This is a genomic window from Streptomyces sp. NPDC058307, assembly GCF_042880295.1.
Taxonomy (GTDB): domain Bacteria; phylum Actinomycetota; class Actinomycetes; order Streptomycetales; family Streptomycetaceae; genus Streptomyces.
In genome coordinates this window covers 29,015-86,685 of sequence record NZ_JBHVYZ010000034.1, presented here as the reverse complement: position 1 = coordinate 86,685, position 57,671 = coordinate 29,015, and the positions used below count along the sequence as shown (strand labels likewise).

General features: G+C 69.7%; 43 protein-coding genes and 1 pseudogene (1 of these 44 cut by a window edge). 24 read left to right on the top strand and 20 right to left on the bottom strand.

What is annotated here, in order from left to right:
• The 4 genes from ACFVYN_RS23935 to ACFVYN_RS23920 form a co-directional block, all read left to right on the top strand.
• On the top strand, positions 1-377 hold the 3' portion of the coding sequence (locus ACFVYN_RS23935) for a hypothetical protein (protein ID WP_390001660.1). 472 nt of this gene lie to the left of the window's left edge; only the last 377 of its 849 coding nucleotides appear in the window; its start codon lies off the left edge, out of view; the stop codon is at positions 375-377.
• Positions 370-4,836 carry a hypothetical protein gene (locus ACFVYN_RS23930; RefSeq protein WP_390001659.1) on the top strand — a complete coding sequence of 1,489 codons (4,467 nt, stop codon included), beginning with the start codon at positions 370-372 and terminating at the stop codon, positions 4,834-4,836. Before ACFVYN_RS23935 ends, ACFVYN_RS23930 begins: the two co-directional genes overlap by 8 nt.
• Before the next feature lie 17 nt (positions 4,837-4,853).
• Positions 4,854-5,990, top strand: a complete 1,137-nt coding sequence (locus tag ACFVYN_RS23925; RefSeq protein WP_390001657.1) for a hypothetical protein — start codon at positions 4,854-4,856, stop codon at positions 5,988-5,990.
• Between the two features lie 133 nt (positions 5,991-6,123).
• The gene (locus ACFVYN_RS23920; RefSeq protein ID WP_390001671.1) at positions 6,124-7,965 is read left to right on the top strand and encodes a tetratricopeptide repeat protein; all 1,842 of its coding nucleotides are present in this window, start codon (positions 6,124-6,126) and stop codon (positions 7,963-7,965) included.
• Positions 7,966-8,178: 213 nt separating this feature from the next.
• Here the strand turns inward: ACFVYN_RS23920 and ACFVYN_RS23915 are convergent, their stop codons facing one another.
• From ACFVYN_RS23915 to ACFVYN_RS23885, 7 genes and pseudogenes are all read right to left on the bottom strand, one after another.
• Positions 8,179-8,847 (bottom strand): nucleotidyl transferase AbiEii/AbiGii toxin family protein, encoded by a 669-nt coding sequence (locus ACFVYN_RS23915; RefSeq protein WP_390001655.1) that lies wholly within the window; start codon positions 8,845-8,847, stop codon positions 8,179-8,181.
• 5 nt (positions 8,848-8,852) lie between these two features.
• Entirely contained in the window at positions 8,853-9,245 is a 393-nt protein-coding gene (locus ACFVYN_RS23910) for a hypothetical protein (protein ID WP_390001653.1), read from the bottom strand.
• A 397-nt stretch (positions 9,246-9,642) separates the two neighbouring features.
• The gene (locus ACFVYN_RS23905; protein ID WP_390001651.1) at positions 9,643-9,942 is read right to left on the bottom strand and encodes a hypothetical protein; all 300 of its coding nucleotides are present in this window, start codon (positions 9,940-9,942) and stop codon (positions 9,643-9,645) included.
• 73 nt (positions 9,943-10,015) lie between these two features.
• Positions 10,016-10,243: pseudogene (locus ACFVYN_RS23900) on the bottom strand (hypothetical protein); the annotation flags it as partial.
• Positions 10,137-10,421, bottom strand: a complete 285-nt coding sequence (locus ACFVYN_RS23895) for a hypothetical protein (RefSeq protein ID WP_390001649.1) — start codon at positions 10,419-10,421, stop codon at positions 10,137-10,139. The gene ACFVYN_RS23895 and the pseudogene ACFVYN_RS23900, both read right to left, overlap by 107 nt.
• On the bottom strand, positions 10,418-10,549 hold the full coding sequence (locus ACFVYN_RS23890) for a hypothetical protein (protein ID WP_390001647.1): 132 nt from the start codon (positions 10,547-10,549) through the stop codon (positions 10,418-10,420). The genes ACFVYN_RS23895 and ACFVYN_RS23890 overlap by 4 nt, the downstream gene beginning before the upstream one ends.
• 138 nt (positions 10,550-10,687) lie before the next feature.
• Positions 10,688-11,449, bottom strand: a complete 762-nt coding sequence (locus ACFVYN_RS23885) for a DUF6338 family protein (RefSeq protein ID WP_390001646.1) — start codon at positions 11,447-11,449, stop codon at positions 10,688-10,690.
• A 146-nt stretch (positions 11,450-11,595) separates the two neighbouring features.
• Between ACFVYN_RS23885 and ACFVYN_RS23880 the strand changes: the two genes are divergently transcribed.
• A complete protein-coding gene (locus ACFVYN_RS23880) occupies positions 11,596-14,454 on the top strand; it encodes a CHAT domain-containing protein (protein ID WP_390001644.1) in 2,859 nt (952 codons plus the stop codon).
• Between the two features lie 718 nt (positions 14,455-15,172).
• Positions 15,173-18,082, top strand: a complete 2,910-nt coding sequence (locus tag ACFVYN_RS23875; RefSeq protein ID WP_390001642.1) for a sel1 repeat family protein — start codon at positions 15,173-15,175, stop codon at positions 18,080-18,082.
• 449 nt (positions 18,083-18,531) lie between these two features.
• Here ACFVYN_RS23875 and ACFVYN_RS23870 read toward each other — a convergent pair whose 3' ends face one another.
• The 3 genes from ACFVYN_RS23870 to ACFVYN_RS23860 form a co-directional block, all read right to left on the bottom strand.
• The gene (locus ACFVYN_RS23870; protein WP_390001640.1) at positions 18,532-19,416 is read right to left on the bottom strand and encodes an alpha/beta fold hydrolase; all 885 of its coding nucleotides are present in this window, start codon (positions 19,414-19,416) and stop codon (positions 18,532-18,534) included.
• 443 nt (positions 19,417-19,859) lie between these two features.
• Complete coding sequence (locus tag ACFVYN_RS23865; protein WP_390001638.1) at positions 19,860-20,903, bottom strand: YihY/virulence factor BrkB family protein; 1,044 nt, start codon at positions 20,901-20,903, stop codon at positions 19,860-19,862.
• Between the two features lie 77 nt (positions 20,904-20,980).
• Positions 20,981-22,189 (bottom strand): phosphatidylserine/phosphatidylglycerophosphate/cardiolipin synthase family protein, encoded by a 1,209-nt coding sequence (locus ACFVYN_RS23860; protein ID WP_390001636.1) that lies wholly within the window; start codon positions 22,187-22,189, stop codon positions 20,981-20,983.
• Positions 22,190-22,384: 195 nt separating this feature from the next.
• On the opposite strand from ACFVYN_RS23860, the gene ACFVYN_RS23855 reads away from it, so the two are divergent.
• Entirely contained in the window at positions 22,385-23,560 is a 1,176-nt protein-coding gene (locus tag ACFVYN_RS23855; protein WP_390001634.1) for a pyridoxal phosphate-dependent aminotransferase, read from the top strand.
• Between the two features lie 106 nt (positions 23,561-23,666).
• Here ACFVYN_RS23855 and katG read toward each other — a convergent pair whose 3' ends face one another.
• The gene (gene katG, locus ACFVYN_RS23850) at positions 23,667-25,883 is read right to left on the bottom strand and encodes a catalase/peroxidase HPI (protein ID WP_390001632.1); all 2,217 of its coding nucleotides are present in this window, start codon (positions 25,881-25,883) and stop codon (positions 23,667-23,669) included.
• A gap of 72 nt (positions 25,884-25,955) precedes the next feature.
• Positions 25,956-26,402, bottom strand: a complete 447-nt coding sequence (locus tag ACFVYN_RS23845) for a Fur family transcriptional regulator (protein ID WP_352382200.1) — start codon at positions 26,400-26,402, stop codon at positions 25,956-25,958.
• Between the two features lie 226 nt (positions 26,403-26,628).
• On the opposite strand from ACFVYN_RS23845, the gene ACFVYN_RS23840 reads away from it, so the two are divergent.
• From ACFVYN_RS23840 to ACFVYN_RS23820, 5 genes are all read left to right on the top strand, one after another.
• Positions 26,629-30,780: a molybdopterin-dependent oxidoreductase gene (locus tag ACFVYN_RS23840; RefSeq protein ID WP_390001669.1), complete on the top strand. Its 4,152-nt coding sequence runs from the start codon at positions 26,629-26,631 to the stop codon at positions 30,778-30,780.
• A 48-nt stretch (positions 30,781-30,828) separates the two neighbouring features.
• A complete protein-coding gene (locus ACFVYN_RS23835; RefSeq protein WP_390001631.1) occupies positions 30,829-31,404 on the top strand; it encodes a hypothetical protein in 576 nt (191 codons plus the stop codon).
• Positions 31,405-31,443: 39 nt separating this feature from the next.
• On the top strand, positions 31,444-32,151 hold the full coding sequence (locus ACFVYN_RS23830; protein ID WP_390001629.1) for a YcnI family protein: 708 nt from the start codon (positions 31,444-31,446) through the stop codon (positions 32,149-32,151).
• Between the two features lie 66 nt (positions 32,152-32,217).
• Positions 32,218-32,859: a hypothetical protein gene (locus ACFVYN_RS23825; protein ID WP_390001627.1), complete on the top strand. Its 642-nt coding sequence runs from the start codon at positions 32,218-32,220 to the stop codon at positions 32,857-32,859.
• A gap of 168 nt (positions 32,860-33,027) precedes the next feature.
• Positions 33,028-33,612, top strand: a complete 585-nt coding sequence (locus ACFVYN_RS23820) for a sigma-70 family RNA polymerase sigma factor (protein ID WP_390001625.1) — start codon at positions 33,028-33,030, stop codon at positions 33,610-33,612.
• 95 nt (positions 33,613-33,707) lie between these two features.
• Here the strand turns inward: ACFVYN_RS23820 and ACFVYN_RS23815 are convergent, their stop codons facing one another.
• Positions 33,708-36,824, bottom strand: coding sequence for an FAD-binding and (Fe-S)-binding domain-containing protein (locus ACFVYN_RS23815; RefSeq protein ID WP_390001623.1), 3,117 nt, complete (start codon positions 36,822-36,824; stop codon positions 33,708-33,710).
• A 59-nt stretch (positions 36,825-36,883) separates the two neighbouring features.
• Positions 36,884-37,363, bottom strand: a complete 480-nt coding sequence (locus ACFVYN_RS23810; protein ID WP_390001621.1) for a MarR family winged helix-turn-helix transcriptional regulator — start codon at positions 37,361-37,363, stop codon at positions 36,884-36,886.
• An 81-nt stretch (positions 37,364-37,444) separates the two neighbouring features.
• Between ACFVYN_RS23810 and ACFVYN_RS23805 the strand changes: the two genes are divergently transcribed.
• The gene (locus tag ACFVYN_RS23805; protein ID WP_390001619.1) at positions 37,445-37,960 is read left to right on the top strand and encodes a YceI family protein; all 516 of its coding nucleotides are present in this window, start codon (positions 37,445-37,447) and stop codon (positions 37,958-37,960) included.
• Here ACFVYN_RS23805 and ACFVYN_RS23800 read toward each other — a convergent pair.
• On the bottom strand, positions 37,941-39,611 hold the full coding sequence (locus ACFVYN_RS23800; RefSeq protein ID WP_390001617.1) for a hypothetical protein: 1,671 nt from the start codon (positions 39,609-39,611) through the stop codon (positions 37,941-37,943). The genes ACFVYN_RS23805 and ACFVYN_RS23800 overlap by 20 nt on opposite strands.
• A gap of 266 nt (positions 39,612-39,877) precedes the next feature.
• Here ACFVYN_RS23800 and ACFVYN_RS23795 point away from each other — a divergent pair, with 266 nt between their 5' ends.
• From ACFVYN_RS23795 to ACFVYN_RS23780, 4 genes are all read left to right on the top strand, one after another.
• On the top strand, positions 39,878-40,267 hold the full coding sequence (locus tag ACFVYN_RS23795) for a cell division protein SepF (RefSeq protein ID WP_390001615.1): 390 nt from the start codon (positions 39,878-39,880) through the stop codon (positions 40,265-40,267).
• A 202-nt stretch (positions 40,268-40,469) separates the two neighbouring features.
• Positions 40,470-41,657 (top strand): AAA family ATPase, encoded by a 1,188-nt coding sequence (locus tag ACFVYN_RS23790; RefSeq protein WP_390001613.1) that lies wholly within the window; start codon positions 40,470-40,472, stop codon positions 41,655-41,657.
• Positions 41,654-41,980 (top strand): nucleotide pyrophosphohydrolase, encoded by a 327-nt coding sequence (locus ACFVYN_RS23785; RefSeq protein WP_390001611.1) that lies wholly within the window; start codon positions 41,654-41,656, stop codon positions 41,978-41,980. The genes ACFVYN_RS23790 and ACFVYN_RS23785 overlap by 4 nt, the downstream gene beginning before the upstream one ends.
• A gap of 177 nt (positions 41,981-42,157) precedes the next feature.
• The gene (locus tag ACFVYN_RS23780; protein WP_390001667.1) at positions 42,158-42,622 is read left to right on the top strand and encodes a DUF6099 family protein; all 465 of its coding nucleotides are present in this window, start codon (positions 42,158-42,160) and stop codon (positions 42,620-42,622) included.
• Positions 42,623-42,679: 57 nt separating this feature from the next.
• On the opposite strand, the gene ACFVYN_RS23775 is transcribed toward ACFVYN_RS23780, so the two are convergent.
• Both ACFVYN_RS23775 and ACFVYN_RS23770 read right to left on the bottom strand, forming a co-directional pair.
• Positions 42,680-42,988 (bottom strand): immunity 53 family protein, encoded by a 309-nt coding sequence (locus ACFVYN_RS23775; RefSeq protein ID WP_390001609.1) that lies wholly within the window; start codon positions 42,986-42,988, stop codon positions 42,680-42,682.
• 43 nt (positions 42,989-43,031) lie between these two features.
• Positions 43,032-44,153: an IS630 family transposase gene (locus tag ACFVYN_RS23770; protein ID WP_390001607.1), complete on the bottom strand. Its 1,122-nt coding sequence runs from the start codon at positions 44,151-44,153 to the stop codon at positions 43,032-43,034.
• Between the two features lie 598 nt (positions 44,154-44,751).
• Between ACFVYN_RS23770 and ACFVYN_RS23765 the strand changes: the two genes are divergently transcribed.
• From ACFVYN_RS23765 to ACFVYN_RS23755, 3 genes are all read left to right on the top strand, one after another.
• Positions 44,752-45,675, top strand: coding sequence for an LLM class F420-dependent oxidoreductase (locus ACFVYN_RS23765; protein WP_390001605.1), 924 nt, complete (start codon positions 44,752-44,754; stop codon positions 45,673-45,675).
• Positions 45,676-45,824: 149 nt separating this feature from the next.
• Entirely contained in the window at positions 45,825-47,303 is a 1,479-nt protein-coding gene (locus tag ACFVYN_RS23760; protein WP_390001603.1) for a 3' terminal RNA ribose 2'-O-methyltransferase Hen1, read from the top strand.
• Positions 47,300-49,843, top strand: a complete 2,544-nt coding sequence (locus ACFVYN_RS23755) for a polynucleotide kinase-phosphatase (protein WP_390001601.1) — start codon at positions 47,300-47,302, stop codon at positions 49,841-49,843. The genes ACFVYN_RS23760 and ACFVYN_RS23755 overlap by 4 nt, the downstream gene beginning before the upstream one ends.
• A 41-nt stretch (positions 49,844-49,884) precedes the next feature.
• On the opposite strand, the gene ACFVYN_RS23750 is transcribed toward ACFVYN_RS23755, so the two are convergent.
• Together ACFVYN_RS23750 and ACFVYN_RS23745 are read right to left on the bottom strand one after the other, a co-directional pair.
• The gene (locus ACFVYN_RS23750; protein ID WP_390001599.1) at positions 49,885-50,778 is read right to left on the bottom strand and encodes a hypothetical protein; all 894 of its coding nucleotides are present in this window, start codon (positions 50,776-50,778) and stop codon (positions 49,885-49,887) included.
• Entirely contained in the window at positions 50,775-51,779 is a 1,005-nt protein-coding gene (locus ACFVYN_RS23745) for an SPFH domain-containing protein (RefSeq protein ID WP_390001597.1), read from the bottom strand. Before ACFVYN_RS23745 ends, ACFVYN_RS23750 begins: the two co-directional genes overlap by 4 nt.
• A gap of 122 nt (positions 51,780-51,901) precedes the next feature.
• Here ACFVYN_RS23745 and ACFVYN_RS23740 point away from each other — a divergent pair, with 122 nt between their 5' ends.
• A complete protein-coding gene (locus ACFVYN_RS23740) occupies positions 51,902-53,125 on the top strand; it encodes an arginine deiminase (protein ID WP_390001596.1) in 1,224 nt (407 codons plus the stop codon).
• Positions 53,126-53,227: 102 nt separating this feature from the next.
• Positions 53,228-54,235, top strand: coding sequence for an ornithine carbamoyltransferase (gene argF, locus ACFVYN_RS23735; protein WP_390001594.1), 1,008 nt, complete (start codon positions 53,228-53,230; stop codon positions 54,233-54,235).
• A gap of 2 nt (positions 54,236-54,237) precedes the next feature.
• Here the strand turns inward: argF and ACFVYN_RS23730 are convergent, their stop codons facing one another.
• The gene (locus ACFVYN_RS23730) at positions 54,238-54,690 is read right to left on the bottom strand and encodes an ATP-binding protein (RefSeq protein ID WP_390001592.1); all 453 of its coding nucleotides are present in this window, start codon (positions 54,688-54,690) and stop codon (positions 54,238-54,240) included.
• Positions 54,691-55,022: 332 nt separating this feature from the next.
• On the opposite strand from ACFVYN_RS23730, the gene ACFVYN_RS23725 reads away from it, so the two are divergent.
• Together ACFVYN_RS23725 and ACFVYN_RS23720 are read left to right on the top strand one after the other, a co-directional pair.
• Positions 55,023-55,850 (top strand): enoyl-CoA hydratase family protein, encoded by an 828-nt coding sequence (locus ACFVYN_RS23725; protein ID WP_390001590.1) that lies wholly within the window; start codon positions 55,023-55,025, stop codon positions 55,848-55,850.
• A 2-nt stretch (positions 55,851-55,852) separates the two neighbouring features.
• A partial coding sequence (locus tag ACFVYN_RS23720; RefSeq protein WP_390001589.1) for an FAD-dependent monooxygenase occupies positions 55,853-57,671 on the top strand: 1,819 nt, incomplete at its 3' end.

Here is a 57,671-nt window from a genome sequence, read left to right as displayed (position 1 = left end):
CCCCCACCGACTCACCTGAACTGGAGAAGGTGTGGACTGCGTACGCCCGTCGGCCGGAAGCGGCACTGACCAAGGACGGCAGGCTGGCGATGAACTCGACTAAGGGCATGATCACCAGAGCCCTCAACTTCCTCACCGAGCAGGGATTCCTGATGGTCGCGGGTGCGGAACAGGACGGCTGGTACCGGACGACCCAGCGTTACCAACTCCAGGTCCGTGAACTGGCGGCGACCAGCGCGTTCGAGGAACTGCTTGCTCTCGGAGTCGTACCGATCTCCTCACATGGCACCTTGCGGACAGCCCCGCAGGACTCTGCGGATCGGAGCATTGACACAACGACACCAGGTGCGGCGGACGAGGGACTGTTCCATGTATGAGCTGTCCCGCGTCCTGCTGCGAGGGGTGGGACCGCAGGCCGCTCGATACGAGAACGTCCTGCTCGATTTCAGCGGGGTCGGCGCCCCAGTGGCCAATAGTCGGCAGGGCGAAATTTTCGACGCCGAAGAGTCACCGCGCCGTCCCTCACCGGCGAGTGTGCTGTTCCTGGAGAACGGCGGAGGCAAGTCGGTGCTGATCAAGCTCATATTCTCCGTCGTGCTCCCTGGGCGCCGAAACGCCGTGGGCACCCGCAACCCCCAGACATTGGAAGGCTTCGTACGACGCGGAGATGTGGCGCACGTCGTGTTGGAATGGACCCACGCAGCCAGCGGCAAACGGCTGGTAACCGGAAAGGTGAGCCAGTGGAAGGACCGTCGGACATCCGACGAGTCTGATCTGGTCGAACGCTGGTACCACTTCCGCCCGGGACACACGCTCGACCTAGAGACTCTTCCGGTCGAGGAGAATGGCAACTACCTCGGCCTCGCCGAGTACTGCGAGCGGCTCAGGCTCGCCGACATCGAAGAACCCGCACTCGGCTACCGCAATTTCCAGCTCCACGGAGAGTGGACGGATCGGCTCATGGCCTTGGGCCTCGACCCTGAGCTTTTCCGTTACCAGCGGGCAATGAACAACGACGAGGGTGAGGCGGCCGACGCCTTCTCACTCGGCAGCGACCAGGCGTTCGTCAATTTCCTGCTCAGTGCCGTTTTGCCGCTCCAGCCGGCTCGGGACCTCGCCGAGGTCCTGGGCACGTACGCCGACAAACTGGCGGACCGCGGTGTCATGGAGCTGGAGAAGACGTTCGTCGAGGAAGCCCTGGCGGTATTGGCGCCCCTGAGCGAGGCACGCGCGAAGCGAACCGCTGCCGATGCGATACAGAGGGGTACACGGCTCGCCTTGGACCGCTTCATCCAACAGATCAGGGCGCGTGCCACGCAGGAGAAGCAGGCGCTCGCGGACCGGGACCAAGGGGTCGTACAGCTGAGGGATGAGGTCCGCAGGGCGCAGGACAGATGCCAACACGCCGTCACTGTCGCCGCCGAACTATCGAGGCTGCTGGCCCAGTTGAAGCTGGAGGAGGCAGAGCAGAACCATAGGGCGGCCGAGCAGGAGTGGGAGAAGGCCATAGCGATCGAGAAGGGTTGGCAGGCCCTCCCCGCTGTGCTCCGGGACCTGGAAGCCGTCGCCGTGGCCCAGCGGCTACGGAGGCGTATCACCGAGACGGAGGCAGCGGCCCGCCCCGTGCTCGACCTTCGCAACGAGGCCGCGCGTGTCCTGTCGCAAGCGCTGCGCAGCATGGTGAGCAACCTGACAGATGAGGCGGACGAACTCGGTGAGCGCGCCACCCTGTTCGACGGGGGAGCTTACAGCGCGCAGACGGAGCACGACTCGGCTGTTGCGGCGGCAGCGGAGCGGGAGGCGAAGGCAGGGTTCCTGGATGGCCGTGTCACCGAGGTGCGGGAGGAGATCGCGGCCGCGGTGCGGGAGGGGCTGGTACCCGACGGGCTGGAGGTAACGGATGCCGCTGCCCAGGCCCAGTCCGAAGCCACCGCTCACCGTGAGCGAGTAGTCGAAGGCGAGCGAGCGGTAGAGCGCTTGGAACGCGTGTACCAGCAGGCAGAAGAGGAGTACGAGACAACTCGCAGTGAGCTGGCCGGAGCCGATCACGCCCACGACATCGCGCGCCGCGAGCACAAGGCCGCGGACGAGACCATGCGACGGCTCGCCGAAGATCTACAGCACGCCGGTCTCTACAGCGGTGAGGCGGGCGAACTCGACATCGAGGCCGCAGGGCTCGCGGACCGGGTGGCCCGGACGCAGCGGGATGCCGAGACCGCTCGGATCGACGTCCGCATCGCCATGGCGGCCGACGAGCGCGCACTCACCTCATTGGAGACGAACGACCTGCTGCCTTCGTCTCTGGAGGCGGTGCGGATCTGTGATCTGTTGCACGAGCGCCAGGTCCCCGCCTGCACGGGGTGGGAGTACCTCGCTTCAATCCCTGACGTGGAGCGCCGCGCGGAACTAGTCGAGCTTCATCCCCAGTTGGTAACGGGTGTGCTCTGCAATGATGCCGACCAGCTTGAGCTCGCCGCTGAGATCATCGGATCCGAGGGCGCCACGGTGACCGGCTTCCTCGCCCTGGGAACGACGACCGCACTCCATGGGGAGGGCGGTCCGGCCGCGGAATCTTCCTTTGCCGTACCGTCCCATCCTGCGCTGTACGACGAGCGCGCCGGTGAGTCGGAACGTCTCGAGCTGACAGTCCGGCGGGACGAGCACCACCGGCAACTGATGGAGCTGGACGAGACGCTACGCACCCATGGGCTCTTTGCGGCCCGACTCGCGCAGTGGCGGGAGACATACCCACCGGGGCGCATCGCCGCGCTGCACGACGCGATGGTGACCGCAGAGGAGAAGGTCCTTACAGCCCGCGCTACGGCAGCAACCGCGAAGGACCTCAGGGAGGTAACGGCCGAGCGGTTGCGGGCGGCACGCGAAGAGCTTTCCGACCTGGGGGAAGCCCAGTTGCGTCTGGACCGCCGTGTCGAAGCGCTTCGGGCGCTCGTCCGTTCGGCGGCACGCATCGCGGACTGGCAAGGTGAAGCGCTGCACATGCGTAGTGCGGCCCGCGAGCACCGGCAAATCGCAGCCGATGCCCGCGTCAGGGCCGAGACTGCCCGACAGGCCGCGGCCGACGCCCGGCGCACGGTCGACGTGTTGCGGGGCACGGTAGCCCGTACCGAGGAGGAACTGGCCACTCTGCCCGTCCGGGAATCCGAATGCGATGCGACCGAGCAGCACACTATGCCGGAACAGCCGCTAGAAGTGCTGCGCCGCCTTTACCGTGCGGCCGCCGATGAGTACGACCGAGTGGCAGTGGGCGCGAGTCTCAAGGCTGACCTGGACCAAGCCGAACGGGAAGAAGAGGCTGCCGGGAAAGCGCTGGCCCGCTTCGACGAGCGCGACCGCGTCATGGCGCGGGAACTGCTCAAGAGCTCCGACGGGGTGGACACCGCCGCCTTGAACGCCGGCCGGTCACGCGCTCAGCGACAGGTGGCTTCGGCGCGCGCCCAACTGGACGCGCTGTACGAGGTCGTGGTGCGATGCCGGACCGCGCTGGATGCAATCGGCGAAGCGTCCTCCGACGCGAGTCCCGTCGATCTGGCGCCGTTCGGGCCACCCCGTGATGCCGCACACGGCGAACGGCTTGTTGCGGCGGCGGACCAGGCACGGGATGAGGCTGCGGCGCTCGCCGTCGAGCTGAGGCATCTCCTGGAGAAGTTGGTTCAGGAGCAGGCTGATGCTCGTCAGACGGCACGCGCCTTCAAGATCCTGGTCGATCTCTTCGGGGAGCCGTCCGAGGAACAGGCCGAACTGCTCGGTACGGTCCCGGCGTATGAAGGTGACGCGGCCACTGCTCGTGAGCGTCACGACCTGTTCCTCTCCGAGCACAACAAGGCCCAGCGAGCCGCAGCAGAGGCGCAGACGGCCGAGCGGACGCTGGCCGACCGTCTCGCTGCACATGCGGCTGACTCCCGGTTCGAGGAACTGCAGTCTCCAAGCCGCCGCGTCATGCTCAGCACGGCGCGGGATGACCTGCCCGTCCATGCCGGGACATGGGCGGCGGACCTACGGCCCCGATTGCGGACGCTGGAAATCGACCTGGATTCAATCGGCCGGCACCGTAAGCAGATCGTGCTTCAGTTCGTTCAGCAGGTCCGGGACGCGCTCCGTACCCTGAAGCGCGCCCGGAGACTGTCCCAGCTGCCGGAAGGACTCGGCAGCTGGTCCGGTCAGCAGTTCTTGCAAATCGGATTCCCTGAGGTCACCGACGAGGTGCTCGCGGAACTGTTGGGCCGGGTCGTCGACGACGCCGCGGTGGAAGGGCAATCCCGCCGGGGGAGCAGGGATGCCCGTCAACTCGTCTTGAAGGGTGTCGAGGCTGCGGTCGCGCCCAAAGGCTTCCGCGTGACCGTCCTCAAGCCGGACATCGGGCTGGCCGTGGAGCGGGTCAGGGTGGCGCAGACCAAGGACATCTTCTCCGGGGGCCAGATTCTCACTGCCGCCATCGTCCTGTACTGCACGATGGCCGCGCTCCGAGCCAACGATCGGGGACAGGTACGCCACCAGTACTCCGGGGTGCTCTTTCTTGACAACCCGATCGGCCGGGCCTCGGCCCTCTACCTGCTCCGCCTCCAGCAAGCCGTGGCCAAGGCGCTCGGCGTCCAGTTGATCTACACCACTGGCCTGTACGACAAGGCCGCCTTGGACGTCTTCCCGCTCGTCATCAGGATGCGCAACGACGCCGACCTCAGAGCACGGCGGCGGTACCTCTCGGTGGCTGACCGGTCCGTGGGGCGTCACATCGCCTCCCTACGGGACGGAGCCGGGGGCGACATCACAGCCGTCCGCTATTTCCAGCGCCCGTCCAGGGAAGCGACGGTCGGGTGATGTCGGGATTAGAGCGCTTGTCCGAAGACCTGTTGGAGAGTCTTCACCAGTGGGCCGAGTCGAGAAGGTGGAACGGCTACCAAGCGAAGCAGGTCCGAGTGCCGGAGCTGCTCGAAGCTCTTCGAGCCGTCTATCGGGCAGGGCCTGACAGCGACCCGGAGGAGGAGACACTGCGCCGGTGCCTGGCTGTCCTCGCCTCCTCCGGACGTGTCCAGCTTATGCGCGAGAAGGCGGGAGAGCCGCCGGGGATCCACCTGCTTCCCGTGCGCGCGGCGCCGGAATCCAGCGGGAGTCGACGGCCCCTTCATCACCCCTCGCTCCATGCGCTGATCAAGGAACAGCGAAAGGTCACTCCGAGACAGGAGATGGCCTACAGGGCCATCAGCAACTGGTTGCACGCGTTGCGTGGCCCGGTGCTGAAGGTGCCGCTGAGGGAACGTGCCCTGGAGATCTTCGGGAAGCGTGAGTACACCGCGGAGTTCCCGGAGCCCGAGAAATGTCTGGACCACAAGGGGTTCGGTGGTCCGTTGTTCGAGAAGCGTGCTCACTTCTATGAGTTGATCTGGGCTTTCCCTACCGACCCGCCTCTTCTCAACGCCCGTTTCTCCAGGTTCAGCCCGGGCGCTCAGAGTACGTCGCTGAGTAGCGGTGACATCCTGCTCGTCGTCGAGAACTCGGCCACGTACACGTCACTCGTACGTCGGCTGCGAGAGCTTGAGCACCAGCACCGCATTGGCTGTGTGGCCTGGGGAGTCGGCCGCTCCTTTACGGCCTCGGTGCGCAGCATCTCGACCCACCACGGTGCCGATGGGCACGCCAGAGAGCGGTTCAGGGAGATCCGCTACTTCGGTGACCTCGACGTCAGCGGTCTGGAGATCCCACTCAAGGCGATGGACGCAGCCGTCGGCCTGGGCCTGAAGCTGGTTCCCACACGTGTGCTCTACCGGGACCTGGTCACCGCGGGCATTCCTCTCCCAGGCAAGGAGTGCAGCCGTACGCGTGAGGAGGCGGAGACCTTGGTGGATTGGCTGGGCGACAGCCATCACTTCGAACCCGTTATTGACGTTCTTGTGAAGGGGGAGCGATGGGCGCAGGAAGGCGTGGGGCTCCGTCATCTGAGCTCCACCAACGACTGGTTGGCGGACATGCGATGACTGCGGGGGAGCCCGAGTGAGCAATGAGACGGCCGCCCCACGGGCACGTATTTCTGAACCGGGGCCGGGGCACGGACCGGGCGTTGTACCACCGCGCAATCCGCGTTTCTGGGGACGACGGCACCACTTGGCCGTGCTGGACCGGCGCCTGTCCCAGGCTCCATGGGGGACGACCGTCCTCGTCGGCCCGTTCGGTGTCGGCAAGCGCCACATCGCCGCTGAGTGGGCGCACCTCAACGCCTCACGATTCGGATCCGTGCACTGGATCAGGGCTAGGGACGGCAAGCTGGCCCAGGAGAACCCAGCGGCGGAGGCAGAGAGCTCACCAGATGTCGGCAAGAAGCCCGCACTGGTGGTGATCGACGGTCTGCGCAGCTGGACCGACTATGACCGATTTCAGGGAGGTGAGACAGCCGGACATGTATTGATCACATCCTCCGGATCGGCGTCCCAGTGGGGTGGGTGGGCGGAGGTCGTGCCCGTCGGCCCCTGGGACAGACAAGAGGCGATCGACTATCTCCGTACGAACATCGGCTCGCTCTGTACCGAGGATGCCGGGCGAATCGCGGCCGTCCTCGGCAACCTCCCCCTGGCACTTGCCTACGCGGAAGCATGGCTCATGCGCGGCTGCACAGTCGACGGTTTCCTCAATGCGCTGCGTGACCGCCCGCAGGCCGTCCTCGGCGGAGCCGGCCCTGACCGCTACCCCGGATCTCTCATCGCCAGAATCAAAGAGGCACGCAACTCCCTGGCGTCTACGGACCGATGGATGGTCCACCTGCTGGACGCGGCAGCCTTGCTCGGCCCCACCCCCTTGCCCGCCCGCTCCATCGGGCCGCACCCGCTGTACCGCCCTGACGATGACATGCTCAGTACGGAGATCGCTCTCCATCCAGCTGAGCTGTGCAAGGCGTTTCCCGTTCTGGGCAAGTGCGGCCTGAGTACGTTTGATGACGCTCTTCTGCACGTCAGCCCGGTGTACTGTACGACCGTTCGAGGGCTCCTTGCACAGGAAGAGAAGCGCCAAGCCGCCCGCTGGGCCGATGTCCTGCTGGTGGCGTTGGACCCCCGTGGCTCTGTGCCGGACCGGGGCCGCGCGAGGGAGCGATGGCAGCTCGTGCTGCCGTCTTTCCTCGCCTGCCATCCCCAAGAGCTCGTCACTCGTGAGGCCCTAACCGTGATGGCCGCGGCATACGACCACATGTCCGACCTGGGGCGCTGGCAGGCGATCCTGGCGCGGGTTGAGGTGCTGTACCGACGTGGGATGGAGCTGTTTACGCAGGATAATGCGGCTGTGCTGCACGTCGGTGATGTCCTCCTGCGTGCATACACGTCCGCGAACCGCTATGCCGATGCGGTGAAGCTGGGGTCGGTGCTGCGAGAGCGCCGCATCTCGGTGTGTGGACCCACGGGACTCGACACGCTGAGGTGCACCTCGGCCATGATCGTCCCGCTGGGAAGCCGCGGATACGTCGCGGACGCTGTGGAACTTGCCCACAAGACCCTCGTCGCACAGGCCACCCGGCTCGGCGCCGATCATCAGGACACTTTGCTCACCAAGAGCCGTCGTGCCGTTGCCGAACGCGTGGCGGGGCGTTGGCGGGACGCCGTGGCGACGGGCGAAGCTGTACTCGAAGCGCAGCAGCACGTCCTGGGGCGGGCGCATCCTGACGTCCTTTCCACCGCCTACGAACTGGCCTGCGCCTACCACGAGTCAGGGGTGCACACGAAAGACGCACTCGATCTCTTCGCCGAGACACTTCCTTTGCAAGGGCGGGTACTCGGTGACGACCACCCCGCTACGGCTCGCACGGCTGCGGGCTTGGAACTGGTGCACTTCGAGGCGTACGGGACATTGCAGAGTGCTGAGCGCTGCCGGGTTGCGTTGGATCGACTCAGACAGGAGTTCGGAGTGCAGGACAGAGATGTGTACCGGCTCGAGCAGGCTTGCCAGGCGTTGGGAATGAGCTGGTGAAAAAATCTCCGTTAGCACAGGGGGCGCCGCCGGCGGGTGCGTCATGGCCGCAGGCCCCTCTCCTCGCGGCGGTGCTTGGAGGGCACCCCGCGCGGCCGTACGGGGTGCCAGGGACTCCCAGCTCCAAGAAGTGTTCACGATGTATGGCTTCAGGCGGCCCTCACGGCGTGTTCCCTTCGTCGCGAGTTCTACGAGTTGCGCTTGGGGTGCCTGTCAGTGAGTGTCTGGTTCGTCGGATTCATTGAGTAGCCGGGCTGCGAGACCGTCGGCCCATTCCAGAGCCCACGCTCGGAGAGCGGAGATCGCGGCTTCGCTGAGACCGTAGGCAGCGAAGGCTTCGTCATCAGTCCACTCGGCTCCGGCGAGGTTTGCCTGCAGGTCTTCGAGTTCGAAGCGGCCGCGGGCGTGCCTTCTGCCGAATTCTTGGAGATCGGCAGTGTTCCAGCGGCGGGACGCTGCGAACACATCGATGAGGTCGCGCGGCGCTCCCCGGTCGGCAAGTGCACGGACCTTGGTCCCGATCACATCCTCCGCCGCCAGGACGGGTCCGTACCGGCTTTGGGTGACTGGCCGCCAGAAGACTTCCTTGAGGATGTCGACCTCGCACTCCTGCCCGGTGGCTGGGTCGGACACTGTGAAGCGGGCGGACAATGGGGCGGTCTCCAGCGACTGCACCTTCCAGCCCCGGGCTTCTAGGCCGGCGCGAACCACGCCCGCGATGTCGGCCATGGGCGCCGGGTTCTCGGTGGCGACATCGAGGTCCTGGCTCGGGCGGTCCACGAGGCGGTGCGCCCGCACGGCGTATCCGCCGGTGAGAACAAGGGGATACGGGGAGCCGAGCGCGATCACATCCGCCAGGAGCCGCGCATGCAGCTCCGGCATGTCCGTCACGCGGCTGCCCGGGCGCGGGTGGCGAGCTGGGGGAAGGCGTCTTCCCATACGGTGCGCACGGTGCGGCCGACGAGGGTGCGTAGCACCGGCCACAGATGGAGAAGTAGGTCCTGGTTGAGGTAGCGAGGCAGGTCGTCGTCCAGGCCCTCGTGCAGGATGGTGCGGTACAGGCCCATACGCTGGCGCGGTTTGCCCAGGTCGTATGAGGTCATCCCGGACCAGGCCATGTGCAGCGGCAGCTCCACGACCCCCTGGGTCGGGCCGTGCAACTCGTCCAGCGACTCCGGCAGCCGGAGCCGGAACTTTTCCCGGTACAGCGCGAGGTCTTCGGCGTCCGTGCCCGAGACGTCCCTCGGGGTGTGTGCGGGGTGCTGTCGGCTGGAGCGCATGACTCCATTATGGAGGCCGAAGACGTGGCGCGGGTCATGATGACGAGCTGGTGTCTGGAGTGAGCGAGGCGGAGCCCGCCAGGTGCTTGTTGTGGCAGTTCGGTCTGCCGCGAGCCGGATGGACGGGCCATCGGCCGTGCTGCTCCTCTGACGCTCTGGGTGCCCGCACGCAGGGCAGCGGGTCGATAAACCGGCTCTGACCTGGTCATTTCTGTGACTCGTCCAGGCTGATCCCTTCCCGATGACGCATCATGTGGAGTGCGTGGCGATTCTCGAGCCGGCCGCGAAGGGCTCCTGACCTGCGGGTTTCTTGGACTGCTCAGGTGCGTCGAGGTGTGCCCGACCTGTTTCCCTCCGTCCATCGCGTGGAGTGCGTCGCAGGCTCGCGCCGCATGCCTCACCTGCTGCTTCGAAGAAGTTCGTGCGCCGGAGCGGCCGTGTGGTTCGTGAGCCTGCGCCGTGCCTGGGCGACCTTGAGCCCCTGCGCCTCGATCAGGGCCCGGCACTGCCGTACGACGTCGTCGAGGGTCGGCCGGTCCTCGGCACGGTGGGCGAGCATGGCTGTCAGCAGCGGCATGAGCTCCTCCGGCGCCCCCGAGAGGTCGGGCGCGGTCGCGGGATCGACGACCTGGTGGAACAGGAGGTGGATGTTGTCGGCCCGGTAGGGAGCATGCCCCGAGGCCGCGAACAGCAGCACGGCACCCAACGCGTACGTCGACCGCGGGTGTCAGCGGCTTCTCGCCGTTCGCCTGCTCGGGCGGCATGCAGGAGGGAGTGCCGACGACCGTGTTGGCCGCGGTCAGTGACACGCTGGACTCCGCGAACACCGCGAGTCCGAAGTCGATCACGTTGGGCCCGTTGGGGCCGAGCAGCACGTTGGCGGGCTTCAGATCACGGTCGAGCAGCCCCCTGCTTGTGCACCGTCGCCAGCGCCTCCGCGAGCGTTGCACCCAGCGAGGCGGTGAGCAAGGAGTCGAGCGGGCCGTTCCTGCCCACATGCCTGCTGAGGTCCAGCCCTTCGACGTACTCGGTCGCCAGCCACGGCGGGTCCGCGTCCGGGTCGGCGTCCAGAAGGGCGGCCATGCGGGCTCCCCACATGGCCTTGAGGATCTCCACCTCCTGAGCAAGTCTGAGCCGGGTCTCGGAGTCCACGACGGACGGCTTGATCACCTTCACCGCAGCCGGTTCCCCGCTTGGAGACTTTCCAGGTACACAAGCCCCGTGCCGCCCTGCCCGATCCGCCCGAGCAACTCGTATCCGCCCAGCTCGGAGGGGTCGTCGGGGCTGAGGGGCGCGATGTGCACGTGGGTCCTCACAGTCGGGACTGGCTGCCGGGGCAGGGGTTCATCGGCACGTTAGCCCCGTCCCCGCACGCGGGGCGGGCGACTCCGTGCAGCGGGCGTCTGCCGAGTCACCCTTCGTCGGACGCACCCGTGTCCGGCTCAGTGGTCGGAGGGGGCGTGGGCGGAGCCTGGGTCGGCTCCGGCCGTCTGCCGACGGGCCTGTAGCCCCTCTTCCCGTTGGGGTCCAACCGCGGTCGAATTTCGGTCACTGGTCGTGTCTCCGTCTGCAGTCACGGGAGGTACTTCGACGAAGTCGAGATACTCGACATCATCCATCCGAATATAGAGCCCGCCGGAATGTTCCAGCGGGCGTTCGAACAGTCCGGTGGGGGACACAGCCCAAGCGGTCTGCAGATACAGGTCTGCGGCTTCCGGGTAGCTCGACGTGTAGGAGTCTTCGCCGTAGTACCCGCCGATCCAACGGCCGCTCTTCAGCCGCGCCCGCACCAGGCAGTGGCTCCGACGTTGGAAGACCCGGTCCCATGCCGTGGGGGTCGGGTCATAGGTAGACCCGCTGCCTCGCGAGCCCAGCCACGACGTCAGCCATGCGGCAACAGCTGGAACGACAATCAACAGGATTGCCGCCGTCAGGGCGGCGACACGCGGATTCTCTGCCGCACCCCTCAGCCAGCCATTGCGACGGTCGTAGACCAGGTGCACCAACCAAGGGCCTGCGAGCAGGACATAGACGGTGTCGAGAGCGATGCCCGCCGTCACCGCTCGGAGTACGCGTTCGCCCAGGTCTCTGTGGACCGGAGCCAGGCCGCGCGCGCGTTCGCGGACGAACTGGTAGGTCACGCCGGGAAGTACCAGGAGAAGAACGATCACTACCTGGGCGACTGTTGTTGGCGCGTGCGGCATCGCCGTACGTCCTTCCGGATAGCTCGTGCAGGAACCTTTGCAGCTGACCTTGTGGCCTGAAGTCCCTCGGTGTCGCGGCAAGTTGCGGGCGTCACAGACATACTGCCGTGGCACTTGTGCATAGTTGCGAAGTTGGGGGGCGCCTGATGCGAGACAACCTGTTCCGGATGCGTACCACTTGGGTCGACGGCCTCACGGCGCGGGTCTGTCGCGAGCTCGGGCCCGACCCGAGCCGTTACGACATGTTTCCCTCCTGGGTCGCAGATGAGCCGCCGGCGCTCGCCGCCCTGTTGGCCCGCATCGCTGTTGAGGACATCAGGGGCAGCTCTCCGCAGGCCATCAGCGACCATCTGCGATCGACCTCCCTCGTCGATTCCAGGGTGCCCGGTCACGTGGTTGCTGAAGACCTCGTCATGCCTGTTCTGCGCACGGTTCGTAACGAAGGCGTTCCGTGGCAACGGTGGTGGGACGTTGCCGGATTTCATGTGCTGCTCGTCGAGTTGTGGGCGGGACACCGACTCTCGACTCAACCCGCGGATACGGTACGCGAGGAACTGACGAGCGTATGGTGCCTCCCGGACCAAGCCGTGGAAACCGTCCTTCGTAATGCGGCAGATCCCTATGCCTCGTTGCCGCCGGACCTCCTTCACGAATCAGCCACCGGCAGGGCGAGTGCGTGCTTGCAAGCCCTTGTCTCCGGCGGCTGGGTCAAGATCACCCGGACGGAGGACGTCCTGCGAGCCAGACCGGGGCTGACTGACAGGCCTGATCTCGCGGAGGTCGCGAAGCGCCTGCATCGCCGCATGGATCTGGAGAACGCGGTAGATCGCATCAGGAACCCTTCAGCGGAATTCCTCGCAGGGCTGCGTGAGGATCTTGAGGCATGGGACGCCCAGATGGGCGGGGTCGTGTCCCACCTGACGGCATACGAGCTCGCATTGATGCAATCCGAGACGGGGGACGATCAGTATGCGGAAGAGTGTCTCGTGGCAGGAAGGGCTTTTTATAGAGCCCCACTGCTGGAAGACGATGCTCTTTTGTGGGAATCGAAGCCAAGCGATCTGAGCGCTTCGGTACCGGACTGGATGGTCGAAGAAATCGTCACTTGCGGGACCCGCTTCTTTCATACGCGGGTGGGTCCTCACCCAGTCTGGCTGGCCACAGCCGAGACGGACTCTCATCTGGCTGCCGTGCGGGCGTTGATGGAGACGGGTACGCGGTACGGCTTCGGAACCGAGGACTACAGCGACGGCATCAGGATTTGGTTGCAGTTTCCCCTGCCTCCCGGCGACCCGGGCCCTCCGATGCGCGCTCCGTACACCTACTCCCTGACCTGGGTGGAACATGCCTGGGAACTTCTGCATCTCGCGACCGTCGGATACACCCGCCTCAGCGTCGTCCGGCTTGTGGGCGACGGTGAAGTGAGGGCTGTGAGCAGCATCTGGCTAGAGCTACCGGAAGAGTTGCTCGTCGGGTGCAAGGACGCCGCGATCACGGCGCTCCGCCGACTGGTTGGTGACGAGACACAGAACATAAATCAGAGGATCGCCCTCGAAGGCGTCGACCAGGCCGCCGAGACGGCTTTCCGGAGCTGTGAAAACGCGAAGAGTGAAGATATCCAGGACGAACTTTCCCTGGCCTCCGACACCGCTGAATTCCGACACTTCATGTCCGCCGCGCGCCGCCTCGCCGGTGCGCGTGCATGGCTGGCCTCGCGCCTGCTCGATGGGGAAGAGGCGCATGGGGCGAACGTGGAGCTGAAGACCGCTGTCGAAGAGCGGCAGCGCACTCTGGAACTCCTCAGGGCAACCGCGGGCCGAGGGAAGGTGAAAACGGGTTCCATCGGCGAAGCCGACATACCTCTGCTGGACGAACAAACGGTTTTCGTGCACCTGATCAACCGGTATGGGACGCTTCAACTCGCCGCGTGCAGGACCCGTGCAGGCCGCGCGCACTTTGACCTTGTTTCATGTGAGGAGATTTCCCTCGGGCATCTACCTGAAGTCGTAAATGAATGGGCAAAGCAGCCTCAGAATGCTCCCGGACGTATGTGGTATCAGTTTCTGGAACAAGTCCTCGCTGAATGCAGTGAAATAGCAGAAATAATCGCCGAAATGATGGCGCGTCATGATTTTCGTCGATTGATGCTCAGTCCCGCTGCTCCGCTGGAGCTGCTGCCGCTCCATGCCGCGACGCTTCATGCCCCGCGAACCGTGACACTGAGCGACCTTTTTGATCACGTGGCTTACGCTCCCACAGCTCGCCTCGCGACGGCCATCAAAAGGTCCCAGCGTCGTGTGGCCGCAGTTGAGGTCCTGGTGGTGGCACACAGCGGTGATGGCGTACCCGGCTTCGAGTCGATCGGCGGGCCGCTCTGTGAGGCTGACTTGATCGCTGACCTCTACGACCATGCGGAGGTCCTGGCGCAAGAGGAGGCGACCCCCGACCGTGCTCTGGAGGCGATGTCCAGGGCACGAATCGTTCATGTGGCATCGCACGGCCTGACGCATCTCAACCGTTGGGCTGCTGGAGTCGTGCTGCAAGGCGATTCGCTGGGAGCAGCCACGTTGACCACAAGCAGAATCCTCGCCGAAGGCACCTTCAGCAGCGTCGACCTGGTCATCCTGAATGCTTGCAGAACGGGCACGCATGAAGGGGCCGGTCGTACCGTGCAGACCCTGCGCAGTCTCGAGTCCGCGTTCCTGGCCCGCGGAGCGAAGGCGGTCGTCTCCACACTGTGGGAGATCACGGATCTGCAAGGCGTCGTCTTCTCCGCCGTACTCCATGCCTATCTGGGAGCCGGCGTGGACCCGCACACCGCTTTCGCTGACACCGCTCGATACCTCCGGGCGGGTCACTGGCAAGTCCCCTGCCATGGAGGGCCATTGCTCTCCGCCGAGTCGGCCATCGACTCGATGCTTCCGGACTGGCGAAGCCACCTGGATCAACAGGTCGCCGAGAACCCGCTGTTCTGGGCTGCTTTCAAGATCACCGGTGTTGTGTGAGTCACCTTCCTGGCTCAGGTCCCGTCGGCTCCCGGCCAGGCACCTCTGCCACAACTGGTAAGAGCGCCGTGCCTCGCGAAGTGCCTCTCCGGCGAACCGCTTGTCGGCGCAACCGCCCACGGCGACCTGTTCCACCACGGTCACCGGACGGGATGCGACGCGAACGATGCATTCTGAGGCCGGCCGGCCGCTCGCCGACTCGATTCTCCGCCCTGTCCTGCCTGAACAGGGCGGAGGCGTGTACCGGAGCGGTCGGGCCTCATGCCCTCCGTCCTGAGGGCATGCTCGTCTCCGTGTTCATTGGTAGGCACTCACCGCAGCCAAATAGAGCCCGCAGGCCGTGCCGCACGAACCTCCGCCGATCAGAAAAGCCGTGGCGGGCCGCACCCCGCTCCGCCAAGCGACGAACGCGGAGACACAGCCGATGTGGACGGAGACAGACAGGGCAAGAAGCAGGGAAATCAGCTGAAGGATAGTCATAGAGGTTCGAGTCTCTCGGAGTCGGGGTGGCCGAATGCGCACCGCTCACTTGCCGACACGCTGTCCGTCCGGTGAGGTGTCCGACTGCCTTCCAAGCCGAAACACGACAGGGCTAGCTGATTCGCGCTGCTCACCCCTACAACGCCCCCTAAAATCAGTGCCGTAACTGGTGGTCGATCGGACACATCGTTCACCAGACGGCGCAGCATGATCGGGTAGCCGGCGGAGAGACGGGCACGTGGGGGACATCTTCAGTGATCTAAAGCGGGTGGGGGCCCTCAAGCGCGTACGGCTGTCAGGTCAACCGTCGGATCGCCAATTGGCCCGACTCGCCAGCGTCTCCCACGGCACTGCCGGCCGATGGTTGGAGGGCGCGCAGTTTCCTCAGGACCGCGACGGGCTGATCAGAGCCCTTGGCGCAATCAAAGCCGAGGCCGCTGCCCGAGGGGTTCTGGACTGTCTTGTTGATGACGTCTCTGGCGAGACCGTCGCCCAACTCCTGGATGCAGAGCGCTGGAACACCGCCTTCGAGGCGGAACGCGAACGCAGGGCACAAGAGTCCCGGGCCGACACTGAACGGCACAAGGCCAGGACTGCCATGGAGCGCGAGGCGGTACGGGCCCGCTTAGCCGCGCTCTCCGACCCGCCCCGCCCGGTGCGCGCGTGGAGCGCGCGGCGGCTCGGGGTGCACCCTGCGATTCAGGGGCACTCCGTCGCCCCGGGCAGCGGGTTCCTGCTGCCCCGGTATGTACCCCGTCCGCACGACGCGGAGCTGCGGACCCACCTGTCCGCAGCGACCCCCGCCGGAGCGGCCCCCTGTCTCGTGGTCGTGGAAGGAGGGTCCTGCACGGGCAAGTCCCGGGCAGCATTCGAAGCAGTCAAGGCCGAGGTGCCCGACGAATTCGGCCTCTTCTTTCCTGCGGACCCGGCCGGGTTGCTCGAAGCGCTGGCCGCGGACGCGCTGCGGCCGGGCAGCGTGCTGTGGCTCAACGAAGCCCAGGACTTTCTCGCCGGCCCTGATGGGGAAGCCGTCGCCGCCGCTCTGCTGCGACGACTCGACCGCGACGGTCCGTTCCTGGTCGTGGCCACGCTGTGGCCTGATCACCGCGAGAGCCTCACAGCGACCGTCCCTTTCGGCGAGCAGGACTCGCACCGACAAGCTCGGGCCTTGCTGGCCCAGGCACATAGGGTCGTCGTCCCCCGCAGCTTTGCCGGCAGTCTGGAGGCCGTACGCGATGCTGCCCGGGACGACCCGGCGCTCGCCGACGCCCTTCGCACTGGCACTGATGAGCTGACTCAGGTGCTTGCCGCCGGGCCCGATCTCGTCGATCACTATGAGAACCCCTCCGGCCAAGCCGGTGTGCACGGCCGGGCCCTGATGCGCGCAGCCATGGACGCCCACCGGTTGGGAGTCACCGGCCCGCTGCCCCTCGCCTTGCTGGAGGAGGCCGCCCCCGGCTACCTCGACGCGGCCGACCGCGCTGTCGGCCCCGACTGGTTCACTCACGCCCTCGCTTACGCCCGCACCGACATCAAGCACACGACCCGGGCGCTCCAAGACATCGCCATCACCTCGGGTATGGGCGTGGAGCCCAGGGGGCTTCGGCTCGCCGACTACCTGGCACAGCACGGCCGCCGTGCCCACCGGGCAGACTGCCCGCCGCTCTCATTCTGGGAAGCCGCATACCGGCATCTGACGCGCCCCGACGATCTCGCCGCCCTCGCTGGCGAGGCAGACAACCGTATGCGGAAGCGGTGGGCCTGCCGCCTCTGGCGCAGGGCCGCTGAGCTTGGCAGCGGCCGGGCCATGTCGGAGTGCGCGCGGCAGCTGTGGTCCGAAGACCGGGAAGCCGCTGAGCGGCTGGCGCGTGAGGCTGCCGGCCAGGGCGACTTCAGGGGTCTCTACACCCTCGCCTTCATCCCCGAGCACACGGGCGATTTCGCCGAGGCCGAACGGCTCTCCCTGCTGGCATCCGCTGAGGGCGGCACGTTCGGTCTGCGCCGACTGAGTGAACGCCGACTGCGTGCCGGCGATACGGCGGGAGCGGAGCGCAACCTTCGGCAGGCGGGGGACGCCGGCGACATGGAGGCCCTGATCCTGCTGGCTCGGGCCCGCGCCAAGGACGGGGCCCAGGACGAGGCCGAACACCTGGTCAATCGGGCCGTCGAGGCGAACGACACCGAGGGACTGGCTCAGCTGACTGCCCTGCGGATGATTGAAGGAGACCGCGACCGAGCCGAGGAGATCGCTACTCGCGTCACGCGGCGAGGGAGCACTCGCGCGTGGAATCTGCTCGGTGACCTGGTGGAGGAGCGCGGCGATCTGGAGCAGGCGAGATCCCTCTTCCGTAAGGCTGCGGGCCAAGGGGACGACACGGCCCTCTCGCGACTGGCATGGATGGCCGAGTGCGCGGGCGAGCACGATGAAGCCGTACGACTGCTGGAGGAAGCACTCGCGGCGGGCCACACCGACGCCGTGGCCACCGTGGCCATCCTCCGCAACGAGACCGGAGACTCGGAGGGCGCCGAACGACTGGCCCGGAGGATCGCTGAGTGCGGCGACCACATCGGCTATCTCCGGCTCGCCGAAGCATGGGAGAACGCCGGCAACTCGGCCGGCGCTGTGTCCGTCCTGCAATCGGCTGTCGACGCCGGTTCCGGACTGGCGCTCGTTCAACTTGCGGAGTTGTATGAGAAGGCCGGGGACGAAGAGTCGGCCCTGCCCCTGCTGCAGCGGGCGGTCGAGGCGGGTCAGGGTGGCGCTCTGCTGCGTCTGGCCCTGCTCTACGTACGGACGGATCGCGACGAGGCCGAAGAACTCGCAGGCCAGGTAGCCGATGCCGGTGTCCCGGAGGTGCTGTCGTCGCTCGCCGACCGTCGTGAGGAAGTCGGCGATCTCGATGCGGCGGAGCGCATCCGCTGGCGGCTGGTCGCGGAGGGGTATGCCGACGCCCTGGTCGCGCTGGCGAACCGGCAGGCGAGGGAGGGCAACCGGGAGGACGCGGTCCGGCTCCTAGTGCGCGCTGCCGACTTCGGGGACGAGGTGACCACCTTCTCGTTGGGACAGGTCTGGGGGCACGGTCTCGAGCCGGACGGTTCGCCATCGGAGGTATGGACTTGGGCAGAGGAAGGCCACGGGGGACCTTGACATACGGATCCACCCTGCAGAGGGGGAGACGAGGAACTCGTGGTCCCAGCCCATCGCTAGATGCCGTGGGATCTCAGAGGGCTGCGGAGACTGCCAATCGCGGATGTCCCCGGTGGAGAGGTTCGGGCAAAGCCATGCTCTGACAGGTCGTGACGCTCGTTTGACGCTCTTGACGGACAGACAGCCGCTCAGAGTAGGCGTGCACCCATGCTGACCTGGGACTATTCCTCTTCCGCCTCGTGTGACGTGTTTCCGATGACGCATCATGTGGAGTGCGTGGCGATTCTGGAGCCGGTGGCCAAGGGCTCCTGACCCACCATGAGACCGCGCCGGGCCGCCGTCTCGGCCGGGCCGGTCACGGTCCGTCGGCGGGCGCGCCCCGGTGCCGCGGGTGTCCCGGGCGCTACGCCACCGCGGTCAGCAGGTCAGCAGGTCAGCAGGTCAGCAGGTCAGCAGGTCAGCAGGTCGGCCAGGACGTCGGGGCGTTCCAGGGCGATGAAGTGGCCCGCCTTCGGGACCTGGGTGAAGCCGGCGGTCGGCAGCAGCTGCCTGTTGGCCTCGCGGTCCGAGAGGCGGGACCAGTCCTTCTCGCCGTAGACGAAGTGGACGGGGGCCTTGACTTCCGGGTAGCGGGAGCGGGCCGCGATGAGGCTGGGCAGGGCCTGGTACACGCCCCGGGCGACGGTCGGGTAGCCGGGGCGGGCGCCCACCTGGAGGAGTTCGTCCACGTAGTCCTCCCGCAGGGCGCTCTTGTCGCCGAGGCCGCCCTGCAGGATCTTGCGGAGGGCCGGCCTGGGCTCCACCCCGGCGATCACCGGGCCCACTCCGGGTGCGAGAACTCCGCTGACCACCACGCGGGCGAGAAGGCTGGACCGGGCGATTCCGCCGGGGAAGTCGTACGTGTTGACCGCGACGACGCGCCGTACCCGCTCCGGCAGTTCGGCCGCGGTGGTCAGGGCGAGCACCGCCCCCATGGACTCTCCGACCAGTGTCACGTCGTGGAGGTCGAGTTCGGTCAGGAGCCGCTCGACGCCCGCGCGCATGGCCGGCTCGTCGTAGGACGCCCCGGGCACGATCTCGGAGTAGCCCATCCCCGGCAGGTCGAGGGCGTACACGGTGTACCGGTCCGCGAGCAGCGGGATGAGGAGGCGGAAGTGCTCGGCCTGCGTGCGCACGGTGTGCAGCAGGACCAGGGGAGCGCCGGTGCCCGCCTTGAGGTAGCGCAGGGTTCCCTCGTGAGCGTGACGTCCTGCGCGCGGGGCCAGGGTGTGGCTGGTGGTCCCCGGGATGTCGATCGTGGGGCGTGACTTCTGGCCGGGCTTCGGTGCGGTCATGTCCGCCTCCACAATGAGAAACTGATCGGTTTCCAGTACAGTAAACCGATCGGTTTCAGAGTGCAAGTGCGGGTGCCGGCGAAAGCTGGTTCCCCGCTTCGGCGTGGGTTGTCGGCGTCGTTCAGGTCGAGTCGGAGCTTGAGGCCGAGTTTCCCGACCGTGTCGTGGAGCCACTACTCGTAGGGCCTCCGGCGCGGGGTGCCTTCGACCGCACCGTGCTGTTCGAGCCGGTCGCCGGGCTGCCGCGACGCCTGGCCCGGGAGGGCGCGAATCACCGCCGCCGTGATCGCCGCGCGTGCGGGCGGGAGGAGCGGCGGGCGGATTGGGTCCCCGGCTTCAGCAACCGCGCCGCGGCGGCGGCCGTCCGGGGGCCCACCCCGAGCGCGAGCGCGGCCCGCAGGTCCTCGGGGTGTCGTGGGGCACTGGCATCCCGCTCGCGGAGTTCAGTCGGGCTGGTCCCAGGCCTGCCCGGCTGCCTGCGTGGGAGGAGTCGCGGATATGTGCCCGTCGCCCGCTGGGCCCTTCGGGCGGAAGCCGGTCGGCGGCGTGCGGGTCGAACCCGGCGAGGCGTCCACCACCGGCCGACGGGAGCGTTCGGCCTGGCCCGTGACCGCTGCTCGGGCGTTCGCCTCCCGCTCGACGTGACCGGGCTCCTTCGCCAGCTCGGCGTTGAACTGGGCGCCGACCAGAAGTGCCAGGTTGGACAGCCACAACCAGATCAGGAAGACCACGACGCCCGCGAGCGAGCCGTACAGACGGCTGTACGTGCCGACATGCGAGGTGTACAGGGCGAACCCGAGGGAGACGGCCAGCAGAAGGGCCACCGCCAAGGTGCCGCCGGGCGCCATCCGTCCGACGGGGCGGGAGCACCCCGGGCCCGAACGGTACAGAACGAGTACCAGGGCGACGGCCACCGCGGCGATGACCGGCCATCGCAGTGTGTCCCAGGCGGCCTGCGGTCCGGTGCCGAGATCCAGCGCGCTGCCCAGACGCCGGACGAGGCCGCCACTGAGCAGCAGAGCGAGGGTCGACGTGAGGAGCAGGGCGAGCAGCACCAGGGCCGTGGCGACGATGCGCGGAGCGGTACGCCAGACCGGCCGGTCCGCGTCGATGCGGTGCATGGAGTACAGCGCCCGACGGAAAACGCTCAGATAGCTGCAACCCGACCACAGGGCACCCGTCCCTCCGGCGAAGATCAGCGTCCACGCCGTCGACTCCTGCCCGGCCATCTGCCGCAGGGTGCCGCGCAACAGAGCACGGGACGCGGCAGGAGTGGCCTGCACCATGCGGTCGATGACACCCGGCTCGGCGGTGGGCATGACCAGACCGAGAATCGACAGGATCACCAGCAGCGACGGGAACAGGGCCAGCACCGCGTAGTAGGTCAGCGCCGCGGCCCAGTCGGTGACGTCGTCGTTCCAGACGGCCACCGGCGTCCGGCGCAGCGCCGTCCACCAACGGGCGGTACGACCGTCTGCGTCATCCATGGCAGGACTCTCTGTCGGTTCTGGCGGAGAGGGCGGCGTTGTCCGTGTGCCGTGGTCACCGCGCCGCCTCGTGCGTTTCACAGGAAGCGGCGGATCGGTCCGACAGCGGCTTCCCCGACGCGTTGCAGCACGGCCCGCCGTCTCCACCGATGGAGGTCGATGTCCACACTGCGCTCGAGGTCCGCCTCGTAGTCCCGGTCGAGGCAGGCGGTGAACTCCTCGTCCAGGACGGCGAGCATCACCTCTTCGTCGTGGTCCATGGACCGGCGGTTGAAGTTGGTGGATCCGATGAGCGAGGCCACCGAGTCCACCGTGATGATCTTGGCGTGCATCATGGTCGGCTGGTACTGACGTATGTGCACCCCGGCCCGCAGCAGACGCGTGTAGTGGTGCTGGCCGGCCAGTTGGCAGGCCCGCTGGTCGGTGTGGGGACCGGGCAACAGGATCTCGACCCGCACGCCGCGACGAGCGGTCCCGCACAGCAGGTCGATGAAGTAGGCGTCCGGAGCGAAGTAGGCGGTGGCCAGCCTGAAGCGTTCCTCGGCGGAGCTGAGCATGATCCTGATGAGCGTCTGCATGTCCTGCCAGCCGATGCTGGCGGAGCCGCGGACGACCTGTACCACCGACGACCCCGCCTGCGCGTGTTCCGTGAATCGGTCCCGGGTGTCGAAGAGTTCGTCGTGGCACTCGGCCCAGTTCTGCGCGAACGCGGCCGCGATGCCGTCGACGGCCGGACCGCGCACCTGGACGTGCGTGTCCCGCCACTCGGCGGGGTTGCGCGCGTCGCCGCACCATTCCTCCGCGATGCCGACGCCGCCGGTGAAGGCGGTGCCCTCGTCGACGACGAGGGCCTTGCGGTGGCAGCGGTGATTCTGCTTGAACGGCGACAGCCATGCGGGCTTGCGGAACCAGGCCACCTGCACGCCCGCGGCACTCATGAGATCCAGCAACCGGCGCTCGATCTCCTTGGCGCCGAAGCCGTCGAGCAGCAGTCGCACCCGCACACCTGCGCGGGCGCGCTCGGCCAGCGCGTCGGCGAAGTCGTGCGCGATCTGCCCCCGCCAGTACACGAACGTCATCATGTCGATGGTGTGCCGAGCCGAACGGATCGCCCCGAGCATCGCGGGAAAGATCTCGTCGCCGTTGCGCAGGGGCACCAGGTCGTTGCCCTCGGTGGCGGCCACGCCGATCAACCGCTCCAGGCGACGGCGCAGACGCTGCTTGCGCGCCTCCGGGTCGGGAGCGGTGTCCTGTGCGGAAGGTGCGGGTATGCCGCCGAGTGTCACGCCGGGTCTCCGAAGGGGTCATGAAGCGGGAACGTCACGGGGCCGAGCGAGCCCGAACAACCACCTTCCCGGTGGACCCCGCGGCACACGATTACCCCGGCTCCGGGTTCCTGCGGCACGATGTCGCTGACACACCGCACCCTTGCGTGGCCCTTCTGGAGCCCTCGATCACACGCCCCCCGGGAGGCCCGCCGTATGAGGATCTCGCAACGCGCCCAGTCCGTCGCGCCGTTCTACGCCATGGAGTTCGGCAAGCATGCCGCGGCGCTGGAGGCCGAGGGGCAGCACGTCGTCAAACTGAGTCTGGGGGAACCGGACTTCGGGGCGCCGCCGGCCGTGCTGGACGCGCTGCGGGGGGCCGTGGGGAGCAGGCCCATGACGTACACGGGGGCGCTCGGGCTGCCCGAACTGCGGCTGGCCATAGCGCGGTTCTACGGTGAGCGGCACGGCGTCGACGTCGATCCGGGCCGGGTCGTCGTGACCGCCGGGGCGTCGGCCGCGCTGGTGCTGGGCGCCGCCGCGCTCGTCGATCCCGGGGACGAGGTGCTCATCGCCGACCCCTCCTACCCCTGCAACCGGCAGATCGCCGAGAGCTTCGGGGCGCAGGTCACGCTCGTGCCCACCAGCGCCGACTCGCGGTACCAGCTGGACGCGGCCTCCGTACGGTCGTACTGGACGGACCGCACCCGCGGAATCATGGTCGCGAGCCCCTCCAACCCGACCGGCACCTCCGTCCCGGCCGACGAGCTGGCCGGCATCTGCGAGCTCGCCCGGGAGCGGGACGCCTGGCGGATCGTCGACGAGATCTACCTCGACCTCGGCGACCACGACGAGCACGGGCGGCCGCCGCGCAGTGTGCTGTCGTACGACCCGGAAGCCGTGGTCATCAACAGTTTCTCGAAGTACTTCGGGATGACCGGCTGGCGGCTGGGCTGGTGTGTGGTGCCCGAGGCGCTCGTGCCCGCCCTGGAGCGGCTCGCCCAGAACTACATGATCTGTGCCTCCACCCCCGCCCAGCACGCCGCGCTCGCCTGCTTCACACCCGAGTCGCTCGCCGTGTGCGAGGAGCGGCGAGCCGAGTTCGGACGGCGGCGGGCCCTTGTCCTGGACGGCCTCGAGCAGATCGGGCTGCCGGTGCCCGTGCCGCCGGACGGGGCGTTCTACGTCTACTTCGACGTCAGCGGCACCGGGCTCACCTCGTGGGAGTTCTGCGGGCGGGCGCTGCGGGAGGCGCACGTCGCGCTCACGCCGGGGCGGGACTTCGGGGTGGCCACCGCCGACACGCATGTACGGCTGTCCTACGCGGCCTCGGCCGACGAGCTGCGGGAGGGGATCGCGCGGCTCGGGAAGTTCCTGGCCACGCTCGCCTAGAGATCGCTTCCCCAGACGTCGCTTGCCCAGGCATGGCACGGGGGCCGGTCCGTGTGGACCGGCCCCCGCGTCATTCAGGTGCTGAGACAGGTGCTCAGGCAGGTGCTCAGACCAGGTCGAAGCGGTCCAGGTTCGAGACCTTGACCCACGCGTCGACGAAGTCCTTCACGAACTTCTCCTTCGCGTCGTCGCTCGCGTAGACCTCGGCGAGCGCGCGCAGCTCGGAGTTGGAGCCGAAGACCAGGTCGGCACGGGTGCCGGTCCACTTCAGCTTGCCCGTCTCCGCGTCGCGGCCCTCGAAGGCGCTCTGGTCCTCGGAGGTGGACTTCCACGTCGTACCCAGGTCGAGCAGGTTGACGAAGAAGTCGTTGGTCAGGACGCCCGGACGGTCGGTGAAGACGCCGTGCGCCGTGCCGCCCTGGTTGGCGCCGAGAACACGCAGACCACCGACGAGGACGGTCAGCTCGGGGGCGCTCAGCGTGAGCAGGTTCGCCTTGTCGAGCAGCAGGTACTCGGCCGGCAGGCGGTTGCCCTTGCCGAGGTAGTTGCGGAAGCCGTCCGCGACCGGCTCCAGCGCCGCGAAGGACTCGACGTCGGTGTGCTCCTCGGTGGCGTCCACGCGGCCCGGCGTGAAGGGGACCTCCACGTAGTAGCCGGCGTCCTTGGCGGCCTGCTCGACCGCCGCGGCACCCGCGAGGACGATCAGGTCGGCCAGGGAGACCTTCTTGGCGCCGGTGTTGAACTCGGCCTGGACGCCCTCCAGGACGCGCAGGACCTGGGTGAGCTGCTCGGGGTCGTTGACCTCCCAGCCGCGCTGCGGCTCCAGGCGGAGACGGGCGCCGTTGGCGCCGCCGCGCTTGTCGCTGCCGCGGAAGGTGGACGCCGAGGCCCATGCGGTGGAGACCAGCTGCGAGACCGTGAGGCCGGTCTCCAGGACCTTGGCCTTCAGGGACGCGATGTCGCCGGCGTCGATGGTCTCGCCCTCGGCCTGCGGCAGCGGGTCCTGCCACAGCAGCGTCTCCGCCGGGACCTCCGGGCCCAGGTACAGGGACTTCGGGCCCAGGTCACGGTGGGTCAGCTTGAACCAGGCACGGGCGAAGGCGTCCGCGAACTGGTCCGGGTTCTCGTGGAAGCGCTTGGAGATCTCGCCGTAGATCGGGTCGAAGCGCAGCGAGAGGTCGGTCGTGAGCATGGTCGGACGGCGCTTCTTCGACGGGTCGTGCGCGTCCGGGATGATCTCCTGGGAGTCCTTGGCCACCCACTGGTTGGCGCCGGCGGGGCTCTGCGTGAGCTCCCACTCGTAGCCGAAGAGGATGTCGAAGAAGTCGTTGCTCCACTGGGTGGGCTTGGTGGTCCAGGTGACCTCGAGACCGGAGGTGATGGCGTCGCCGCCCTTGCCGGTGCCGTAGGTGGACTTCCAGCCGAGGCCCTGCTCCTCCATGGAGGCGGCCTCGGGGTCGTTGCCGACCGCGTCGGCCGGGCCCGCGCCGTGGGTCTTGCCGAAGGTGTGGCCACCGGCGATGAGGGCGACGGTCTCCTCGTCGTTCATCGCCATGCGGCGGAAGGTCTCGCGGATGTCGCGGGCCGCGGCCAGCGGGTCCGGGTTGCCGTTGGGGCCCTCGGGGTTGACGTAGATGAGGCCCATCTGGACGGCGCCGAGCGGGTTCTCCAGCTCACGGTCGCCGGTGTAGCGCTGGTCGTCGAGCCAGGTGGTCTCGGGACCCCAGTAGACGTCCTCGTCGGCCTCCCAGACGTCGGCGCGGCCGCCGGCGAAGCCGAACGTCTCGAAGCCCATCGTCTCCAGGGCCACGTTGCCCGTGAGGATCATGAGGTCGGCCCAGGAGATGGACTGGCCGTACTTCTTCTTCACCGGCCACAGCAGACGGCGGGCCTTGTCCAGGTTGCCGTTGTCCGGCCAGCTGTTCAGCGGCGCGAAGCGCTGCTGGCCACGGCCGCCACCGCCACGGCCGTCGCTGATGCGGTAGGTGCCGGCGCTGTGCCAGGCCATCCGGACCATCAGCGGGCCGTAGTTGCCGAAGTCCGCCGGCCACCAGTCCTGCGAGGTGGTGAGCACCTCGGCGATGTCCCGCTTCACGGCGCCCAGGTCGAGGGCCTGGAACGCCTCGGCGTAGTCGAAGTCCGCACCCAGCGGGTTCGCCACGACGGGGTCCTTGGCGAGGATCTTCAGGTTCAGCCGCTCCGGCCACCACTGGCGGTTGCCGCCGCCCTGGGTGGGGTGCGGGGCGCGCTCGTGCGCGACGGGGCAGCCGCCGGTGCCCTCGGGCTTGGGATCGGTGACGATTGCGTCGTGGTTCTCAGACATGGAAGTCCTTCCGAACTGGGTGGATCACGGTGCTGAAGTAAGCCTTGATCACGGTGCTGCAGTAAGCCTTGATCAGGGTGCTGAAGTAAGCCTTTGGGCGGAGCAGTCGGGGCACAGGCCCCAGTAGATGACCTCGGCCTCGTCGATCGAGAAGCCGCGGTCGTCGGAAGCCGTGAGGCAGGGCGCGTGACCGACGGCACAGTCGACGTCGACGACGGCCCCGCACGAGCGGCAGACCAGGTGATGGTGGTTGTCCCCGACCCGTCCCTCGAACCGTGCCGCGCTGCCGGGCGGCTCGAGGCGGCGCACGAGACCCGCCGCGGTGAGCGAGTGCAGGGCCTCGTACACGGCCTGGAGGGATATGTGGCCGAGGCGGTCGCGCACACCGGTGGCGATCGCGTCGGCCGGGAGGTGGTCACCGGCCCGGACGGTCTCGAGCAGTGCGACGCGCGCGGCCGTCACCCGCAGGCCGGCACCGCGCAGCTCATCGGCGGTGTTCGGAAGCTGGGGGGCGGTCATGGGACCAACCTACCCCTACAAACACGAATGGTTCAAGAAATGGAACCGTTCCAAATTTGTGGCGCGTCGGATCGGGGCCCCTCTCGGCCACGAAGGCGCTCACAACACTGGCCGCTCCGGTGTGCGGGCGGTGTAACCCCTGATGAACGGCACGGGAGACCTCCGTGTAATCGGCGTTTCGTACGGTCGGGGGAGATCGAGTCGGCTGAGGTCAGGAGGCGTGCCCGTGGTGCGGACGGTCTGCTCGTACTGCGGCGTGGGCTGCGGCCTGGTCCTCGACATAGGAACCGGCCCGGACGGACGGCGTACGGTCCTGAAGGCGTCCGGCGACAAGGAGCACCCCGCCAACTTCGGCAAGCTGTGCACCAAGGGCGCCACCACCGCCGACCTGCTCGCGGCACCGGGGCGGCTGTCCACGGCCCTGGTGCGCCCCGAGCGGGGCGAGGAGACCGTGCCCGCCCCGGTGGCCGAGGCGATCAGCCGTACGGCCCGGCGGCTGCGGGAGATCGTCGACGAGCACGGCCCCGACGCCGTCTCGCTCTATGTGTCCGGGCAGATGAGCCTGGAGGCCCAGTACCTGGCCAACAAGCTCGCCAAGGGGTTCATCCGCACCAACCAGATCGAGTCGAACTCCCGGCTGTGCATGGCCAGCGCCGGCACCGGATACAAGCTCTCGCTCGGCGCGGACGGCCCGCCCGGCTCGTACCAGGACTTCGAGCAGGCCGACCTGTTCTTCGTCATCGGCTCCAACATGGCCGACTGCCATCCCATCCTGTTCCTCAGGATGATGGAGCGGGTGAAGTCGGCGGGCGCCAAGGTGATCGTCGTCGACCCGCGGCGCACCGCCACGGCCGCGAAGGCGGACCTGTACCTCCAGATCAAGCCGGGCACCGACCTCGCGCTGCTCAACGGACTGCTGCATCTGCTGCACGCGAACGGCGACATCGACCCCGACTTCATCGCCGCGCACACCGAGGGCTGGGAGGCGATGCCGGAGTTCCTCGCCGACTACACGCCCGCCGCGGTGGCCGCGATGACGGGTCTCGCCGAGGAGGACATCCGGGAGGCGGCACGGCTGATCGGCTCTGCCGGTGAGTGGATGAGCCTGTGGACCATGGGGCTCAACCAGTCCACCCACGGCACCTGGAACACCAACGCCCTGGTCAACCTCCACCTCGCCACGGGCGCCCTGTGCCGTCCCGGCAGCGGCCCCTTCTCCCTCACCGGCCAGCCCAACGCCATGGGCGGCCGGGAGATGGGCTACATGGGGCCCGGCCTGCCCGGTCAGCGGTCCGTCCTCGTCGACGACGAACGGGCCTTCATCGAGGACCTCTGGGAGCTGCCCCCTGACACCCTGCGCGCCGACGGCGTCGGCAAGGGCACGGTCGAGATGTTCCAGAAGATGGCCGACGGCGAGATCAAGGCCTGCTGGATCATCTGCACCAACCCGGTCGCCTCCGTCGCCAACCGCCGCACGGTCATCGAGGGCCTGGAAGCCGCCGAGTTCGTCGTCACGCAGGACGTCTTCGCCGACACCGAGACCAACGCGTACGCCGACGTCGTGCTCCCGGGCGCGCTGTGGACGGAGGGCGAGGGCGTCTTCGTCAACAGCGAGCGCAACCTCACGCTGACCCCGGCGGTGGCCGACCCGCCCGGCGAGGCGATGGCCGACTGGCGGATCATCGCCGCCGTGGCCCGCGAGATGGGGTACGAGAAGGGGTTCTCCTACGACAGCGCCGAGGACGTCTTCGAGGAGATCAAGCGGGCCTGGAACCCGAAGACGGGCTGGGACCTGCGCGGGGTCTCCTACGAGCGGTTGCGGGAGACGCCGGTGCAGTGGCCCGCGGCGAGTGCGGACGGGCCGGACCGGAACCCGATCCGGTACGTGGGGGAGGACGGTTCGCTGACGTTCCCCACCGCGAGCGGGCGGGGCATCTTCTACGCCCGGCCGCACATCCCGCCGGCCGAGATGCCGGACGACGACTATCCCTTCGTCCTGAACACCGGGCGGCTCCAGCACCAGTGGCACACGCTGACCAAGACGGCCAGGGTGGCGAAGCTGAACAAGCTGAACCCCGGGCCCTTCGTGGAGCTGCATCCGCAGGACGCGTCGGCCCTCGGGGTGGCCGACGGTGACTCCGTCGAGGTGGCCTCGCGGCGCGGGCGGGCCGTACTGCCGGCCGTGGTGACGGACCGGGTGCGGCCGGGGTGCTGCTTCGCGCCCTTCCACTGGAACGACCTGTTCGGGGAGTACCTGAGCGTCAACGCGGTCACGAACGACGCGGTCGATCCGCTGTCGTTCCAGCCGGAGTTCAAGGTGTGCGCGGTGTCGCTGACGAAGGTGCCGACGCCGGTGGCCCTGCGGACACCGGTGGCTGTGGCGGCTCCGGGTCCGGCAACCGGGCACGAGGTCACCGAGGTTGCGCCGGCCGCGTCCACGGCCCCGTCCACGGCCGCGTCCGTCTTCGGCCTCGACCCCGCACCGCCGCCCGTCCTCACCGCGCAGGAGCGCCAGTACCTGGTCGGCTTCCTCGCCGGGGTCCCTGCCGGGGCGCCCGGGGTACCGGTGCTGCCGCCCGACGCGCCCTTCAGTCCCGAACACGCACTGTGGGTGAACGGCACACTCGCCGGGATGTACTCCCGGGCGGCGGCCACACAGCCCTCGGCCACACAGCTGCGCCGTGAGGTCGTCATCCTGTGGGCCTCGCAGACCGGCAACGCCGAGGAGTTCGCGGCCGCCACCGCCGAGCGGCTCAAGACGGTCGGCCACCCCGCCTCCCTGCTCGGCATGGACGAGGCCGATCTCGGCACACTGCCCGCCGAGGCCGACCTGCTGCTGATCACCAGCACCTTCGGCGACGGCGACGCCCCCGACAACGGCAGCGGCTTCTGGGAGACCCTGGCCGACCCCGGGACACCCCGACTGGAGGGCCGACGGTACGCCGTGCTGGCCTTCGGCGACTCCTCGTACGACGACTTCTGCGGGCACGGCCGCCGCCTCGACCAGCGCCTCGACGAACTCGGCGCGCTGCGGCTGGCCCCGCGCACGGACTGTGAGCCGGACTTCGAGGACGCGGCGCACGGGTGGCTGGACCAGGTGCTGACGGCGCTGTCCGACGAGGCCGAGGCACACTCCGGCACCTCAACAGGTGCCTCCGGTACGTCCGTTGCCCTCGCCGGTCCGACCTCGCGACCCACCGCCACCACCGCCCCCGCCCTCCCCGCGGCGCCCCCGAGCCCGCGCCCGCGCCCGAAGAAGCCCGCCCCCGTCCTCGCCCGCCTCACCGGCAACCGCCTGCTGAGCCTGCCCGGCGCCGGCAAGGAGGTCCGCAGGTTCACCTTCGACACCCGGGACGCCGAGAGCCCGCTGCTGTACGAGGCGGGCGACGCCCTCGGCATCCGGCCGCTCAACTCGGCCGAACTGGTCGAGGAGTGGCTCGCGGTCACCGGTCTGGACGCCCGGGCCGCGGTGGACGTCAACGGCGTGGGCGAGGTCGCGCTCGGGGAGGCGTTCCGGCGCCACCTCGACATCACCAGGATCACCCCGGGCCTGCTCCGGTTCGTCGCCGAACGTACCAGGGACGCAAGGGAGTTGAAGAAGCTCCTGCGCCCGGACAACAAGGACGAGCTCGCCAAGTGGGGCTGGGGCAGGCAGGCCGTGGACGTGATCACGGAGTACGCCGTGAAGGCCGGCCCGCAGGAGTGGGCGCAGACCCTCGGACGCCTCCAGCCGCGCCTGTACTCCATATCGTCCAGCCCGCTGACCGACCCGCACCTCGTCTCGCTGACCGTCTCCGTGGTGCGCTACGAGAACCTGCACGGCAGGACCCGCCAGGGCGTCTGCTCACCCTTCCTCGCCGACGCCGCCGCGGACACCCCGGTGCCCGTCCACGTCCAGCGCTCCCCGCACTTCCGCCCGCCGGCCGACTCCGCCACGCCCATGGTCATGGTCGGCCCCGGCACCGGTGTCGCGCCCTTCGTCGGGTTCCTGGAGCAGCGCCGGGCGCTCGGCCACCGCGGCCCGAACTGGCTGTTCTTCGGCGAACAGCACAGGGCGAGCGACTTCTACTACGAGGACGAGCTGACCGGGTTCCTCGCGGACGGCACCCTCGCCCGCCTGGACACCGCCTTCTCCCGCGACCAGCGCGCCAAGGTCTACGTCCAGGACCGGATGCGCGAGCACGGCCCGCTGCTGTGGTCCTGGCTCCAGGACGGCGCCCACTTCTATGTGTGCGGCGACGCCTCCCGCATGGCGAAGGACGTCGACCAGGCACTCCGGGACATCGCGGTCCTCCACGGCGGACTGGACGAGGCGGGCGCGGCGGCCTATGTGAAGCAACTCGCCGCGGAGAAGCGCTATGTACGTGACATCTACTGACCGCACCCGTGGGCGGGGCTTCGGCCACACGTGGCAGTATCGGTCGCCATGAGGGCGTCCCCAGCGGTCCGGAGCCTGCGCGCGGCGGTGTTCGCCGCGCTCTGTGTGCTGCTGGCCGCCGGCGGACACACGCTGGCGACCGGCATGGCGCCGCCGGTGTGGACGCAGGCGGCCGGGTTCGTACCGGTGTTCGCGGCCGGGTGGCTGCTCGGCGGCCGGGAACGGTCACTCGGGGCCATCGGCGCGGCGACGCTCACCTCCCAGGGCGGCCTGCATCTGGCCTTCGGTGCAGCGCGACCCCACACTGCGATGGTCATGCACGGCATGCGCATGACCCACACGCACACGCACGCCCTGACCGCGCACGCCACCGCCGCCCACATCTCGGCCGCCGTCCTGCTGACCTGGTGGCTGCGGCGCGGTGAGGCCGCGCTGTGGTCGCTCCTGCGCCGGGCGGGCACGCTCGTGCCGGGCCTCGCGGCCTGGTGGCAGGGATACGGCGAACCGGTCGCCCCGGACCCCGTCCACCCACCGGCCGACGGCCCGCGCACCCTCCGCCCCGTCCTGCTCCGCCACACGGTCCACCGACGCGGCCCGCCCACGAGGATCCCGTACGCGCTCTGACCTTCCACCCCTTCCTGTCAGTACGGAGATCCCTCACCCATGTCCTCAGCACGCACCGCCCTGCGCCGCGCCGGCCTCGGCACCGCCCTCGCCGCCTGCGCCGTCCTCACCGCCGCGGGCGTCGCCTCCGCGCATGTCACCGTCCACCCCGACAGCTACGCCAAGGGAGCCACCGACGGCGCCCTCACCTTCCGGGTACCCGACGAGAGCGACACCGCGAGCACCACGAAGGTCCAGCTGTTCCTGCCCACCGACCACCCCCTGCTCGGCGTGCTCGTCGCCCCGCACGACGGCTGGACCGCCAAGGTCACCGACACCAAGCTCAAGACCCCGGTCAAGACGGACGACGGCACGATCACCGACGCGGTCTCCGAGATCACCTGGACCGGCGGGAAGATCGGCCCCGGCCATTACGAGGACTTCGACGTCGCCTTCGGCCAACTGCCCGACGACACCGCCCAGTTGACCTTCAAGACCCTGCAGACCTACTCCGACGGCAAGGTCGTCCGCTGGATCGAGGAGGCCGCGCAGGGCGACGACGAGCCGGAGAACCCGGCGCCGGTCCTCAAGCTGACGGCGGCCACGACCGCGTCGGCCACCGCGTCGAAGACCACCGCGGCCGTGTCTCCCAAGGCCTCCGCGAGCGACTCCACCGCCCGTGGTCTCGGCGTCGCCGGGCTGGTCGTGGGCGTCCTGGGGCTGGCGGCCGGCGCCTTCGCCGTCGTACGGAGCCGCCGTGCGCAGTGAGCGGGAAACCGTGGATTTCCGTACCCACAGGTGACGACGAGTGCCCGGATGGGAGGATGAGGCGCCATGACCGCAGGGTGGTGTTCACGCACAGTACGGGCCGCGGTGTTCGCGGCCGTCTGTGTGCTGCTCGCCGCCCTGGGCCACGTCCTCATGTCCGGCGCCCCCGTGCCGGGCCGGACACTGGCGGCGGGCCTGGTCGCGACCGGGTGCGCGGGCTGGTGTCTGGCCGGCCGTGAACGTGGGCTGCCGCTGATCGTGGCCGTCGTGGTCGGCGCCCAGACAGCCCTCCACCTGGCGTTCTCCCTCGCGCAGCCCACAGGGGCAGCGCAGGACATGGGCGGGATGCACACGGAGTCCATGCACATGAGCGGCATGGACTCCGTCAGTGCGGCCCCTATGGGGACCTCATCCGGTGTCGGCGCCCTCTCGTTCCTCGTGCCCTTCGGGATGTACGCCGCCCACCTGCTCGCCGCACTCATCACCGGCCTCTGGCTGGCGTACGGCGAGCGGGCCGCGTTCCGCATCCTGCGGGCCGTCGCGGCACGGCTGGTCGCCCCGCTGCGGCTGCTGCTCGCCCTGCCCGCCACCCCCGACCGCCCGCGTCCGCGGGCAGGCCGGCCCCGCTCGCAGCGGGAGCCGCACCTTCTCCTTCTCGTCCACGCGATCAGCCATCGCGGTCCGCCCCGGGGGATCGCTGTCGCCTGACGACAGCCAGTGCGCCGAGGCCGCCCCTGCGCGGCTCGGCCCCCGGCCGTACGCCCACGAGCACATGCACGCCGGCGCCGTACGACCGCATCTCCTCACCGGACCACCCCGCACCCCCGTGTGCACAGGTGGCGGTCCGGATCACGGCTGACCCGAGAAGGACACCTGGTGATCACTTCCGCCCTGCCCTCCCATGCCGACCCCCGCGCTCAACGGGAGTTGGCCGACGCCTCCGCCACCGCCTGGGCGCTCGCCGCCCGTGCCGGTGACGCCGACGCCGTCGAGCAGTTCGTCCGCGCGCTGCACCATGACGTCCTGCGCTATGTCTCCTACCTCTGCGCCGACCCCCAGGCCGTGGACGACCTGGCCCAGGACACGTTCCTGCGGGCGCTCGGCAGCCTGCACCGGTTCGAGGGGCGGTCCTCGGCACGGGCCTGGCTGCTGTCCATCGCCCGCCGTGCGGTGATCGACGGATTCCGGTACGCCGCGGCCCGGCCCCGCCGGTACGACGGTGCGGACTGGCAGGCCGCGGTCGAGCGCGCCCAGCCGCGGGGGGTGCCCGGCTTCGACGACGGGATAGCGCTGCTCGATCTGTTGGGCGCGTTGTCCGATGAGAGGCGGGAGGCGTTCGTGCTCACGCAGATGCTGGGGTTGTCGTACGAGGAGGCGGCTGTGATGAGTGGGTGTCCTGTCGGGACGGTGAGGTCTCGGGTGGCGCGGGCCAGGAGGGAACTGATGGAACTGGCGGGCTGAGAGCGCTATCCGGCTGCCGGTCCGTCGTGGCTGGTCGCGCCCGCGCGGCGGAGCCGCACATCGATGCAGCCCCGCGCCCCTGAGAGGAGATCCAGTCACCGCTTGCGGATGAACCGGGCCGCCGTGGCCGCCGTGGCCAGACCCGCGAGCCCCGCCCCGGCCAAGGTCAGTGCCCTGGCCCTCCGGCTCGGGTCGGCCGGCCGCGCGCCCGGCGCCACGCCGTACGCGCTGCCCGGTGCCCCCGGGACGGCGCTCACCAGCAGCTCCGCCAGGTGCACCGCCTCGTGGTCGCCGCTGTCGAACTCGTGGATCTGGGTGCGGCAGCTGAAGCCGTCCGCCAGGACCACCGTCTCCGGGGGCTCCTCGCGCAGCCGGGGGAGCAGTACGCGTTCCGCGCACGCCTCGCTGACCTCCAGGTGGCCCGGTTCGAACCCGAAGTTGCCGGCGAGACCGCAGCAGCCGGAGTCGAGTCGTTCGGCGTCGACTCCGGCGCGGCGCAGGAGTTCCTGGTCGGCCTGCCAGTCCAGTACCGCGTGCTGGTGGCAGTGCACCTGGGCGAGGGCCTTCGCGGAGCGCTCCGGGACGTGCGGGGGTTCGTAGCCGGGGGAGTGCTCGGTGAGCAGTTCGGCGAGCGTGACCGTCTGATCGCGCAACCGCCGTACGTCACGGTCCGTGGGGAACAGCTCGGGCGCGTCCGACCGGAACACGGCCGTGCAGCTGGGCTCCAGTCCGACCACCAGACCGCCCGCCCGGACATGCTCGGCGAGCCTGCGCACGGTCCTGCCCAAAACCCGCTCGGCGGTCGCGAGTTGTCCCGTCGAGATCCAGGTCAGCCCGCAGCACAGCGGCTCCTCGGGCAGCACGACCCGCCAGCCCGCGTGCTCCATGAGGGTCACGGCCGCCTGTCCGATGTGCGGGTGGAAGTGGTTGGTGAAGGTGTCCGGCCACAGCAGGACGCTGCCGCGCGCCCCGTCGCCGTACGGCTCGTGCCGGGCGAACCACTGCTGCAGTGTCTCGCCGGCGAACAGCGGGATCTCGCGGTTCTCGACACCCGCGAGCGCCACGGCCGCCCTGGACAGCGGCGGGGTGTGGGTCACCGCGTTGACGACGGGCCCGAGCCGGGTGCGCCCGACGGCCTGCGCCACGGCGGGCAGCCAGCCCATGGAGAGATGGGCGCGGGGCCTGCGCCACCAGCGGCCCTCGTAGTGGTGGGAGAGGAACTCCGCCTTGTACGTGGCCATGTCGACGTCCGCCGGACAGTCCTTCTTGCAGCCCTTGCAGGCCAGACACAGATCGAGTGCGTCCCGGACCGCCTCCGACCGCCAGCCGTCCCGGACCGGGCTGTCGCCGTGCCCGTCGAGCATCTCGAACAGCAGCCGGGCCCGCCCGCGCGTGGAGTGCTCCTCCTCGTGGGTGACCTGGTAGGACGGGCACATCACCGCGCCGCCCTCGGTGACGTGCTGACGGCATTTCCCCACGCCCACACAGCGGTTGGCGGCGTCGGTGAAGGAACCGCCGTCGTGCGGGAAGCGGAAGTGCAGGCCGCGGGGGTCGTACGGCGCCCAGTCACCGCCGAGGCGAAGGTTCTCGTCGAGTCCGTACGGCGCCACGACCTTCCCGGGGTTCATCCGGTCGAGCGGGTCGAAGATGGCCTTCAACTGGCCGAAGGCGGTGACCAGTCGCTCCCCGAACATGCGGGGCAGCAGCTCGCCCCGGCTCTGTCCGTCGCCGTGCTCGCCGGAGAGCGAGCCGCCGAACTCGACGACCAGGTCGGCCGCTCGCTCCATGAACCTCCGGTACGCCGCGACCCCGTCGGCGGAGTACAGGTCGAAGGGGATGCGGGTGTGCACACAGCCGTGCCCGAAGTGGCCGTAGAGACTGGGCCCGGTGTCGCTGAGGTAGCCGAACTCGTCGTACAGGCGCTGGAGTCGGCGCAGGTAGTCGCCGAGCCGGTCAGGTGGGACCGCGGAGTCCTCCCAGCCCTCGAAGGTGTCGGGGCGGCCGGGGATGTGCGCGGTGGCGCCGAGTCCGGCCTCGCGGACCTGCCACAACTCCTGCTCGTGGGAAGGGTCGTCGAGGAAGGCGACCTCGGGCTCGTGCTCCGACTCGTGGAGGCCGTCGAGCATGCGGTGGGCGTGCTCGTCGGCGGCCTGCTGGGTGTCCGCGCCGAACTGCACCATCAAGAAGGCGTTCCCCTCGGGGAGTTCGGCGCGGGCCTTGGGGTTGAGGCGCTTGATCCGTTCGTCCCGGATCAGCCGCGCGTCCAGGCCCTCCAGCGCGATCGGCTCGTACGGCAGGATCGTCGGCACCGCGTCCGCGGCCGTCTCGATGTCGGGGAACCCGAGGACGACCAGGGTGCGCTCCCTGACCACCGGCACCAGTTCCAGCTCCGCGCGCACCACCGTGACCAGTGTCGACTCGCTGCCGACCAGCAGCCCGGCGACGTCGAAGCCGTGCTCCGGGAGCAGCGAGTCGAGGTTGTAGCCGGAGACACGGCGCGGGATGTCGGGGAAGCGGGCGCGGATCTCGTCGGCGTAGGTGTCGCGCAGCGCGCGCAACTGCCGGTACAGGGAGGCCCGTAGGTCTCCGTGCCGCTCGATCTCGGCGTACTCCTCGTCGCTGGTCTCCCCGCACCAGAACCGGGTGCCGTCGTACAACTGCACCTCCAGGCGGGCGATGTTGTCGACGACCTTGCCGTACGCCTGCGCGGTGGCCCCGCAGGAGTTGTTGCCGATCATGCCGCCGATGGTGCAGTTGGCGTGGGTGGCGGGCTCCGGGCCGAAGCGCAGTCCGGTCGGGGCGAGTTGGCGGTTGAGTTCGTCGAGGACGATGCCGGGCTGGACGACACAGGTGCGGGAGCCGGGGTCCACGGACTCCAGACGGTCGCAGTACTTCGACCAGTCGATCACCACGGCGGTGTTGGTGCACTGTCCGGCGAGGCTGGTCCCGCCGCCCCGGGACAGCACCGGCGCGTCGTGCTCGCGGGCCACGGCCACCGCCTCCGCGGCCGCTTCGGGGGTACGGGGCACGACCACGCCGATCGGGGTCTGGCGGAAGTTCGAGGCGTCCGTCGAGTAGGCGGCCCGGCTCCCGGCGTCGAAGCGGACCTCGCCGTCGACCCGCTCGTGCAGCGCGCGTTCCAGGGCCCCCGTGTCCGGCGGGGGTGCGTCGGGCCGCCGTACGACAGGGACGGGCAGGTCGGAGGTCGTCATGAGGTCCTCCTTCGGTGTCGGCGCGGACCCCGGCCGGGTACCCGCGACCGCACCGGTGACTACTCCGGCGCCGGCTCCGCGGCGAGGTCCGGCATCAGCGCGCACATCGCCTGGCGCTGCGCGGGGCCCATGAAGCGCCCGAAGGCCTCCTTGACCGTCTCGGCGAGTGCGTCGGAGGCGTCCTTGAGCAGCCCCCGGGCCCTCTCGGTGAGGGCGACCTCGATGCCCCGCTTGTCTCCGCAGACCGACCTGCGGGTGACCAGGCCGGCGTGCTGCAGGCAGGCGATCTGGTAGGTGAGGCGGGTCTTCGGGCGGCCCAGGAGTTCGGCGATCTGTGTCATGCGCAGGGCCGGGTCGGGGTGCGCGCCGAGCAGCGACAGGACCAGGAACTCGTCGTGCGAGACGTCCAGGCGTTCCTTGACTACGGAGCGCAGCTCCTGCTCGACGGCTCCCGTCGCGGCCAGCATCAGCATCCATGCGTGCAGCTCAGGGGGCAGGAGTCCACCGGACGCGGAGGGACATTCGGATGCATCGGCCATGCGTCGAGTGTAGCTGTTGTTCAAATTTGGAGTATGCGCTAGCGTGATGTCATCCAAATTTGGACTACGAAGTGAGGCACCATGACCGTCGCCGTCGAAACCGGAACCTGGCAGCTCGACCGGACCGCCACCACCGTCGCGCTCAAGCACAGGACGATGTGGGGCCTGGTGACCGTGAAGGGCGCCTTCGCCACCGTGGACGGTCAGGGCGAGGTGCGGGCGGACGGGTCCGCGGTCGGCACCGTGACCCTCGACGCCGCCTCCCTCGACACCAAGAACCCCAAGCGCGACGCACACCTGCGCGGTGCCGACTTCTTCGACGTCGACAACCACCCCGAGATCACCTTCGCGGTGCGCAGCGCCGAGCTGCGGGACGGCGACCAGGTGCACGTGATCGGCCAGCTCACCGCGCGCGGCGTCAGCCGCCCCCAGTCCTTCACCGCAAAGGTCGGCGACGTGAGCGCCGACGCGGTCACGCTGAACGCCGAGTTCTCGGTGGACCGCGACCAGTTCGGCCTGGGCTGGAACCAGCTGGGCATGATCCGCGGCCTGACCACGGTCACCGCCTCGCTCCGCTTCAAGCGGTCGGCAGCGTGATGTAGGTGCTCGACAGCGTCTGCGGCGAGGACGTGAACACCCGGAGCCGGATCCGCCGACCCGGCTTCGGGAGGGCGTACGTCCCCCCGGGCGGCCGCAGCTCATAGGTCACCGTCGCGTGCGCGGCCAGCGTCCTGGGCCCCCGCAGGACCGAGAAGTACGGATACATGCCCTGACCCCGGGTGAGGGTGAAGTGGGGCGTGAGGGCCTCGTCGTCCGTGTTGGTGACACGGAGGGTCAGCCGGGAGAGCGTGCGGTCGTCGTGCCGCACGGAGGTGACCTCCATGCGCAGGGGCGGTGCCCCGGTGGCCGCCAGCGCCGCGCTCGCCAGTGCCGGACTCAGCAGCAGGACGGCCGCGGCGATCCGCACCGGACGCCGGAGCGGGCCGGCGAGCCGACGGGTGAACGGCTGCCAGGCCCCCGCGAACTCCGCCGCGGGCGCGGTGACCGCCGCCGCCAGCCACAGCGGGGTCATCATCAGGTAGTAGCCGTCCTGCGAACGCGTCGCCAGCCAGAAGGCCAGCCACGGCAGCACGGTCGCCGCCGGGCCGAGGCGGCGCACGAACAGCACGAACAGCGCCAGCAGACCGGCGAGCAGCAGCAGACTCGCGTACCCGTACCAGTCGAGCCGGTCGCTGCCGCCCGTGAGATACAGCGACACGCCCACCAGGCCCTGGCCGTGCAGCACCGCGCCCTGGATCAGCGGCAGCACAATCCCCTTCAGCCACGCGACCGGCTGGATCACGACGAAGTACGCGTTGATCAGCAGCCATACGCCGGCGGCGACCCCGGCGAGCCGCAGCACCACCAGACCCGCCGCCCGCGCGCCGAGCTCCCCGCGCCGCACCGCGTAGATCCCGGCGAGCAGGAACGGAGCCAGGAACCACGGCAGTTGCTGCGCCGCGCACGCCGCGCCCAGACAGGCGGCCTGCGCCACCCCGGCCGGACCCAGCCGCCCGCCCCGCCCGATCCGGGGCCAGCGCACCACCACCGGCACCAGCAGGGCCAGCGCCAGGATCGCCGGGTACCCGAGCCGGCCGTACATCGGAATCATCGAGAATCCCAGGCACGTCATGGTCGCCGCCGACCGCCACGGCGTGGGCAGCAGCCACCACAGCACGACCGTACCGACGAGCAGCGCGCCCGTGGTCATCGCTATGGCCGGCAGCCCGCCGTGGCCGAGCCACAGCAACGGGGCGGTCAGCAGGGGGGCGAGCGGGGGATAGCCGTACGTGTAGTCGTAGCCACCCGTGACGGTCGGGGTGACCGCGACGCCGTTGCCGCCGAAGAGCCAGGGCCAGGGACGGCCGTAGATCCCGTGCCCGGCGACCAGGTCGCGGGCCGCCTGGGCGGTGAGGACGGACTCGTCGGAGCCGCGATGGAACAGCACGAACGCGCACAGGGCGAGCGTCAGGCCGGTCACCAGCACGCACAGGTCCACGCGCGCGAGGGACCGCCTGTCGCGCACGACCAGGGCCAGGACACCGCAGACGAGGATCGAGGCGTAACAGACCGAGATGACCGCGGCCACGGCGGGCCGGTGCGTGGCCGCCTGGGTCCACACCGCGCGCGTGCCGATGAACAGGCTGAGGTCCGCGAGCAGCGTCAGGACGCGATGCCACTGCGTGGGAGGTTCCGGGGCGGTGGACACCGCCGGCTGGGTCGGCCGGCCGGGTGCCGACAGCTGAGTATCTGCCAGGAGCACGGCACCGGACGCTAATCGGACCCGGTGAGCGAGGTGGCGGCGGAGGCCAAGAGTCCGGTGTGAGGGGGGTAAGACCCATTCGTCATGGTCGGGGATGACGTGATTGTCCGCCGAGTCCGTCGCGGACCGTGTCGCTGTTGGGCCGAACGGGTGACTTGGCGTAAGAATTGGCTGGTGCAGGCATTGAAGGCGAGTCGGAGCGGGGGCAACCGGTGAACAGGTACGACGTCACCGATGAACAGTGGGAGGGGCTCGCCCAGGTCGTTCCGTTGCGCGGGCGGGACGCGTGGCCGTCCGCGGTCGACCACCGGTCCGTGCCGGAGGCCGTGACCGAGGCCCGGCGCCGGTTCGTGGTCCTGCGGATCAACGTCTTCGCGGACGCCCGCGAGGTCGCCGAGACCCTGATGGCAGGCATCCCGGTCCTGCTCGACCTCACCACCGCGGAGACGGACGTCGCCAAGCGGGTCCTCGACTTCAGCACGGGGGTCGTGTTCGGACTGGCCAGCGGGATGCACCGGGTCGACCGGAACGTGTTCCTGCTCACTCCGGCCGGCACCGAGGTGACGGGGCTGATGGAGAGTGCGGGGATGCCGGGGGCGTAGCGGTTGGTTGGAGGCGGGGTGAGGCGGTTACGGGTCGGCTTGGTGGTCCGGGATCGGGTCCGTTCCGGCCTCCGCTCGGTCGACGTGGGGGCGGGCCGCTTCAGGACGGACGTCACGCCCGGCCGGGACGGCGTTCGCTCGTTCGTGGGAAGGGCGCCGCGGAGGAACGGTTCGCCCGGTGGCGGAGTCCTACGGTCCGGATATGCGTGTGTCCCCCACCTCCTCCATCGTGCCGGCTCGGTCCGCGTCGCCGCTCGCGGAGCCGCCGCAGCGTCGGCCCGACCGGCCCTGCCTCACCGAACTGCGGCTCTCCGCGTACGCCGGGCACCGGCGGGCCGGGCTGCCGCTCGGGCCGCTGACCCTGTTCGCCGGGCCCAGCGGGAGCGGCAAGACCAGCGCGCTCAGGGCATACGAGGCGCTCGCAAGGCTCGGTGGCGGCGCGAGCCTCGACGAGGCGTTCCCCCGGCCCGTCGCCTGTGTCCCCGACCGGGCCCGCCCCGACGCACAGCACCGCCGCGGCTTCCGGATCGGCTGCACGGCCGACGGTCCCGAAGGCCCGGTCCGGCTCGACGTCGCCGTCCAGGCCGAGCCCGAACTGCGCATCGTGGGAGAGCGGTTGACCTCCGGCGGGCTCGTCCTGCTGGAGACCGCCCTGCGCGACCCCTCCCGCCGGTCCGTACAGGCCGCCTGGCACACCGCCGGGACCGCGCCGGTCACCCGCGCCCCGCTCCCGGACGACCAGCTCGGCACCCCTCTCCTGCCGCTGCGCGTGGCCGGCAAGACGGACGGACAGCGGCGCGTCCTCGCCGCCGCCGAACAGATGGTCGTCGCCCTGCGCTCCGTCTTCGGCTGCGACCCACGGCCCGGACGCATGCGCCTGCCCGTCCCCACCGGTTCCGGACGACTGCTCGGCGGCTGCGACAACCTCGCCGACGTCCTGTGGCGCACCCGCACGGAGTGCGGCCGACGGCACGCGCAACTCGTCGCCGCGGTGCGCGCCGGATGCGCGGGACCGGTCGCCGACGTGCTCGCCGAACCCCTGCCCGCCGGCCTGGTCCGGGCCCTGCTCGACCGCGGGGACGGCAGCCGGACCGAGCTCGGGCGGCTGGGCGACGGCGAGTTGAGGTATCTCGCCCTGGCCCTGGTGCTGCTCACCGGCCCCGGGGTGCTGGAGGTCGACCCGGCCGGTGAGGTGCCCGCGGCGATGCAGACGCTCACCGTGCTCACCGACAACCTCGACCGGAGCCTGGACCCACGGCAGCGCACCGAACTGCTGCGGCTGGCCGTGCGGATGTGCGAGCGCGGGCACATCCGGCTCGTCGGCGCGGTGAGCGACGCCTCGTGGACCGCAGGGGTGGACGGGGTCACGGTGGTACACCTGGAGCCGTGACAGAACCTCTCGACGTGGCGAAACTGCAGCGCCGCCTGGCCGACTTCGCGGCGGCCCGCGACTGGCAGCCGTACCACACCCCCAAGAACCTCGTCGCCGCGCTCAGCGTGGAGGCCTCCGAACTGGTCGAGATCTTCCAGTGGTTGACGCCCGAGGAGTCGACGCGGGTCATGGACGACCCGGACACCGCGCACCGCGTCACGGACGAGGTCGCCGACGTCCTCGCGTATCTGCTCCAGCTGTGCGAGGTGCTCGGCGTCGATCCGCTGGCCGCGCTGGACGCGAAGATCGACCGCAACGAGCGGCGGTTTCCGGCACCCTGAGGAAGGACTCAGTCCACTTTCACTCTCCGTGATGAAAAGCGGCTCCGAGACCGATTTGTTGTCCACAGATTTCCGTCTACCTCTGGTTTTTCGTTCCAGGCGACCTCACTCTGGGTAGTGGACAAGGGAGTTCGGGCCGACGTGCCCGGGGTACGTCGCGACAGACGGGGGCAGCCGATGGACGCGGTGCGGCTCATCGTGACGAGCAGGCGTGCCCTGGCCGGGGGCGGCGAGGCGCCTCAGGTCATGGCGGAGGTGTGGCAGGCGCAGGCCCTGGCCCAGGCGATAGGGAGCCGCCTCGCGGTCGCCGGGCCCCCCGAACTCAGGGGCGAGGCCCTGGGGTTGACCGAGCTGGCGGGCCGGGGCTGCGGGGTCCTGGACCGTCCCGACATCGCCGTGGCGCAGTTGCGGGCCGCGCAGCTCACCGAGCTCGGCGATGCCCGCCAGGCCCTTCTCTACCTCGGCGGCCTCCTCGGTGAGGTGGGCATAGCCCTGGTCGGCCTCGCCAGCGCGGCCGACGACGAGACGACGTACTGGCAGTGCATGGAGGCGATCGACGCGGCGGACGAGGCGCGGGACCGGGTGCTGCAGATGCTGCGAAGACTGGCGGACCGGGGGGAGGAGTTGCCGGAGGCGGGGTGACTCTTGCTCTGACCGCATAGGTTCACCGGGTTCTGTGGCCTGCCGCTGTGTGATTGCTCAGGGACTGTTCGCGGTCGCCCAGGACCGGAACAAGGCGAGGGCTTCGGTGAGGTTGCCGGGGCCGCATCTGGCGTGAAAGGTCTTCTCGGAAGTCCAAGCCCAGACCCAGTCGTAAGGGTTGCGGTTGACGTCCTGGCGGGGGTACTCATGTTGCTCCAGGTCCGTCTCCTCCAGGTCGATGGTGACGGTCCAGCCGGGGTTATCGAGCGTGGCGATCTTCACGCCCCACTCGTGCTCCCAGTCCTCGTTGCACTGCGCGGCGTACAAGTTCTGCAGCCAGTCAAGAACACTCTCCGAGTTGCTCACGACAGGGAATGCTAGTGCTCTGACCATAGGTTCGCCGGGTTGCTCAGGCCGCGGTGGCGAGGGGGCGTCCGCCCCAGCGGATGCCCTTCTCGCTGCGGATGCGGGCGCGTTCCTTGCGCTCGGCGGCCAGGACGTCGCGGTGGCGGGCGTTGGCGTTGCGCCAGCGCAGGTAGGCGTGCAGGGCCCGTGTCTGGACGGTGTGGTTGGGGTGGTTCGAGTTGGCGATGGTGAACTGCCTCAGCGGTCCGAAATGCGCCTCGATCGGGTTCGCCCACGAGGCATAGGTCGGGGTGAAGCACAGCTCGACCTTGTGTTTCTTCGCCCAGCGGCGGATGTCGGAGCCTTTGTGGGCGGACAGGTTGTCCATGATCACGTAGATCGGTGCGCCGTCGGGCCGGGCAGTGCGGATCGACTTCAGCGCGGCCAGCGTGTTCACGGCACCTTTCCTGCGGCGGTTGACACCCCACAGGCGGTCGTCGCCGACCGAGTAGCAGCCGTGGAAATAGCGCACCCCATGGGTGCGGTGGTGGGTGGCGGGCACCCGGTCGGGATGCTTGCGTGCGGCCCAGCACGAGCCTGTGGTGGGTCGGATTCCGAGCGGGCCGAACTCGTCGAAGGCGAACACCCGGTCCGGGAAGCGGTCCAGGACCTCCTCGATCCGGTCCAGCTTCGACTCACGGTCAGGGTCGGGGGATTCCTTCCATGTCTTGGTGCGCTGGAAGGTGACACCGCGGCGGGCGAGCAGACCGCGTAACGCCTCGCGGCCGATGCGGATCACCCGGCCGTGGACTTTCCGCAGGTAGGCGACGAGTTTGCGCAGCGACCAGCGGGTGAAAGGCTGGCCGAGCTTGGTGGGGCGAGTGGTGGCCGTCTGGACGACGAAATCCTCGTCGTCACGACTGAGCAGGCGGGGACGGCCTCCCGCCCACTGAGGGTCCAAGCAGGCCAGGCCGATCTCGTTGAACCGGTGGATCACATCTCGGACGGTGTCCTCATCGGCCTGCACGAGCTGGGCGATCACCGGCACCCGGTTACCGCCGGCCGAGGCCAACAGCATCATCGCCCTCCGGTACCGCACCGAGGTGGTGCTGCCCCGACGCACAATCTGCTGCAGCCGTTGCCCCTCTTGGTCGGTCAGTCTGCGCACACGGACAGGCTCAGCCACCGCACCTCCAGCGGTCGGATCGGACGTCACCGCACATCCAACCGCCACCACCACCAACCCGGCGAACCAACGCGGTCACGGCACTCTTCGGCTGCGGGTCCGGTGGTGGGTTGTTGCGCAGTTCCCCGCGCCCCTAGGTGGGTACAGCTGGGCCTGCTCCGAGTGCACCCACTCAGGGGCGCGGGGCTGTGACATCAGCGGCTCCGCCGCGGGGCGCGACCAGCCACGACGCACCCGTAGCCGAAGACCGTCCTCGGCCGACCCCCTCCTCACCAACCCCCCGCCCCGAACCCCCGCCCCCCTGAAGATCCGCATCCAGCGCCGAAAGATCCGCGTTCACCCGCCGCCATCAACTCCTCCATCTGCTGCAGCAACCCTTCGGCTGCCCAGCCCCCGCAGTCAGCGGCACGGTTTCGTCGGACATGACGGCCTCCTCGGCCCAAGGATCCCGGCGGGGGGACCGACGCGGGTAACGGATCACGCACCGGCGACGACAAGCCGGTTCCGCCTGAGCCAACGATCACCAAAGGGCTCGGTCACTGGCGGGGCCACCGGGACCGGTGGGACCCCGGCGCACTCCTGCGTGCAGGATGGAGTCATGGATCTCCGCATCTTCACCGAGCCCCAGCAGGGCGCGAGCTACGACACCCTCCTCACCGTGGCCAAGGCCACCGAGGACCTCGGCTTCGACGCGTTTTTCCGTTCCGACCACTTCCTGAAGATGGGTGACGCCGACGGCCTCCCCGGCCCCACCGACGCCTGGATCACCCTCGCCGGCCTCGCCCGGGAGACCAAGCGCATTCGCCTCGGCACCCTGATGACCGCGGCCACCTTCCGGCTCCCCGGCGTCCTCGCCATCCAGGTCGCCCAGGTCGACCAGATGTCCGGCGGCCGTGTCGAACTGGGCCTGGGCGCCGGGTGGTTCGAGGAGGAGCACACGGCGTACGGCATCCCGTTCCCGAAGGAGAAGTTCCCCCGCCTGGAGGAACAGCTGGCGATCGTCACCGGCCTGTGGGCAACCGAACCCGGCGAGACCTTCGACTTCCACGGCGAGCACTACGAGCTCACGAAGTCGCCCGCGCTGCCCAAGCCCGCCCAGGACAGGATCCCCGTACTGATCGGCGGTCACGGCACGACCCGTACCCCGCGCCTCGCCGCCCGCTACGCCGACGAGTTCAACATGCCGTTCGCCTCGCCGGAGGACAGCGAGACCCAGTTCGGCCGGGTCCGTGCCGCCGCCCGCGAGGCGGGCCGCGCGGCCGACGCGATCACCTTCTCCAACGCCCTCGTCGTCTGCGTCGGCAAGGACGACCAGGAGGTCGCCCGTCGCGCCGCGGCGATCGGCCGTGAGGTCGACGAGCTCAAGACCAACGGCCTGGCCGGCACCCCCGCCGAGGTCGTGGACAAGATCGGCCGCTACGCCGCCGTGGGCTCCCGCCGCCTCTACCTCCAGGTCCTCGATCTCGACGACCTGGACCACCTGGAGCTGATCTCCGCGCGGGTCCAGTCGCAGCTGTCGTAGAGCTGCGCCTCCTGGTTAATCGAAGGCGCAGGTGGGACCCCCTGTGGGAAGCTGGGAGCGTCGTCCTGCCGAGCCCCCGGGATCACCGTCTCGGGGGCTTTCGCGCGCGCGGCATCCTGTCCCGTCCACCGGCCGGAAAGGCCACTCGCATGTTTCTGACGATCAGTACCACCGGCACTCCCGAGCATCCCGCCACCGACCTCGGCTTCCTGCTGCACAAGCATCCCGAGAAGGCGCAGGCGTTCTCCACCTCCTACGGCAGGGCGCACGTCCTGTATCCCGAGGCGGACGATCAGCGCTGCACGGCGGCGCTGTTGCTGGAGGTCGACGCGGTGGCGCTGGTCAGGCGCGGCAAGGGCAAGGGACGCGGCGGCGCCCCGGACGCGGCACTCGCGCAGTACGTCAACGACCGTCCTTACGCGGCCTCTTCGCTGCTCGCGGTGGCGCTGAGCGCGGTGTTCTCCAGCGCGATGCGCGGGGTGTGCACCACCAGGCCCGAACTCCCTTCGCAGCCGCGGCCGTTGCGCGTCGAGGTGCCCGCGCTTCCGGCCCGTGGCGGTCCGGAGCTCGTACGGCGTCTCTTCGAGCCGCTCGGCTGGGACGTGACCGTCGAACCGGTCGCGCTGGACACCGAGTTCCCGGAGTGGGGCGACTCGCGCTACGTCCGCCTCGAACTGGAGTCCACGCGGCTCACCGTCGCCGAGGCCCTGCGTCATCTGTACGTCCTGCTCCCCGTCCTCGACGACGCCAAGCACTACTGGGTGGCCTCCGACGAGGTCGACAAGCTGCTCAGGGCCGGTGAAGGCTGGCTGCCCGCGCACCCGGAGCAGAAGCTGATCACCAGCCGTTACCTGTCCCGCCGCTGGTCGCTGACGCGCGAGGCGATGGAGCGCCTGGAACTGGTGCGGCTCGCCGAGGCCGACGACAGCGAGGTCGAGGACATCGACAACGCCGTCGAGGCGGAGACCGAGACCGAGGAGAAGCCGACCCCGCTCGCCGTCCAGCGGCGTGAGGCGATCCTGGAGGCGCTGCGCGCCGCCGGTGCCGCCCGCGTCCTCGACCTCGGGTGCGGCCAGGGCCAGTTGGTGCAGGCGCTGCTCAAGGACCCGAGGTTCACGGAGATCGTCGGCGTCGACGTGTCGGTTCGGGCGCTCACCATCGCCTCCCGGCGGTTGAAGCTGGACCGCATGGGGGAGCGGATGGCCTCCCGTGTCCAGCTCTTCCAGGGCTCGCTGGCCTACACCGACAAGCGGCTCAAGGGGTACGACGCCGCCGTGCTCAGCGAGGTGATCGAGCACCTCGACCTGCCCCGGCTGCCGGCCCTGGAGTACGCGGTGTTCGGCGCGGCCCGCCCGCGGACCGTCCTGGTGACGACCCCGAACGTCGAGTACAACGTCCGCTGGGAGTCGCTCCCGGCCGGGCACGTCCGGCACGGCGATCACCGCTTCGAGTGGACGCGGCAGGAGTTCCGGTCATGGGCGTCGTCGGTGGCCGAACGGCACGGCTACGAGGTGGAGTTCGTCCCGGTGGGGCCGGACGACCCGGAGGTCGGGCCGCCCACTCAGATGGCTGTTTTCGAGATGAGCACAGCAGTGATCAGGACCGAGAAGGAGGCGAAGGCGGCATGACCGAGACCCAGCGCACGGGACGGACTCTTCCCGTCACCGACCTCTCCCTCGTCGTCCTCGTCGGCGCCTCCGGCTCCGGCAAGTCCACGTTCGCCCGCCGCAACTTCAAGCCGACCGAGGTGATCTCCTCGGACTTCTGCCGGGGCCTGGTCTCCGACGACGAGAACGACCAGGGCGCGACGAAGGACGCCTTCGACGTCCTGCACTACATCGCGGGGAAGCGCCTGGCCGCCGGCCGCCGCACGGTCGTCGACGCGACCAGCGTGCAGTCGGACTCCCGACGGCAGCTGATCGACCTGGCCAGGCAGTACGACGTGCTGCCGATCGCCATCGTGCTCGACGTGCCCGAGGAGGTGTGCGCCGAGCGCAACGCGGCCCGCAGCGACCGGGCCGACATGCCGGTCCGGGTCATCAAGCGCCACATCCGCGAGCTGCGCCGCTCGCTCCGGCACCTGGAGCGCGAGGGCTTCCGCAAGGTGCACGTCCTGCGCGGGGTGGCGGACATCGAGAACGCCACCGTCGTCACCGAGAAGCGTTTCAACGACCTGACCCACCTCACCGGCCCCTTCGACATCGTCGGCGACATCCACGGCTGCGCCCTGGAACTGGAGTCGCTGCTCGGCAAGTTGGGCTACGTCGACGGCGTCCACCCCGAGGGCCGTACCGCGGTCTTCGTCGGCGACCTCGTCGACCGCGGCCCGGACAGCCCCGGTGTGCTGCGCCGCGTGATGGCGATGGTCAAGTCGGGCAACGCGCTGTGTGTGCCGGGCAACCACGAGAACAAGTACGGCCGTTACCTCAAGGGCCGCAAGGTCCAGCGCACCCACGGCCTCGCGGAGACCATCGAGCAGATGGAGAGCGTCTCGGACGAGTTCCGGGCCGAGGTACGGGAGTTCATCGACGGCCTGGTCAGCCACTACGTCCTCGACGGCGGCCGCCTGGTCGTCTGCCACGCCGGTCTGCCGGAGAAGTACCACGGCCGCACCTCCGGCCGGGTCCGCTCGCACGCCCTGTACGGGGACACCACCGGTGAGACCGACGAGTTCGGGCTGCCGGTGCGCTACCCGTGGGCGGAGGACTACCGCGGCCGGGCGGCCGTGGTCTACGGCCACACCCCGGTCCCGGAGGCGACCTGGCTCAACAACACGATCTGCCTGGACACCGGCGCGGTCTTCGGCGGGAAGCTCACGGCGCTGCGCTGGCCGGAGCGGGAGCTGGTCGACGTACCGGCGAAGCAGGTCTGGTACGAGCCGGTGAAGCCGCTGAAGTCCGAGGCGCCCGGCGGGCACGACGGCCGGCCGCTGGACCTGGCCGATGTGCACGGCCGCAGGGCGGTCGAGACCCGGTACCAGGGGCGGGTGGCGGTCCGCGAGGAGAACGCGGCCGCGGCCCTGGAGGTCATGAGCCGCTTCGCGGTGGATCCGCGGCTGCTGCCGTACCTCCCGCCGACCATGGCACCGACGGCGACCTCGCGTGTCGAAGGCTTCCTGGAGCACCCGGAAGAGGCGTTCGCACAGTACGCCGGGGACGGTGTCGAGCGGGTCGTGTGCGAGGAGAAGCACATGGGCTCGCGGGCGGTGGCCCTGGTCTGCCGGGACGCGGAGACGGCCCGCAGGCGCTTCGGCGTCGACGGTCCGACGGGTTCGCTGTACACGCGTACCGGCCGCCCGTTCTTCGACGACGAGTCGGTGACCGAGGCGATCCTGGACCGCTTGCGCGAGGCGATCGGCGAGGCGGGCCTGTGGTCCGAACTCGACACTGACTGGCTGCTGTTGGACGCCGAGCTGATGCCGTGGTCGCTGAAGGCCTCCGGTCTGCTGCGGTCGCAGTACGCGGCCGTCGGCGCCGCGTCCGGAGCGGTGTTCCCCGGCGCGCTGGCCGCGCTCCAGGGCGCCGCGGACCGGGGCGTGGACGTGACGGACCTGCTGGCCCGCCAGCGTGAACGGGCCGACGCGGCAGGCGCGTTCACGGAGGCGTACCGGCGCTACTGCTGGACCACCGACGGCCTGGACGGCGTCCGCCTGGCGCCGTTCCAGATCCTCGCGGTCCAGGGCCGCAGCCTCGCCGGGCTCCCGCACGACGAGCAGCTGGCCCTCCTTGACCGCCTGGTGGAGCACGACGGCACGGGCCTGCTCCAGACGACCCGGCGCCTCTACGTCGACACCGGTGACCCGGAGTCGGTGCGGGCGGGCGTCGACTGGTGGCTGGAGATGACCGGCCGCGGCGGCGAGGGCATGGTCGTCAAGCCGCTCGGCGCGGTGGTCCGCGGCACGGAGGGCCGTCTGGTCCAGCCCGGCATCAAGTGCCGTGGCCGGGAGTACCTGCGGATCATCTACGGTCCCGAGTACACCCGTCCGGAGAACCTCGACCGGCTGCGCAAGAGGTTCCTGAACCACAAGCGCTCCCTCGCGATCCGTGAGTACGCCCTCGGCCTGGAGGCCCTGGACCGGCTGGCGGAGGGCGAGCCGCTGTGGCGGGTGCACGAGGCGGTGTTCGGGGTGCTGGCGCTGGAGTCGGAGCCGGTCGACCCACGGCTGTGAGCCACGAGCCCGGGGGTGAGGGGTGACCTGTCGGTCGCCCCTCACCCCACCAGCCGCAACCGCTCCCCGCACACCCCCACCTCCACCGTCTGCCCCCACGTCAGCTCCAGCGAGTCGCCCTCCATCCCGTCCCCGAAGGCGACCAGGCGTTCGGACTCGACGGTGAGGCGGAGGCGGGCGGGGGCGGGGAGTTCGCCGGCGGTCAGCAAGGTGCCGGTGGCCGGGGAGGGCCAGGCCTCGCGGACGAACCAGACCAGGCGGGTCTCCGTCGGGGCCGGCAGCCGTAGGGCGGCGCCCCGCTCCTGCCACACGGACCGGAGCCAGCCCGTGGCTCCGGTCCCCGTCCCCACCAGCACTCCGGAGGAGGCCTGGGCCTCGACGACACCCCCGTCGCCCTCCAGGCCCAGGCGGTATCTGGCGGTCTGGTGTCCGGCGGCGCCCAGGTAGATCTCGTTCAGCGCGACGAGCCGCTGGGTGTCGTCCGCCACGGCCTCGACCATCGTCAACTCGTCGACGCTCGCACCGGCCACCGCTGTCAGCAACTTGGCCGTGTCCCCCGGTCGGTGCCGCACCAGGACACCGGGGTTGCGGCCGGGCTCGGTGTCGATGCCCAGCACCGGCTGGCCGGAGAGGTACTTGGCCACGTTCGCCACGAGTCCGTCCTGGCCGACCACGATCACGACGTCCTCAGGAGCGAACAGGAAGCGGTCCAAGTCGGCTCGCTCCACATGGGCTTGACGCCAGGTCAGCGGAATCGCCGAGGTCACCTCGGCGAGCGCCCGCCGGGTGCGCTCGTGGCGTTCGGCGACCTCTCCGATGTCCCGGCCCCGGGAGGAGAGGAAGAAGGCGGCCTGGCCGTGGGTGCCGTGGTGGGCCACCAACTCCACGTACTCGGTGGTGCGATGGACCAGCACCGCCCGTGGCGCGAGACTCACTCCGGCTCCCGTGCGCCCAGCTTGGCCAACAGCCCCGTCAGCACGTCCGGGGAGATCGTCACGCTGTCGATGTGCGGCAGGTTCTCCGCGAGCCGGGTCCCGGTGAGGGCGTGCAGCGTGGCGACGTCGACCTCCGCGTGCACCCGCAGCCAGGCGGCCTGCGCCTGCGCCTTGGCGTCGCCGACCGCGCGCACTCCGTCGGCCTCCGCGCGAGCCAGCCGTACCGAACGCGTCGCCTCCGCCTCGGCCCGTACCGCGTCCGCCGCCGCGTGCTCCTCGGCCTCCCGGCGGGCGTTCGTGCCCCGCTGGTCCACCAACTGCTCCTCGCGGCGTGCGAGTTCGATCTGGCTGTCCAGTTCGTTCTCGGCGATGGCCCGCTCGCGCTCCACGGCGACGGCCCGCCGTTCGTAGGTGGCCCGGTCGGCCTCCTGCTGGATCTGTTCGCGGGCCGGGGTGCGCAGGGCCCGTTCCACCTCCGGTTCGGGACGCAGTGCCATCACGCGTACGGCGACCACCTCGATGCCGGTGGCCGGCAGCCGGGGCTCGGCGTCCAGACCGGCCGCGACCCGCTCGCGTACCGCCGCCACCCCGTCGACCAGGGCGACGGACAGGGGAGTGCGGGCCAGTACGTCGAGCGCGTGCTGCTGGGCCGTCTCCGTGAGCAGCGTGCCCAGCTGCTCCAGGGGCGCGCCCCGCCACACCCCGGTGTCCGGGTCGATCGAGAAGTCCAGGCGGGCGGCGGCGAGGGCCGGGTCACTGATCCGGTAGGTCACGGTCGCCTGTACCGCCACGTCCTGGAAGTCGGACGTACGGGCGTGGAAGGTCATGGCCAGCTCGCGGTCGTCCACCGGGACTTCGGAGAGCGCGGCCGTCAGCGCGCGGAACCAGAAGCTGGTCCCGGGACCGTCGTGCAGCAGTGTGCCGCCGCGGTGGTGCCGGATGTGCGCCGTGGGTGCGCCGCGCAGATGGCGCCAGCCGAGGCGCCGGGTGATGTCGGCCATCGAGTCCCCTCTTTTCGTCTGTTGGACGATAACCGGAAGGGCGAGTTGTCGTCAAGGGGACGAGAACAAGAAAGCCGGGCGGACCACGGGTCAAGCGGCCCCTCGTTGGTCAGGATGGAGGCATGGGATTCCATGTCGACTCCGAGACCGGGCGGCTCAGCCGCGTCATCCTGCACCGGCCGGATCTCGAGCTCAAAAGGCTCACCCCCAGCAACAAGGACGCACTCCTCTTCGACGACGTGCTGTGGGTGCGCCGGGCGCGCGCCGAGCACGACGGGTTCGCCGACGTACTGCGCGACCGCGGTGTCGCCGTACACCTCTTCGGTGACCTGCTCACCGAGTCCCTGGAGATCCCGGAGGCCCGGTCGCTCGTGCTCGACCGGGTCTTCGACGAGAAGGAGTACGGCCCGCTGGCCACCGACCACCTCCGCGCCTCCTTCGAGGCGTTGCCCGCCGGAGAACTCGCGGAGGCGCTCGTCGGCGGTATGACCAAGCGGGAGTTCCTGGAGGCACATCCGGAGCCGACCTCCGTGCGCTTCCATGTCATGGACCTGGACGACTTCCTTCTCGCCCCGCTGCCCAACCACCTCTTCACCCGCGACACCTCGGCCTGGATCTACGACGGGGTCGCCGTCAACGCCATGCGCCGGCCGGCCCGCCGGCGCGAGACGGTCCACTTCGAGGCGATCTACCGCCACCATCCGCTCTTCCGTGACGAAACGTTCCACGTCTGGTCGGAGGGGCAGGCCGACTACCCGTCCACCATCGAGGGCGGCGACGTCCTCGTCATCGGCAACGGCGCCGTCCTCATCGGCATGAGTGAACGGACCACGCCCCAGGCCGTCGAGATGCTCGCGCACAAGCTGTTCGCCGAGGGCTCCGCGCACTCGATCGTCGCCCTCGACATGCCGAAACGGCGGGCGTTCATGCATCTCGACACCGTGATGACGATGGTCGACGGTGACACCTTCACCCAGTACGCCGGGCTCGGCATGCTCCGGTCGTACACCATCGAACCGGGCGTCGGCGACAAGGAGCTCAAGGTCACCGACCACCCGCCGGAGCACATGCACCGCGCGATCGCCGCCGCGCTCGGACTGAGCGAGATCCGGGTCCTGACCGCCACCCAGGACGTGCACGCGGCCGAGCGCGAGCAGTGGGACGACGGCTGCAACGTCCTCGCCGTCGAGCCGGGTGTCGTCATCGCCTACGAGCGCAACGCCACCACCAACACCCATCTGCGCAAGCAGGGCATCGAGGTCATCGAGATCCCGGGCAGTGAGCTGGGGCGGGGCAGGGGCGGGCCGCGCTGCATGAGCTGTCCGGTGGAACGGGCGGCCGTATAAAGAACGCGCGGGCGCATAGTCGTACAGTTGCCTGTATAGAAATGCTGAACTTCGTATAGACTTCCAAGGTCCGTCTGATCACGTACCTCTGGAGCGCCCCCCATGGCGACTGTCCCCACCGCCCTCGCCGGGCGCCACTTCCTCAAGGAGCTCGACTTCACGGCCGGGGAGTTCCTCGGCCTCGTCGAGCTGGCAGCCGAGCTGAAGGCCGCCAAGAAGGCGGGGACCGAGACCCGGTACCTGAGCGGGAAGAACATCGCGCTGGTCTTCGAGAAGACCTCGACGCGCACGCGCTGCGCGTTCGAGGTCGCCGCGGCGGACCAGGGCGCCTCGACGACCTACCTGGACCCGTCCGGCTCGCAGATCGGGCACAAGGAGTCCGTACGTGACACCGCGCGCGTGCTCGGCCGTATGTACGACGGGATCGAGTACCGCGGGGACAGCCAGCAGAAGGTGGAGGAGCTGGCCGCGTACGCCGGGGTGCCGGTCTACAACGGGCTCACCGACGACTGGCACCCCACGCAGATGCTGGCCGACGTGCTGACGATGACCGAGCACACCGCGAAGCCGGTCCGGGAGATCGCGTTCGCGTACCTCGGTGACGCGCGGTTCAACATGGGCAACTCGTATCTCATCACCGGTGCCCTGCTGGGCATGGACGTACGGATCGTCGCCCCGAAGGCCTACTGGCCCACGCAGGACGTCGTCGAGCGGGCGCGGGCGCTCGCCGTGGACAGCGGGGCGCGGATCACCCTCACCGAGTCACTGGAGGAGGGCGTGCGGGGGGCGGACTTCGTCGTGACCGACGTCTGGGTCTCCATGGGCGAGCCGAAGGACGTGTGGGACGAGCGGATCGCCGCGCTGTCGCCGTACGCGGTGACCATGGACGTGCTGCGGGCCACGGGCAACGCGGACGTCAAGTTCCTGCACTGCCTGCCCGCCTTCCACGACCTCGGTACGAAGGTCGGGCAGGAGATCTTCGAGACCCACGGCCTCGAATCCCTGGAGGTCACGGACGAGGTGTTCGAGTCGGCGCACTCGATCGTCTTCGACGAGGCGGAGAACCGTCTGCACACGATCAAGGCGGTGCTGGTCGCGACGCTGGCCTGAGCTCAGGCCGGGTGCCATTGCGGCGGCACCACCGCGAGACGGAACCACACCGCCTTGCCGGTCTCGGTCGGGCGGTGACCGCACGACGAGCTCAGCGCCCTGATCAGGAGCAGCCCCCGGCCGTGCTCCTGCCAGGGGTCCGGCTCCCCGGCGTCCGGCCGGGTGAGGTGATCCGGGGGTGCCGGGTCCGGGTCGTGCACCTCCACCTGGCAGCCGGTCGGCAGCAGCTCCACGACCAGCTCTATCGGGGTGTCGCCGGCCGTGTGCTCCACGGCGTTCGCCACCAGCTCGGCCGTCAGCAGCTCCGCGGTGTCGCAGTCCGCCCCGTGCTCCAGCTCGGTCAGCGCGGCGCGGACCAGAGCGCGCGCCACGGGCACGGCCGCGGCGGAATGCGGCAGCGCGATGCGCCAGGACGCGGAGGCTGGGGGGCGATCTTGCAAGGCGGTTCCGTTCATGAGCAGGCTGTCCTGCTTTCAACCCGATGAATGGTACGGCGCCGTCGGCAGAGTCGTCCGGCGGGCACCGTACGGGACCTTCGGCCCCGTTGGCAGGCGGCTTACCCGTAGCAACGGCTTGCCTCCCGCGGCTGATCCCGCCGTTGCCGGTCTGTCGACGAGCCGTGACGGATGTGACGGGGCCAGGTCACATCCGGACACCTCTCACACCCCTATCGCGGACTCATGACGACAGTCAAAGATGAGTGATAGCTTCGTAGGGCAGAGCGCACCTGGAACCTCGCCACTCGCACGTCGTCCGAGCACTCCCAGCACGAGGAGGCCGCACGATCATGAGCCCCTTCACCGGCTCCGCCGCCCGCACCCCCGACTGGCAGCACCTGCGCGTCGACCTCGCCGACGGCGTCGCCACGGTCACCCTCGCCCGCCCCGACAAACTCAACGCGCTCACCTTCGGCGCCTACGCCGACCTGCGCGACCTGCTCGCCGAGCTGTCCCGCGAGCGTTCCGTGCGCGCCCTGGTCCTGGCCGGCGCGGGCCGCGGCTTCTGCTCCGGCGGTGACGTCGACGAGATCATCGGCGCGACCCTCGCCATGGACACCGCCCAGCTCCTCGACTTCAACCGGATGACGGGCCAGGTGGTGCGGGCCGTACGGGAGTGTCCGTTCCCGGTGATCGCGGCCGTGCACGGGGTGGCGGCGGGCGCCGGCGCGGTCCTCGCCCTGGCGGCGGACTTCCGGGTGGCGGACCCCTCGGCCCGCTTCGCCTTCCTGTTCACCCGGGTCGGCCTGTCCGGCGGCGACATGGGCGCGGCCTATCTGCTGCCCCGGGTGGTCGGCCTCGGCCACGCCACCCGTCTCCTCATGCTCGGCGAACCGGTCCGCGCCCCCGAGGCCGAGCGCATCGGCCTGATCAGCGAACTGACGGGGGAGGGCGGCGCGGACGGGGCAGCCCAGGCCCTGGCCCACCGCCTGGCCGAGGGCCCGGCCCTGGCGTACGCCCAGACGAAGGCGCTGCTGACGGCGGAGCTGGACATGCCGCTGGCGGCTTCGGTGGAACTGGACGCCTCGACCCAGGCCCTGCTGATGAACGGCGAGGACTACCGGGAGTTCCACGCGGCCTTCACGGAGAAGAGGCCGCCGAAGTGGAAGGGGCGGTGATCATGTCCACTTCCGTTCGGCGCATCGCGGTCATCGGTGGCGGCCCCGGTGGGCTGTACGCGGCAGCGCTGCTGAAGCGGCTCGACCCCGGGCGTGAGGTCACCGTGTGGGAGCGCAACGCCCCCGACGACACCTTCGGCTTCGGCGTGGTCCTCTCCGACGAGACCCTCGGCGGCATCGAGCACGCCGACCCGGTGGTCCACGAGGCGATGCAGGCCGACTTCGTCCGCTGGGACGACATCGACATCGTGCACCGGGGCGTCCGGCACACCTCCGGAGGGCACGGATTCGCCGCCCTCGGCCGCAGACGACTCCTGGAGATACTGCACGACCGCTGCCGCGCGCTCGGCGTGGACCTCCGATTCCGTACGCAGGCCCCGGAGGGTCTCGAAGAGACGCACGACCTCGTCGTCGCTGCCGACGGAGTCAACAGCAGCACCCGTGGGGCGTGTGCACATGTGTTCCGCCCCCATGTGACCCCGCACCACTGCCGCTACATCTGGCTCGCCGCCGACTTCGCCTTCGAGGCCTTCCGGTTCGAGATCGCCGAGACCGAGCACGGCGTGATGCAACTCCACGGCTACCCGTACTCCTCCGACGCCTCCACTGTGATCGTCGAGATGCGCGAGGAGGTCTGGAGGGCCGCTGGCTTCGACGAGGCCGGCGCACAGGAGTCGGCGGAGAGCTGCGCCAAGATCTTCGCCGAAGCGCTCCGCGGCCGCCCCCTGCGCTCCAACAACTCCACGTGGACCACCTTCCGTACGGTGGTCAACGAACACTGGTCGCACGGCAACACCGTGCTGCTCGGCGACGCGGCCCACACCGCCCACTTCTCCATCGGCTCCGGCACCAAGCTCGCCGTGGAGGACGCCCTCGCCCTTGCCGCCTGTCTCGAGGAACAGCCGTCGTTGGCACAGGCGTTGGCGGCCTACGAGGCGGAGCGCAAACCCGTCGTCGCCTCCACGCAACGCGCCGCCCGCGCCAGCCTGGAGTGGTTCGAGAACCTCGGCCTGTACCTCGACCAGCCGCCCCGCCAGTTCGCCTTCAACCTGCTCACCCGCAGCCGCCGGGTCACCCACGACAACCTGCGCCTGCGCGACGCCCGCTTCACCGGTGCCGTGGAACGCGAGTTCGACTGCCCGCCGGGCACGCCCCCGATGTTCACCCCGTTCCGGCTGCGTGGTCTGACCCTGCGCAACCGGGTCGTGGTGTCGCCGATGGACATGTACTCCGCCACCGACGGCATCCCCGGCGACTTCCACCTGGTCCACCTGGGCGCCCGGGCGCTCGGCGGCGCCGGACTGGTGATGACCGAGATGGTGTGCGTCTCGCCCGAGGGGCGCATCACGCCCGGCTGCACCGGCCTCTACAACGGCAGACAGGCCGCGGCCTGGAAACGGATCACCGAGTTCGTGCACACGCGGTCGCCGGGCACCGCGATCGGTGTGCAGCTCGGCCACAGCGGCCGCAAGGGCTCGACCAAGCTGATGTGGGAGGGCATCGACGAGCCGCTGCCCGAGGGCAACTGGCCGGTCGTGGCGCCGTCCCCGATCCCGTACAAGCCCTCCAACCAGACCCCGCGCGAGCTCGGCCGTGCCCAACTGACCGACATCCGCGAGCAGTTCACGCAGGCCGCCGTGCGGGCCGCCCGAGCCGGCTTCGACCTCCTCGAACTGCACTGCGCCCACGGCTATCTGCTCTCCGGCTTCCTCTCCCCGCTGACCAACCACCGCACGGACGCCTACGGCGGCTCCCTCACCAAGCGCCTGCGCTTCCCGCTCGAAGTCTTCGACGCCGTCAGGGGAGTGTGGCCACAGGAAC

Excerpts from the sequence above, each read along its gene's own strand:
- ACFVYN_RS23930 (WP_390001659.1), top strand. The coding sequence starts at position 370 with ATGTATGAGCTGTCCCGCGTCCTGCTGCGAGGGGTGGGACCGCAGGCC.
- ACFVYN_RS23915 (WP_390001655.1), bottom strand. The coding sequence starts at position 8,847 with ATGCCGGAGCTGCATGCGCGGCTCCTGGCGGATGTGATCGCGCTCGGC.
- ACFVYN_RS23910 (WP_390001653.1), bottom strand. The coding sequence starts at position 9,245 with ATGCGCTCCAGCCGACAGCACCCCGCACACACCCCGAGGGACGTCTCG.
- ACFVYN_RS23885 (WP_390001646.1), bottom strand. The coding sequence starts at position 11,449 with ATGCCGCACGCGCCAACAACAGTCGCCCAGGTAGTGATCGTTCTTCTC.
- ACFVYN_RS23880 (WP_390001644.1), top strand. The coding sequence starts at position 11,596 with ATGCGAGACAACCTGTTCCGGATGCGTACCACTTGGGTCGACGGCCTC.
- ACFVYN_RS23870 (WP_390001640.1), bottom strand. The coding sequence starts at position 19,416 with ATGACCGCACCGAAGCCCGGCCAGAAGTCACGCCCCACGATCGACATC.
- ACFVYN_RS23865 (WP_390001638.1), bottom strand. The coding sequence starts at position 20,903 with ATGGATGACGCAGACGGTCGTACCGCCCGTTGGTGGACGGCGCTGCGC.
- ACFVYN_RS23855 (WP_390001634.1), top strand. The coding sequence starts at position 22,385 with ATGAGGATCTCGCAACGCGCCCAGTCCGTCGCGCCGTTCTACGCCATG.
- katG (WP_390001632.1), bottom strand. The coding sequence starts at position 25,883 with ATGTCTGAGAACCACGACGCAATCGTCACCGATCCCAAGCCCGAGGGC.
- ACFVYN_RS23845 (WP_352382200.1), bottom strand. The coding sequence starts at position 26,402 with ATGACCGCCCCCCAGCTTCCGAACACCGCCGATGAGCTGCGCGGTGCC.
- ACFVYN_RS23835 (WP_390001631.1), top strand. The coding sequence starts at position 30,829 with ATGAGGGCGTCCCCAGCGGTCCGGAGCCTGCGCGCGGCGGTGTTCGCC.
- ACFVYN_RS23830 (WP_390001629.1), top strand. The coding sequence starts at position 31,444 with ATGTCCTCAGCACGCACCGCCCTGCGCCGCGCCGGCCTCGGCACCGCC.
- ACFVYN_RS23825 (WP_390001627.1), top strand. The coding sequence starts at position 32,218 with ATGACCGCAGGGTGGTGTTCACGCACAGTACGGGCCGCGGTGTTCGCG.
- ACFVYN_RS23815 (WP_390001623.1), bottom strand. The coding sequence starts at position 36,824 with ATGACGACCTCCGACCTGCCCGTCCCTGTCGTACGGCGGCCCGACGCA.
- ACFVYN_RS23810 (WP_390001621.1), bottom strand. The coding sequence starts at position 37,363 with ATGGCCGATGCATCCGAATGTCCCTCCGCGTCCGGTGGACTCCTGCCC.
- ACFVYN_RS23805 (WP_390001619.1), top strand. The coding sequence starts at position 37,445 with ATGACCGTCGCCGTCGAAACCGGAACCTGGCAGCTCGACCGGACCGCC.
- ACFVYN_RS23790 (WP_390001613.1), top strand. The coding sequence starts at position 40,470 with ATGCGTGTGTCCCCCACCTCCTCCATCGTGCCGGCTCGGTCCGCGTCG.
- ACFVYN_RS23780 (WP_390001667.1), top strand. The coding sequence starts at position 42,158 with ATGGACGCGGTGCGGCTCATCGTGACGAGCAGGCGTGCCCTGGCCGGG.
- ACFVYN_RS23765 (WP_390001605.1), top strand. The coding sequence starts at position 44,752 with ATGGATCTCCGCATCTTCACCGAGCCCCAGCAGGGCGCGAGCTACGAC.
- ACFVYN_RS23760 (WP_390001603.1), top strand. The coding sequence starts at position 45,825 with ATGTTTCTGACGATCAGTACCACCGGCACTCCCGAGCATCCCGCCACC.
- ACFVYN_RS23755 (WP_390001601.1), top strand. The coding sequence starts at position 47,300 with ATGACCGAGACCCAGCGCACGGGACGGACTCTTCCCGTCACCGACCTC.
- ACFVYN_RS23745 (WP_390001597.1), bottom strand. The coding sequence starts at position 51,779 with ATGGCCGACATCACCCGGCGCCTCGGCTGGCGCCATCTGCGCGGCGCA.
- ACFVYN_RS23740 (WP_390001596.1), top strand. The coding sequence starts at position 51,902 with ATGGGATTCCATGTCGACTCCGAGACCGGGCGGCTCAGCCGCGTCATC.
- argF (WP_390001594.1), top strand. The coding sequence starts at position 53,228 with ATGGCGACTGTCCCCACCGCCCTCGCCGGGCGCCACTTCCTCAAGGAG.
- ACFVYN_RS23730 (WP_390001592.1), bottom strand. The coding sequence starts at position 54,690 with ATGAACGGAACCGCCTTGCAAGATCGCCCCCCAGCCTCCGCGTCCTGG.
- ACFVYN_RS23725 (WP_390001590.1), top strand. The coding sequence starts at position 55,023 with ATGAGCCCCTTCACCGGCTCCGCCGCCCGCACCCCCGACTGGCAGCAC.